This is a genomic window from Pseudomonas sp. CP4, from assembly GCF_047758505.1.
Classification (GTDB): Bacteria; Pseudomonadota; Gammaproteobacteria; order Pseudomonadales; family Pseudomonadaceae; genus Aquipseudomonas; species Aquipseudomonas fluorescens_AO.
Window position 1 is genome coordinate 461,374 of sequence record NZ_CP180489.1, and the last position, 56,743, is coordinate 518,116.

Genomic DNA, 56,743 nt, shown 5'->3' on the forward strand with positions numbered 1-56,743 from the left:
GCTGCACCGAGGATCTGGAAGGGCTGATTGAAGCCGCTGGGCTGAAGCTGGTCATCGTTACCGTCGCCACGCAGTCGACGTCGCCGACGATTCTGCGACTGACCGATGCCATTGCTGTTAACCGAGCTCTAAAGCAAACCGCAAGACAACCGCTGAACGATCCGGAACATCCGACTTCGATTTTTTACACTTCCGGCTCATCCTTCAAACCCAAGGGTGTGTTAGTCAACCACCGCATCATGGTCGCTGCGTCCAAACGGGTAACCGCCTATCTGAACAACACCCCGGACGACCGCATACTTAGCTATTCGACGCTAGCCTCCGATTACGGCGTGTATAACGTAATGATGCCATTGTTCGCCGGCGCAACCAGCGTTATTGAAACGCGCCCCGCCAACAATGGAGAAGATGTGCTTGCTGTGGTAGAGCGCGAGTCTGTTACGGCGATGCATGTTTTCCCACCGATTTTTTTCCTGCTGGCCAAAACCGGGCCTCATTGGCAGGCACGAATTCCAGCGCTCCGCTATATCTCAAGCAGCGGCCAGTCCTTGCATACCCGACACATCAAGCGAATTCGCGAAGCACTGCCCAAAGTGCAGATTTTCTCAAACTATGGGCTTACCGAATGCAAGCGAGTCAGCTATCTACCTCCCGAAGAGATCGATCAGCGCCCCGACTCAGTGGGCAAGCCGCTGCCCGGCGTGAGCCTTTATCTCGTAGACGGACACGGTCGGGTCATTGATCAACCTGGCGAAACAGGCGAGTTGCTGCTGACCAGCGACTATCTGATGCTCGAATATTGGGACATGCCACAAGCCAATGCCGACGCATTTGTTCACGATGCGTTCGGCCATTCACGCCTGTATCGCACCGGCGATTTGTTCAAACGCGATGCCGAAGGCTACCTCTATTACGTGGCGCGCAAGGATGACGTGTTCGCCCGCAATATCTGGAATGTCAATCCACGCGAAATCGAACATTGCCTCGCCGCACATCCGGCGGTCTCTCAAGTGCTGGTAGTACCTGTCTCCGATGAGTCGGCGGGTCATGTTCCTAAAGCTTGCGTGGTACTCGACCCCGACTACGGCGCCATTAGTGAACAAGCCCTGCTCGATCACTGCAAGACGAACCTGGACTGGCACATGGTACCCGCTCATTGCGTGTTCCTCGATACCTTGCCGAAAACCGATTCCGGCAAGCTCACTACCAAAGGATTGATCTGACAGCAGGAGCTTTACTATGGATACTCGACCGCAGCGGCCTCAGGATGACGCCAGTCTCGACCGCGATTTGCAACAGAGCGCGATGTTAAAACTCGCGGATCATTTTCACAGCCTCGCCACCGGTGCCAGCCAGGTACCCCTCCAGTCGTTACACAGCCACCTGAAAACGCAGCTCGACAATCCGCAAATTCTTGATTATCACGATCGTCTGATTGCGGGGGCTGGCCCGTTATTTTCCCATTTTCTCGCCAGCGTGCCGTATATCCTTGAGGAGCTTTGCAGGGTAGGCGTGGCCTTGACCAAGCTTGCCAAGGAGAGAGGCAGTGAAGGCGGGGAAACTTTCAGTCTATTTGAAGTCGACGCTTTTGATGGTAGCAACGGACGAGCCCTGGCCGGCCATTCGCAAGGCTTGATCCATAGCTTCACCTCATCGCCGAATAGGGCCAATGAAGTACCCTTCAAGCTGCATGCGGATCCCGCACACTCGAAGTTTTTTCCGGAATCGGTCTTCAAGGTAAATCCAGAATTACTGAACACCGCGCAATACCGCCAGTTCAATACGGGTTTTGATTTTGTTTATGAGATGGCGGCGTTTCAGTTTTATAGCCGTGATCGAGAACGGCAAGTAGCGCATATTAAAAAATTTCTCAAACCAGGCGGACTGGTTTTTTTGCTCGAAAAACTCAATCACCCCGATCCTCAAGAGTACTTGCGACGTGAGCGGATCAAGGATGAGGCATTCAAGACACGTTACTTCAGCGAACAAGAAATCAGCTGGAAACGCCAGCAGATGCTTGAGCAAATGCAAAACGGCCAAGTCACCCTTGAAGAACTGGTGACCGCGCTATCTGCTCGCTTCAAACATGTACACCTGTTATGGAACAGCAGCAATTTTTGCGAGTTCGTGGCGTCGGACGATTCTGAGCAGATCAATCGCTTCCTTTCGCTGTTGGGCCCGATCGTGCAGCCTGATGAGTTCTGCTTCGAACACTCTCGCCTTGGCGCGCTCATGCCTGCGGCTGAAAAGGTCCGGATGCCAACCAATGCATGACTTCATCGAGCCGATTTTCCACCCCGGCGCTCATCCACGATTCTGTCTCAATGCACTGCGACACTTGGGGGGTTGGCGGGACCGGGCCACTGCGGCAGAGAAAAACAGGCGCTTGAGCGCCAGTACTTTCACCGAACTGTTTTCCGGCGACTGGCTGGATCTAATGTCGCCGCGCGCTCCGGTTATTCACGGGGGTAACTGGCCCTCGCTCGTCGAAAGTGCGCGCGTCGCCGCACGTGGCTGCGCCTCCACGGGTTGGATACTGGCCTTGGTGGGCGGCCACGGCAGCATCGTTCGACGCCTGCCCGCAGCGTGCCAGGACCAACTCTATTCCAAAGGAAGCCGGCAACTGTTTGCCTCCGCCTCCAGCAGTGGCGAAAGCCGATTATCGCTGGAGACGGCTGGCATGCGAGTGAATGGACGTTGGCGCTTCAGCTCAGGTGTCGACGACGCCTCGTGGCTACTGCTGAATGCACCCTGCCATAACCATCCGGATGCGACGCGCACTCCCCGTTTTCTAGTGCTTGTTGAGACTCGGGACGTGCAAAGACTCGACAGCTGGGACAGCAGCGGCATGGCTGCGACGGGGTCACATGATGTGCTGACTGAGCAGTTGCTTGTCCCGCATGATCGGATCTTTGCACTGCACGAAATTTTTGCCGCAGATCTAAACAGGCAGAGCGAGGACTATATTGATCGACTGCCTCTGGTGCCCTATCTAACCACCTCGATCATTGGTCCACTGCTTGGATGCGCGGAAGGAGCCCATGCTGCGTACATAGCATCAATGGCTTCCTCAGCCGAGATCGCCGACGCTCGCGTATCCGAACAGGCGGCTCACTCCGCGGCGCAATTGTTCAGCGCTCAATTGCTGTACCACTCGCTGATTTCGCGATTGCATGACGCCGGTTGCCACGGTCGTGAACTGGACCCAGGACAGCTTTTGCTGCTCAAACGTGACCGCGCCTATCTGGCACAACAATGCGTTGAGGTGGTGCGACGACTGGTGGAAAGACTTGGCGCTTCTTCATTGGTCGGCGGCAATCCACTGCACCGTCATTGGCGCGATATTCAGACCATGGCGGCTCATCGTGATGTGGCTTGGAGCGATGCGATGTTCGCCAGTGGCGAATCCGCCCTGCGCCCGGTCTGATGCCAAATTTGTCAAACACGCTTTTGGAGAGCGACTATGTTTATCCGCAACAAATCAGACGTAGAACAAACCCCGTATTTCGTTGAATGGGGCGCAGGCACAAGTCACCGCCTACTCACAGAGCGGGATGCGATGGGTTTTACGTTATGCCACACCGTGGTGCGTGCAGGGACGGAATCGCTGTTGCACTATCGCAACCATCTCGAGGCATGTTACTGCATAGCCGGCGAAGGCGAGGTGGAAGATATGCAGGGTAATATCTACCCGATTCGCCCTGGCGATGTGTATGTACTTGATCAGCACGACCGTCATTACCTTCGGGGCGGCAAGGAGCAGGATCTTGTCCTGGTCAGTGTTTTCAACCCCCCACTGCGCGGTGACGAGCGCCATAATCTCAACGACAGCCATGGATCGGCGTACTGAATTACGGCTGGCCGAGCGGCCAGACCGTCAATAACAAGGAGTTCATCTTGCGCAAGGATTACCTGGCTTTCTTCATCTCCCTTTTCCTTTCTCGACTCGCCGATCAGATCCTGCTGTTCATTGTGCCGCTGGTGGTATTCCAGACCACCAATAGCGCGTCCTGGGCCGGGCTGGCGTTTTTCGTCGAATCGCTTCCTCGCTTTCTCGCATTTCCGGTCTGCGGTGCACTGTGCGACAAGTTTTCGCCGATCCGAATCCTGCACATCAGCCAGGTTTACCGAGCCGTGCTCTGTCTGCTGGCGGTAGGTTTGTATGCTTTGTTCGGCGGCATTACTTGGGTAGTTGTTCTCTCGGCGGTCTGCGGGGTTCTCACCACGCAGGGCATCATGGCCCGTGAGGTGCTGATGCCCTATATCTTCAAACACTACAGCTACACCAAGACATTGTCCTATTCGCAAATTGCCGATCAGACCGGCCTGGTGCTCGGGCCGCTGGTCGCTGCCTTGCTGTTGGAAATCTGGGCGTGGCACTGGGTGGTGCTGTGGGTCGCAGGCCTGTTCCTGTTGGCCGACCTGAGCATGCTGGTGTGGCAACGCCTCAGCCGGATCACGCTGGAAACCTTCGAACAGCATCAGGACATCTGGCTCCAACCGTTACGCATTGCGTTTGGGCATATACGTGAGCTGGCGGCTCTGAGAAAAATCATCATGCTCGCAGTCGGCGTCAATCTGATTGTCGGCGTCACGCTGGCAACCTCCGCTGCGATGGTGCTGGGGCAATACAGCGCTGGGAAAGATGCGTACGCCGGGCTGCAAGCCGCCGGCGCAGTGACGACTATCGTCATCCTTTTTTTTCTCGCCCGGGTCGAGTTACCGCAGCGGGTACTTGGCGGCGTTGCCTATACGATGATCGCCGTCGGCGCGCTGATCAGTGCCCTCAGTCCGCACCTGAGCGGCTATGTGCTGGGTTTTCTGTTAATCGTCGGCTTCGACAAGATGTTCAACATCTACATGCGCAGCATTCGCCAACGCGTGATTCCGCCCAAGGACTTCGGCAAGACCGTGGGCGTCATTACCTTGCTCAACAATCTGTCGCAGCCCCTGGCGGGTTTGCTGGTGGCGCTGTTTGCCACAGCGTTAGGCGCACAACACGTAATCCTCATTCTCGCCGCACTGACTATATTGCTCGGTGCCTTGGCGGTATGGTGGTTTGCCGTCTGCCGAGAAATCCCGAATGCCGAAGAAACCACCAGCCAGTAACAACACCGCCAGTGCAGCCGACATCGAACGCGCCATTCTGGCCTTGAACAAAATGGCCGAACGCCTGTGGGGCGACGGGCGTGAAGCCGAGGCCAAGGCGTTGCTCGATGCGCTGGATGCGTTGAACCGCGCCCTCGACCGGATCCGCATTGGTGAAAGTCGCAGGGCCGTCACCTTGCACTGAATCAGACCTGATAAAACTCGCGATACCACTGCACGAACGCTTGCACGCCCTGCTCGATCGGCACCTGCGGGCTGAAGTTGATGCAGCGTGCCAGCGCCGACACGTCGGCCCAGGTTTTCAGTACGTCGCCCTCCTGCATCGGCAAATAACGGCGCTGACTCTTGATGCCCAATGCCTGCTCCAGGCATTCGACGAAGCCCATCAGCGCCACCGGACTGCCGCGGCCGATATTGAACAGCCGGTTGGTGCTGCGCTCGGCGCTGAGTGCGGGCGGTTTGTCGAGCAAGCGCAAAATCGCCTCGACGATGTCATCGATGTAAGTGAAATCCCGCGCCATCTCGCCCTGGTTGTAGAGGTCGATGGCGCGCCCATGCAGCATGGCTTCGGTGAATTTGAACAACGCCATGTCCGGTCGACCCCACGGGCCGTACACGGTGAAAAAGCGCAGGCCGGTAGCCTGTAATCCGTAGAGATGGCAGTAGCTGTGCGCGAGCAATTCGTTGGCGCGTTTGCTCGCGGCGTATAACGAAACCGGCTGGTCGACCGGGTCATCTTCAGCAAACGGCATCTTGGTATTGGCGCCGTACACCGAACTGCTCGAGGCGTAGATCAAGTGCTCTGGATGGTGACGACGGCACGCTTCCAAAACGTTGAGAAACCCGACCAGATTCGATTGCGCATAAACATCAGGATTGTCGAGCGAGTAGCGCACTCCAGCCTGCGCGGCCAAGTGAATGACCTGTTTGAAGTGGCCGTGCGCGAACAACGCGGTCAACGCAGCCTGGTTGACAATGTCCAGCCGATGGAAAGTGAAGTTGGCCAGCGTTTGCAATCTCTGTACACGCGCCTGTTTAAGTTCGACGTCGTAGTAAGTGTTGAGATTGTCGACACCAACAACCTGAAAACCTTCGCAACATAAACGCATGACCGTGTGGTAACCGATAAAGCCTGCTGCGCCCGTTACCAGAACACTCATGATCACCTCGGCTCACCGGTTTTACTTCAGGGGGATACACACCGTCGAACATTTGCCCGTAAAAGACGGAAACTATTCATAGACGAGCTTAGTTGCCAGGGCCAGCAGCATCCGACGCAAGGTGTTTAACAAACCAACTTCTTACGAACCGAAAGATGTACAGTTGAAACTAATTTGCTATCACCCGCTTCATCTAGCTGGCACGACTTCAATAACTTATAAAAGTTTAAAAAATCCGACGAACAGAATTTGCCCTTGTGAATCAATGATCTACAAAACATGGCCATCATCAGCGGATGAAAGGTAATGTTTTTGACTGTTATCAATTGACAGCTAGCGCAGACTGGCCGATAACTTAGCACTGCCCGATGAGCTCGCGCCGACGCGCACTTTCCTGCTTTCTGGCTACTTATGTAATTGGATCCTGAAGGTCGCAACTGCGAACCGTGCGGTAGCTTTGCTCAAACAAAAGCACGGACTCGTTATAGCCAAGACGGCCACGGATATAACAATAACCGAACCCGATTGATTCATTTTTGAAACACTTCTTCTGCCAATAAACATTGATGCATCTGGCTCGGCACCTTGCCTTGATCAGCCTACTACCTACTAGCAAGCATGACGGCTCGTCCCACGCTATCGGCCGCCCTGCTTAAACGATCGCTATGTATGGAGTACTCCAGCATGCTAACGGTTTGCCGCAACGGTTCTAACTGGTATTTATTGCAGTGCAAGCCCCGCCAGGATGAACGGGCACAACTCAATCTGCAGCAACAGAACTATTCGACCTTTCGGCCGCAGCTGATGAGCGAGCGCAGTATTCGTGGCAAACGCCAACGAACACTGGAATCGCTGTTTCCCGGCTACGTGTTCATTCAACTGAGCCGCGACGACAACTGGGCACCGATTCGCTCGACCCGCGGTGTCAGCCGCATCGTCGAATTCAACCATGTGCCCGCCCGCGTCGACGAAGACGTGATTGCACAACTGCGCGAACGCAGCCAGGAGTCGCTCGGTTTTCCTGCCGAGCCGACGCTCAAGCCCGGCGAACCTCTGCAAATCGTCCAGGGCCCACTGTCGCCGCTTGAAGGCGTGTTCCTGTCCATGCAGGGCGACGAGCGCGTAATGATCCTGCTCAATTTCCTCAACCGCCAACAGCATGTCAGCGTTCCGCTGAGCTACCTCGAACGCCAGCGACAATAGTCCGGATCCGCTTCGCCCTGACCCCGACCCCCTTCATCAGGAGCGTGATCAATGGCTCTGAGGCCTCGCTGTTCCCTGATTTTAGCCGTCGCCTGCTGCGCACCCGAAGCCTGGAGCGTCGAGCCGCAAGCGATCAATGTCTACGGCTTCGATTTCACCCCGACCTTTGCTTTGTCGGAAAGCTACGACGACAACTTTCGCGAAGTCGAACACGATGTCGAGTCCACTATGGTCACCCGCCTGGCGCCGGCCTTCGAGCTCAAGGCCGAGGATCGCAACAGCGCCACGCGAGTGATCTGGGAACCAACCCGCTACATCTATCACAGCGCTTCGGATGCTTCGAACACCGCCCAGCGCCTGCGTGCCGACAGCATCATGGAGTTCACTGATCGGCATCGACTGAAACTGGAAGCCGAGGCGCGCAAATACGAGCGCACCACCTCGACCGCCGTCGACGGCATCAACGACAAGATCGAGAGCCAACGCGTCGGCGGCGTCTACACCTTTGGCGCGCGCAGTGCGCTGAACCAGATCGACCTCGGCGCCAGTTACGCAAGGCTGCGCTATGACAACGCCGACGGCATCAATGATGACAAGGAACGCGACACCAGCAACCTGACCAGCACCTGGTATCACCGCCTCGGCAGCAAGACCCGCAGCCTGCTCGAATATGACCACACCCGCTTCGATTACCTGCAATCGAACAGCCCGCGCAGCAGCCGCTCCGACGCAGTGCTGGCCGGTGCCGAATGGGACATGACGGCGAAAACCACCGGCAAGCTGCGCGTCGGCTACGAGCGCAAGAACTTCGACCAGAGCGGTTCCGACGACCTGAGCAACCCGACCTGGCAAGTGGATCTGGCGTGGAAACCGCGCACCTACTCGACCTTCACCTTTCTCGCGCGCCAAGCCATGGCCGAAGGCGACGACGGCTCCGACGCGGTGAAAGCCACCTTCACCCAGATCGGTTGGCGCCACGGCTGGACCGAGCGCATCACCACCGTCGCCGAAGCCGGCATGGGCCATTACGTCTACGAAGGCCAGGACCGCAGCGACGATCTGCAGGATTACAAACTCGGCGTGAATTACGAAATGCGTCGCTGGCTGGACGTCGAAGTCGCCTACCGCCACCGCGACAACGACTCTGATGCCGACAACGAGAGCTTCACCCGCAATGTTTTCCAGATCACGTTTGACGTCAGTCTGTAGGAGGGTTGGCCATGCACACGCGCCTGATTCTGCTGTTGTTGCTGCTCTGGACAGTGCCCACGGTCGAGGCGGCGGACACCGACACCAATTACCGCCTGGCCGCTGGCGATGTCTTGCGCATCATCGTGTTCGGCGAGCCGGAACTGAGCTTCAAGAAGATTCGCCTGAATGACGCTGGCACCTTCTCCTACCCGTTTCTCGGCGAAATCGTCGCCAAGGGCCTGACGCCCAATCAGGTCGAACAAAAGATCGTCGACGGTCTCAAGCAAGGCTATCTGGTCGATCCGAAAGTCAGCCTCAGCCAGATCGAATACCGCCCGTTCTATATCAACGGCGAGGTGCAGAAGCCCGGCAGCTACCCCTTTCAGCCCGGGCTGACCCTGGAAAAAGCCATTGCGCTGGGCGGCGGCCTGACCGAACGCGCCTCGATGAAACGCGTGACGATTTTGCGCGGCAGCGGTGGCCCACCGGTCACTGAAAACATCTCGCGCACCACCGTCATCGCCCCCGGCGACACCATTTCCATTGCACAAGGCTTTTTCTGATCATGGACAACAGCCCAAGCACCTACCTCGAACGTCCGCTCCAGGGCCACTTGCCAACGCAAGCCGCCGAGGAGTCGGACACCCTTGATCTGCTGCACCTGTGGCGAGTGATCTGGTCGGCGAAGTGGAACATCGCCTGGCTGGTGCTGCTCAGTTGCGCGCTGGCCGTGGTGGCGCTGTCGTTTATCACGCCACAGTACGTCGGCAGTGCGACGCTGCTGATCAAGGACAAGACGCCGCCGGTGTTGAGTTTTCAGCAAGCCGCCGAATCCGGCGGCGCCACCACCACTGATTACTTGCAGACCCAGCAAGCACTGCTGCAATCGCGGGAGCTGGCCGAGCGCGCCGTGCGCAAACTTGGCCTGACTACCAACCCGATCACCGATCCACGTCAGCAGGAGCAGAGCTGGTTCACCCCGCGCCAATGGCTGGCCGACCTCAATCGTGACCAGTGGCTGCCATGGCTGGACCTGCTGCCGCCGCCGAAGCCGCCAGCGACCGAAGAACAAGTGTTCAACGACGTCACGCAAAACCTGATGCTGCACACCAGCGTCAAATTCGTCGGCAAAAGTCAGTTGCTGGAAATCGACGTCGAACTGCCCGACCCGACCCTCGCTGCGGCGGTGGCCAACGCCCTCGCCCAGGGCTTTATCGACAGCCAGCAGGACACCAGCCTGAAGTCTTCGCAAAACAACACCAGTTGGATGAACACCCGCCTGGTCGAACTGCGCGACAACCTTCGCATAGCCGAAAACAAGTTGCAGGCCTACCGCGAAGAACAGGGTCTGGTTGACGTCGACGGCGTCGCCACCATCAGTGCCAACGAGCTGCAAATGACCGGCAACCGCATGATCGACGCGCGCCGCGATCGCGCCGAAGCGGAGAGCCAGTTCCGTCAGGCGCAATCCCTGAGCAATGGCGACATCAGTCGTTTGTCCAGCGTGCCGGCAGTGCTGAGCAATCCGCTGATTCAGCAATTCCAGGCTGATCTGGCCAAGGCTCAGGCCAAAGTCGAAGAGTTGTCGGGCCGCTACGGGCCGAAACACCCGGCGCTGATATCCGCCCGTTCCGAACAGCGCACCGCCGCCAACAGTCTGCGTCTGCAAGTGCAGCAAGTGGTCGCCGGAATCGAGCGCCAGTATCAACTGGCAGTGGCCAGCGAAGACGCGTTGCGCAAATCCTTCAATAGCAACAAGGCGCAGATTCAGGACATTTCACGCAAGGAATTCCAGCTGCGCGAATTCCAGCGTGAAGTCGACAGCACCCGAGCGCTGTACGAAACCTTCGTCACCCGCCTCAAGGAAACCGCTGCCACCTCGGACATGGACTCAGCCAAGGCGCGCATCGTCGACCCGGCGATCGCGCCGCTGGAAGCGAGCAAACCGCGCAAGAATCTGATTCTCGCCATTGTTGCGCTAGTCGCAGCGGTCGTCGGCGTCGCCCTCGCCTTCCTCTTCGATACCCTGAGCAACACCTTCAAGACCGACGACACCGTCGAGAGCCTGCTCAATGTGCCGCTGCTCAGCGTCGTGCCGCTGGTGATGAAAAAGAGCCGGCGGCAGTTGGCGCGGTTGTTCGAGGACAACGACCACCCGCGCTTCTGCGAAACCATCCGCAACCTGCGCACCTGGCTGATGCTGCAAAACAACGAACGCCCGGCGCAAGTGGTGCTGGTCACGTCTTCGGTGTCCGGCGAAGGCAAAAGCACCATCGCCAACAATCTCGCCTCGTCGTTGGCGCCATTGGAACGGGTGCTGCTGATCGATGCCGACATGCGTCAGCCGACGCTGTCGCTGAACTTCGATTTCCCGCCGCAGAGCCCCGGCCTCGCCAACCTCATGGCCGGTACAGCGCGGCTGGAAGACTGCATCCGCAGCGTGGGCAATCTCGACATGCTCCCGGCCGGCTGCCTGACGCCATCGGCGCTGGACCCGTTCGACGCACCACGGCTGCAAGCCTCAAGCAGTTCGAGCAACGCCGTCGCTCCCGCGCAGGACTTGCTCAGTTCACCGCGCCTCGGCCGGCTGTTGCAGATTCTCAAGTCGCGCTACCGGCACATCATCATCGATTCGCCGCCGGCAGAAATCGTCAGCGACGCACTGTTGCTGGCCCAGCACTCCGACGCGGTGATCTACGTGGTCAAGGCGCAGAGCACGCCGGTCGGCCAGGTGCGCAAAAGCATCGCCGTGTTGCAGCAGAGCCAGGCGCCGGTATTCGGCGTGGTGCTCAATCAGGTCGACCTGCGCAAGGCGCGCAAGTACGGCCATGGTCATTCCCGTTCCTTCTACGACTACGACTTCGCCCCGCGCTGATCCTCCGGGCCGTGCCGCCCGGCAACAGCAAATCCTTCCCTGTTCGACGAATCGGAGATCGCGCCGATGACCTCGCAATATTCCGCGCAAATGGCACACCGTCGTGGCCTCACCTTCTGGGTGCAATGGTTGTGCGCAATGACTTTGGTCAACCTGTTGCTGATCGTGCTGGTGCACTGGCGCATCGGCGAATTGCCCAGTGAGTACCGCTTGCTGATCATCCTCACCGTGCTTGGCTCGATGCCGGTCTACGGCCTGGTGCAGGTTTACCACAAGCGCCATGGCCTACTGGTCGGACTGGGGCGGTTGCTGGCCGGCTGGCTGATTCTGCTCGGCCTGCTGATGAGCATCGCCTTCGTCACCCAGACCAGCGCGCTGTTCTCGCGGCAAGTGGTGATTGTCTGGGCCGTGGTCGGTTTTCTCGCCCAGGCGGCGACGTTTCTGCCGCTGCACCTGTTCGTGCGCCTCTACACCAAGATGATCTGCAACGAGCGCCGCGCGGTGATCATCGGCACCTGCCCTACCGCCCATGAACTGGCGCGCAAACTGCTCGACCCTGATCGTGCGCTGCTGCTCGGTTTTGTCGCAGCGAAAGCCGACAGCGGCCCGGCGCCGAGCATTCTGCCGCTGCTCGGTGAGGTCGAGGACATCCGCGAAATCATCACCCGCCTGCAGGCGCGGCGCGTATACATCGTGCTACCGATGGCCGAGGCAGCGACCATCGAAGCGTTGTACATCAACCTGCTCGACATGAACGTCGACGTGGTGTGGATTCCCGATCTGGGCAGCATGGTCTTGCTCAATCATTCGATCTCCGAGATCGAGCGGATGCCGGCGATTTATCTCAACGAAAGCCTGCTCACCTCGCACCCCGGCAGCCTGTTCTGCAAGGACCTGTTCGAACGCAGCGTCGCCGCGGTAGCGCTGATTCTGCTCAGCCCGCTGCTGCTCGGCGTCGCCATCGCGGTCAAGCTGACGTCGCCGGGGCCGGTGCTGTTCAAGCAGAACCGCCATGGCTGCGACGGCGAAGTGATCCGCGTGTGGAAATTCCGCTCGATGCGCGTGCACGACGATCAGCAAGTGCGCCAGGCCAGCCGCGACGACGACCGCGTCACACCGCTGGGACGCTTTCTGCGGCGCAGCTCCATCGATGAGTTGCCGCAACTGTTCAACGTGCTGTTCGGCCACATGGCGCTGGTCGGCCCGCGTCCGCACGCGGTCACGCACAACATCTATTACACCGGCAAGGTGCGCGCCTACATGGCGCGGCATCGGCTCAAGCCTGGCATCACCGGGCTGGCGCAGATCACCGGGCATCGCGGCGAAACCGAGACCGTGGAAAAGATGCAGCACCGGGTCGCCCAGGACCTCAATTACATCAATCAATGGTCGCTGTGGCTGGACATCAAGATCCTGCTGAAGACGCCCTTCACCCTGTTTTCGAAAAACATCTACTGACAGCGGCCAGCGCTCTGGCCCACCCCGCCACGCATGAGGTTTTCCCATGAATGTGAGTGTATTCGGTATCGGTTATGTCGGACTGGTCCAGGGCGCCGCGCTGGCCGAGGTCGGCCACAACGTGCTGTGTGTGGATGTCGACACGGCCAAGGTGCAGGCCTTGAATGACGGCAGCCTGCCCATCTACGAGCCGGGCCTGAAAAGCCTGGTGCGGGACAATCATCACAGCGGTCGCCTGCAATTCGGCAGTGATCTGGCCGCGGCGGTGAAACACGGCGACGTGTTGCTGATTGCCGTCGGTACGCCGCCGGACGAGGACGGCTCGGCGGATCTCAAACACGTTCTCAGCGTCGCCCGTACCATCGGCGAACACCTGCGCGGCGAGCAAATCATCGTCGACAAATCCACGGTGCCGGTGGGCACGGCGGATCGGGTGCGCGAATGCATCAATGCAATCCTCGGCGAAAGCGGCCGCGCTGCGCTGCGCTTCGACGTGGTCTCCAACCCTGAATTTCTCAAGGAAGGCTGCGCGGTCGACGACTGCATGCGCCCCGACCGGATCATCATCGGCACCGACAGCCCGCGCGCCGAAGCGCTGATGCGCGAGCTGTACGAACCGTTCAATCGCAACCGCGAAAAGATCATCGTCATGGACGTGCGCAGCGCCGAGCTGACCAAGTACGCGGCCAATTGCATGCTGGCGACGAAGATCAGTTTCATGAACGAGATGGCCGGGCTCGCCGAAAAACTCGGTGCCGACATCGAAATGGTCCGCCACGGCATCGGCTCGGATCCGCGCATCGGCTACCAGTTCATCTACCCCGGCATCGGTTATGGCGGCTCGTGTTTTCCCAAGGACGTGCGAGCGCTGATCCATGCCGCCCACGGCGTCGACATCGATGCGCGCCTGCTCCGCGCGGTGGAGTCGCGCAACAACGAGCAGAAAAGCACGCTGTTCCACAAGATCGCCGAGCACTTCAACGGCGCGCTGGAAGGCAAAACCTTTGCGCTGTGGGGCCTGAGTTTCAAGCCCAACACCGACGACATGCGTGAAGCCCCCAGCCGCGTGCTGATGGAAGCGTTGTGGCGTGCCGGCGCCAATGTGCAGGCGTTCGACCCGAAAGCCATGGAGCAGGCGCAGCAGCTTTACGGCCCGCGCGACGACCTCACGCTGGCGGGGACCAAAGAGGCGGCGTTGAAAAATGCCGACGCGTTGGTGATTGTCACCGAGTGGCAATCGTTTCGCGCGCCGGACTTCGAACTGCTCGCCCGTCAGCTGAAAAATCCGCTGATCTTCGACGGGCGCAACCTGTTCGATCCGCAACGCCTCAGCGCACGCGGCTTCACCTACATCAGTGTCGGCCGACCGACATGCGCCGCCGAAGCACAGGATCTCGCGTCATGATCCGCCTCGAGCTGCTGGACCGTTATTCGCCGGCCCTGCTGGACTCCAACCGGGCGTTCTCCTTTCTCAACTTCGCCTCGATCGGCAGTTTCATTCGCCAGCCGCCCCCGTCGCTGGCGTATTTCTGCGACGGCATGCTGATGTCCGGGTTCATGTCGCGCATCACCGGGCGCGCGGTGCAGCGCGTCAGTTTCGATTTCACCTCGATTGCCGACCCGGTGTTGCGCGAGTCCGAGCAGCGCGGCAAGCGCGTCTATGTGGTCGGTGCGAAGCAGGCAGAGCTTGATCGCTTCGTGGAAAAACTCGGTATGCAGTATCCGCGCCTGCAACTGGTCGGCGCGCACAACGGTTATTTCGACGCCAAACAAGGCGCAGCGATCCAGGCTGACATTCGCCGGCAGCGGAGCAACCTGCTGCTGGTCGGCCTTGGCGCCGGTCTGCAGGAACGCTTTGTCCTAGAAGCACTGCGCGGCGGTTTCAGCGGCGTGGCTTTTACCTGCGGCGGTTTCATTCGTCAGGAGGCCAATGCCAGCGAACGTTACTACCCCGCCGCCATCAATCGCCTGCACCTTCGCGCCTTCTACCGCATGTACCGCGAGCCACACACGATCAAGCGCTACCTGTTCGATTATCCGAGCAACGCGCTGCGGCTGACCGAACTGATTCTGCGCCAGCAAGTGGCGATCAATGTCACTGCCCCATGAGGATTGTGCCGATGCATATTCTGTTCACGCTCAAGGATTACCAGACTGGCGGTGGCGTCGAGTGCGTGCAGCAACGCCTCGCCGAGCAGTTTCTGGCGGACGGTCGACGGGTGAGTTTTTTCGTCATGAACGGCGACTCGCCCAATGTCGACGGCGTGCCCAGCATGGCCGGTGGCGGCAGCGGGCTCGCGGGCTGGCTGAAGTCGATCGTGCTGCTGCGCCGGCTGATTCGCCGTGAGGGCGTGACGCATCTGATCGGCGCCAAGGAGCAGGCCAATCTCTGCACCTGGTTTGCCACGCTGGGCAGTCCCTGCAAAGTCATTTACACCCGCCATGCCGCACTGGATTGCGCCGAGCAGAACACCGGGCGCGCCAGCCTGCGTCTGTTGTACGCCTTGTACCTGTGCGGCAGCGGCAAGGTGGTCGCGGTGTCCCACGGTTTGCGCCAGTCACTTGCCGGGTTGATGCCGTGGGGGCGACCGCGCATCCGTTATTGCCCGAACGCAGTGATCAGCGAACAACTGATGCACGCGGCACAAGCGCCGCTGCCCGGTGGCGTGCCTCATCATTACTGGCTGGGGATCGGCCGACTGGTGCAAACCAAGGGCTTTGATCTGCTGCTCGACGCCTATGCGCTGGCGGCGCAACAACGCCCGCTGCCGTATCTGGTAATTGCCGGCGACGGCCCGTTGCGCGAAGAGCTAGAGGCGCAGGCGCAACGGCTGGGCATCGAACGTCTGGTGCATTTCACCGGGCATCTGCGCAATCCCTATCCGTTGATCCGCCATGCGCAGCTGTTGGTGCTCAGCTCATTGCACGAAGGCTTGCCGACGGTACTGGTCGAGGCGCTGGCGTTGGGCACGGCAGTGATTTCCACTGATTGCGGCAGCGGACCGCGCGAGTTGCTCGATGATGGACGCCTCGGCCGTTTGGTCAGCGTGAATGATGTTCCGGCACTGGCCGAGGCAATGCTCGACAGTCTGGCCAGCCGCGAACCCGCGACGCCGGCGCGACGCTCGGTCAGCGAAGCGATCCTGCCCTATACCAGCCAATACGCCGCCCAGGCTTATTACCAGGTGTGGAACCGATGAAAAAGCTGCTGATCATCCTCCAGGACCTCGGCGCCGGTGGCGCGGAGAAAATGATGGTGCGCCTCGCCGGTGCCTTGGTTGAGGCCGGCAACGAAGTGACACTGCTGATGCTCACCGGTGCCGGCATCAATCAACCGGCGCTCGACCCACGGGTCAGGCAAGTGCTGCTCGACAGCCCGCGCAGCGCCGCTGCCGTGCCCGCTTTGATGCGCTTTTTGCGCAGCAACCGCTACGACGCGCAACTGGCGGTGCTCACTCATGTCAACGTCGTGGCGATTGCCGCCGCCGCACTGTCCGGTACTTTGGCGCGGCTGCATGTCAGCGAGCGCAATGCCTTTTCGCGGGACAAGCACGTCAACCCGGCCCTGTCGGTCAAGCTCGCCTACTGGCTGGCGCCGTGGTTGTACCGGCTGATTCCCAACCCGGTGATCTGCGTGTCGCGAGGTGTCGCCGAGGATCTGGTCGACACCACCATCGCCCGACCGCGCGACGTGACCACCGCCGACAACCCAGTGCTCGACAACGATTTTCGCGACAAACCAGCCGCCGCGCCCAGCCATCCCTGGCTGAAGGACAAAACCACCCCGGTGATCGTCGCCGTGGGTCGCCTGGCGCAGCAAAAGGGCTTCGACACTCTGATCGACGCCTTCGCCCGCCTGCCACAAGGCGATGCGCGGCTGATCATCTTCGGCGAAGGCGCCTTGCGCGGCGAACTGCTTGCCCAGGCGGCAGCGCTCGGCGTCGCAGGGCGTTGTGATCTGCCGGGGTACGCCAGTGACCCCATTGCCGAAATCGCTCGGGCCGATTGTTTTGTCTTGTCGTCGCGTTTCGAAGGCAGCCCCAACGCCTTGGTCGAAGCCCTCTCGACCGGCACGCCGGTGGTAGCGACACGCTGCCCGTATGGCCCGCAGGAAATTCTCGCCGATGGCGCCGTTGCGCCCTTGGTTGAGGTCGACGACCCCGCCGCGCTCGCCGCCGCGCTCAGCCAACAATTGGCCACGCCGCGAGCCGCGCATCGCCAGCGGCGCATCGAGGCGGCCTCGCGCTTTGTCAATGCTCGCGCGGTGCAGACCTACCTCAAGGCGTTGCTCGGGAGGCGCTGAGATGAACCGTTTGCAAGTGCGTTATTCGACGCTGGCCGACGCCTTCACCCTGTTCGGTGTGCTGTTTTATACGCAAGTGATCGGCTTCTTTCTGCGCCTGGGTAATGTGAGCACGCTGGACGATGCCCAGCAGGACCTGGAAGGCAATCTGGCCAATCAGGTCTGCGGCTTGCTGACCTTGCTGGTGCCGCTGTTTTTCTTCATCCGGCACAAGGTGTTCCTCAGCAAGAGCTTCTACCGGCAGAACCTGTTTCTGCTGCTGTTTCTCGGCTGCGTGGCGGCCTCGATCAGTTGGTCGAGCGAGCCGATGCTCAGCCTCAAGCGTTTCGTCGCGCTGCTCAGCGTGGTGTTCTTCGCCGGTTTCATTGCCTGGCGCTACAGCCTGGAACGCATTGCGTTTCTGTTCGGCTGTGTGATCGGCGCGGCGGCGTTGGTCGGGTTGATCTTCGCCCTGATTCGCCCCGACATCGCCTTCATTTCCGGAGGCATTCGCGATGGTGCGTTTCGCGGGGTGTTTGCAGAAAAGAATGCCGGCGCACGCCTTAACGCCATTGCGATCCTGTTGCTGCTGCCGATGATCCGCCAGCGCAACCCAATGGCCATGCTCTACGGCCTGTTCGCGCTGATCGCCATCGGCCTGGCGCAGTCGGCCACGGCGATTGCCTTGATCGTCGCCGGAACCGCCAGTTACGCGTACTTCATCACCCTGATCCGCTTGCGCATCAACCGCTCACTGTTGGCGTTCATGGCGGCGACGCTGGTGTTCTTCCTCCTGTGTGGCGTGCTCTACGCCAACTACGCGATGCTGCTGGAACTGGTGGGCCGTGACCCGTCGCTGACCGACCGCACGCTGATCTGGGAGCTGTTGCAGCCGCTGATCGATGCGCAATTTCTCAAGGGCTATGGCTTCGGTGCGTTCTGGGCCAGTGCCGATGCCGATGCGTTCATTACGCGCTGGGGCTACATCGGCAATGCGCACAGCGGCTACGTCGAAACCCTGCTCAATGGCGGCTTGATTCAGTTGATCGCGCTGCTGCTGATGTTTGCCCAGACCCTGAGCAAGCGCTACCGGGCAATCACTGCAGATCAGTCGGCGCGCTATCAGGCGTGTGCGCTGGTGGTCATCGGCCTGTTTGTGGTGACCAATTACGTCGCCTACGTGATCCCCAACTATCGCTCGGGCGAGTTTCTGATTTTCTGCGTGCTCAGCCTGACCTTCCGCCATCACCTCGTCACCCGTACCCAGCCGCTTCCAGTCGTTAAACCTCGGCCTATGCGCACCACTTTCCGGGAGCAACGCCCATGCTGAATGATCCCTCGGCCGTCACCGTATGTGTGGTGATTCCGCTGTACAACGCCGCCGCCAGCATTCAGCGCACACTGGATTCGGTGTCTGCACAGACTCGCCTGCCGGACAAAGTCATTGTCGTCGATGACGGCTCCAGCGATGCCGGACCAGAGATCGTCAAGCACTACGCCGCGCCTTTCCCCATCGTGCTGTTGCCGCAGCCCAATCAAGGCCCGGCGAGTGCGCGCAATCGCGGCGTGTTCAGTGCCGAAGAAACCTTTATCGCCTTCCTCGATGCCGATGACCGCTGGCATCCGGAAAAACTGCAAAAACAACTGGCGCTGCACGCGGAGTTGACCCGACAGGGACGCAAAGTCGGTTTGATCGATTGCTTTCAGATGAGCGAATTCAGTGACGGCAAACGGCAGTTGGAGGATCGCTGCAAACACGGCGAGCACTTTGCCGATTTCATGCGCGAGAACATCATCAACGGCACCTCCGGCGTGCTCGCCGTGCGCGAGATCATCGTCGCCATTGGCGGCTTCGATCAGAGCCTGCGCTTTGCCGAGGATCGCCTGCTGTGGACGCGCATCGCCGAAATCAGCGAGATCCACAGCGTGCCGCAGATCCTGCACTGGCGCGCCGTCAACGCCGCCAATATCACCGCGCAACCGCACAAGTATTACCCGCACAAACTGCGCTTCATTCAGCTGTACCTGGCGCGTTACAGCACCCGGCTGAACAAACAGCAGCGGATCTACTTCGTCCTCGCCAACCACGCCGAATTTCTCAATGCGTTTTCCCGGCGCGGCGATCATCGACGGGTTATCGAAGTGTTCCGGCAGATGCTCGGGCATTCGTGGCAAACGCTGTTTTTCTTCCAGGGCAAACCGACCCTGCGCTACCTCTACGCCTGCTTGAAAAGCCTGGGCAATAGCCGCTGAATTTCAGGGATCGCGCCATGGCCAACCGTCGCCTGATGACCCTCGTATGGATTTTCACCGAGAAGTTCGGCCTGATTTTCCTGTCGATGATCACCTTTGTCGTCTACGCGCATTTGCTGACGCCGACAGAGCTGGGCATTGGCACGCTGATCATCGCCGTGGTCGAAGTGATCGGCATTCTGTTCTCGTCGATGCTCGAAGACCCGCTGGTGCGCCTGCAACGTGTCGAGGACAAACACATCAGCAGCGTGTTCTGGTTTGCCGTGCTGGTCAGTCTGCTGTCGATTGCGCTGATTTCGCTGGCGGTGGTGCTGTATACGCCGTCCACCGCGCTGCGCTGGATGACTGCCGTGGCGTCGGTGAAAATCCTCTTCACCCTGACGGCGCGAGTGTACGTGGCGCAGATGCGCCGGTCCGGCAATTTCAAGCTGCTGGCCTCGCGCACGCTGCTCGGCAAAGTCGCTGGCGGGGTTGGCGGCGTGGCCGTGGCGTTGCTGGGTTTCGGCCCGTGGGCGGTGGTCGCTCAGGCGTTGATCATGGACGGCATCTCCACACTGGTACTGATGCGCAGCGAGCGTCGGCGCATTCCCTTTCTTATCGACCGTCAGGTGCTGGGCGAACTGCTGCGCGCCGGCCTCCCGGTCTGCGTCAACGTGATGAGTTCGCAAACCCTGCAACGTGGCGTCAATCTGATTCTCGGCCTGACTGCCGGGGCGCATGCGGTGGGCATGTTCAACCTCGCCATGCGCATCATCGACTTGCCCCGCTCGGCGATCTACAACGGCTTGATGAGCTACGCCCTGCCGGTGTTCGCTCGGCGCAGTGCCGAACCGGCGCGGCTGATCGGGGTGATTGGCGATTCCACGGCGATCAGCGGCTTCGTGCTGACACCGCTGTTCTTCGGCATCGCCCTGACCGCCGAAGACATCATCCTGCTGATCTTCGGTGCGAAATGGGCCGAAGCGATTCCCTTGCTGCAAGTGCTGGCCTGCACGGCAGCGCTGGGCAATCTGGCGCTTTACGCGACCACCGCGCTGGTGGCGGTCAATCGCACGCACTTGACCCTCAAGGCGGAAGTCGCCACCACCCTGCTCGCGCTGGCGCTGGTCTATCAGCTCGGCGCGAGCTACGGCGGCATGGCGGCGGCGCTGGCATTGCTGCTGCGCATGCTGCTGATCACGCCGCTGCAGGTGCGCGGCCTGCACGCTGCCATCGGCTATCAATGGCGCTGCTTCTTTCAGTCCAGCTACCGCAGCCTGTTCGCCTCGCTGGTGATGGTCGCCGTGGTGACGTGGACGTCGCGGCAAACCGGCCTGTCCGGCTACGCCCACCTGGCCGGTGACATCGCCATCGGCGCGCTGACCTACGCCTTGGCCTACAGCCTGCTGCACCCGCGCTGGCCGCAAGAATTCAAGTTGGTGTTCACCGCCCGCTGAGCCGGATTTCCTCGCAATGGAGCACGTCGTCATGCGCAAAACCACGTTGATCACGGGCGGTGCCGGCTACATCGGTTCGCACACGGCACTGCAATTGATCGAGTCTGGACACTCGGTTCTGATCCTCGACAATCTATGCAACAGCAGCCGCGAAGCAGTCGCACGGCTGGAGCTGTTGAGTCACTCAAACATCGATTTCATCGAGGGCGATATCCGCGACGCGGCGCTGCTGGACGAGATTTTCAGCACCTACGCGATTGATGCAGTGCTGCATTTCGCCGGCCTCAAAGCCGTTGCGCAGAGCGTGCGCCGGCCGCTGGATTACTACGCCAACAATGTCGTTGGCACCCTGAACCTGTGTCAGGCGATGGCCCGCGCCCACGTGTTCAATCTGGTGTTCAGTTCCTCGGCCACCGTCTATGGCGAGCCGAGCGTGATGCCGATCGTGGAATCGCACGGCACCGGCAAACCGGCCAATCCGTACGGGCGCTCGAAGCTGGTCATCGAAGAACTGCTCAGCGACCTCGCCCTCGCCGATTCGCGCTGGAACATCGCTGTGCTGCGCTACTTCAATCCGATCGGCGCACACGAGAGCGGGCTGATCGGCGAAGCGCCCAACGGTCGGCCGAACAACCTGCTGCCGTGCCTGAGCGAAGTCGCCAGCGGCCAGCGCGCTGCGTTGACCGTCTATGGCAACGACTATCCGACCGTCGATGGCACCTGCGTTCGCGATTACATCCATGTGCTGGATCTGGCTGAAGGTCATCTCAAGGCGCTGCATGTTTTGCAGGGCGATGAACATGGCCTGCACGTGTGGAATCTCGGCACCGGCAGCGGCTATAGCGTGTTGCAGATCATCAGCGCCTTCGAGGACGTCACCGGCCTGCGCATTCCCTACCGCTTCGCGCCGCGCCGCGCCGGTGATGTCGCCGAGTGCCGCGCCGATGCGAGCAAGGCCGGGCGCGAGCTGGGCTGGCGAGCACAGCGCGAGCTGACGCAAATGCTTGTCGACAGCTGGCGCTGGCAGACCCACAACCCATGGGGCTATCGCCCGCAACCGACGCCGTTGCTGGCGGTAGGCACGTAGTAACGGCGCAATCCAAGTTAGGGACGACTCATGAACAGATCACGCTGCTTGCTGTTGGTTTTGCTGCTGCTGAGCGCTGGCGCCAACGCCAACATTCCAGGACCGGTCACTGAAGGACTGGTGCTGTGGCTCGACGGCAATGATCCCGCCTCGATGACTCTGGAGGGGCAAAATCAGGTCGTGCGCTGGCTGGATAAATCCGGCAAGGGCAACGACGTCACCGTCGACAACCGCGCGGCGACGACTTTACCGACGCACGTCGATAACGCGCTCAACGGCCACGGTGTGGTGCGTTTCAGCGGCACGGCGGCGTTCATGGGTCAGGCGATTCGCACCAGCAAGGGGCCGGTGACAGTCTTCGTCGTCTCGAGGCGCTTGCCCGAGCAGGCCGGCGGCAAGGCCTGGCAGCGCCTGTTCAGCTCGCGGCCGCAACTGGCGGATAACGATAACGTCGCGCCGAATTTCGGCATCAGCGTGCAGCAGACCAGCGCGTACGAGCCGGCACTGGCATTGCTGGAAACCAGTGACGTGCCGATCGGCCCGTTCGCGGTGGCGCGCAACGTGGTGGGCACCTCGGAAATCCTGCGTGGCGACATCGCCGAAGTGCTGGTGTATGACCGCCCATTCAGCAACCAGGACGAACGTCGCAATGTGTTCGATTATCTGGCGCAGAAATGGGCGGTCAGCGTTCCCCAACAGGCCGATGGCTGGACCCGGGTTGGCCCGCTAGGCCCGACTCCGACACCCGTTACGCCCGATCTGCCGTTGTCGGATCAGGGCAATGCCGGCGGCTGGAAGCTCGATACGCGCCTGTCCGATGAGTTCAACGGCAGCACCCTCGATGCCGAACGCTGGCACGTCAACAACGCCACCGGCACCGATTCCCTCGGGCGCAAACCGGCGCTGTTTCTGCCGGAGAACGCCAAGGTCGGCAGCGGCAACCTGAACATCACCTTCCGCAAGCAGACCCTCCCGGAAAAATACGTAGCGCTTGGCTACAAGGATTACAGCTCGGCGATGGTCCGCACCAACGAACGGGGGCTTTACGGCTATTACGAAGCGCGGGCGAAACCGATGAATTCCGCCGGCTCCAGTGCCTTCTGGCTGGCCTGGACCGGGCTGCCGGACAATGCCACGGAAATCGACATTTTTGAAATCGGTGGCAAGACCCGCAACGAAGCGTTTGATCGTCGCTACAACATGAATGCGCATGTCTGGGCCAGACCGCAGAATGATCAACACCTGAGTTCCGGCAGTACCTGGATCGCACCGTGGCGGCTGGCCAATACTTTTCATGTTTACGGCTTTGACTGGCAACCCGAGACCTTGCGCTGGTACGTCGACGGCGTCCTCGTCCGGGAAGCAAAGAACAGCTACTGGCACTTCCCCATGCAAATCGTCTTCGACAGTGAAGCGATGTGGGACTGGTTCGGCGTGGTCGACGATGCTGACCTGCCGTCGGTGTTTCGCATCGACTATGTCAGGGTCTGGACGCGCTCAGCGCAATAGCAGCGCGTTCAACGGTTGTGCACCATCGCCTGCATCTGCCACAGCGTGCGGAACCGTCCCTGGCTCTCGCGCAGGTCTTCGGGAGTGCCGTCCTGCACAATCTCGCCGTCCTCCAGCACCAGCACCCGATCGAAGTTGGCGATGGTCGAGAGTCGGTGGGCCACTGCGAGTACCGTGCGGCCGCGCATGAGATTGCTCAGCGCACGCTGGATGATCGCTTCGGAATCGGAATCCAGTGCCGACGTCGCCTCGTCGAGAATCAGGATCGGTGCGTCTTTCAAAAACGCTCGCGCCAAGCCCAGACGCTGGCGTTGCCCGCCGGACAACGTCACTCCCCGTTCACCCACCAGTGTGTGATAACCCTGCGGCAACGCCTGGATGAAGTCATCGCAAAACGCCTGGCGCGCCGCCTCGATGATCTGCTGCTCGGTAGCGTGCGGCTGGCCGTAGCCGATGTTTTCCAGAATGCTGCGATTGAACAGCGCCGGATCCTGCGGCACCACGGCGATCTGCCGACGCAGACTGTCCTGGCTGACCGAGCGGATGTCGCGGTCGTCGATCAGGATCACCCCGCTGCGCACGTCATCCAGACGTTGCAGCAGGCCGAGCAAGGTCGATTTACCCGAGCCCGAGGAGCCGGCAATGCCGACGCTTTGCCCGGCCGGGATATCGAGAAAGAAATGCTCGAAGACCTTGCGCCCGTCCGGGTAGGCGTAACTGACGTCGAGCATTTTGATGTGCCCGCGCGTCGGCGCCAGTTCCTCCAGGGCGTCGCTGAGCTCGTGGGGCTGGGCGACGATGCCCAGGGTTTCGCTGATGACACCCATCTGCTGGCTGGTTTCCACCAGCGCCAGCGCCAGTTCGCGCGATCCGTGCAGGATGCGGAAGGTCAACGCGCTGACCATCACCACGTCCCCCGCCGTGACTTGCCCCGCACGCCAGAGCAGAATCGCCCAGCCGAGCATGCCGCCGGCCATCACGGTCAGGCAGATGTCGTGCAGCACGCGGGCCTTTTCCATGTACATCCAGCTGCTGCGGTGGGAGTCGGCCTCGATGCCGATCTCGCGCTCGAGTCGCAGGCGCTCGCGTTCGCGGCCGGAGAAGGCCTTGATCGTCCACACGTTGGAGACCAGATCGACAATCTCGCCACCGACCCGCGCCGACTGCGACGCGAACGCGATGTGGCGGCTGCGACCGCGAACGCCGAATAGCGTAATCAGCGCGGCGACGACTATCACGCAACCGACCAGCGCCAGCGCCATCGCCCCATGCACCGACAACAGCAAAGCCACGGCGCCGATGAAGTCCACACACGGCGGCACGATGCGCCAGGTCAGCCCGCCATAGACCTTGTCGGCAGCAGCGCCGATTGCCGAGACGCGATTGGCCAGAGAACCGGAGAAATGTCGGCGGAAATAACGCATCGGGTGGCCAGTCAGGTGATGGAACAGGTCCACGCGCAGATCGGCGCAACTGCCGACGATGGTGTGGCAACCGACCCAGCCGCCGAGGCGCCACAGCAGGTTTTCCATCACGATCAACGCCATGAACAGGCCGAACGCGTGCCACACCTGTTCCGCCGCCGAGCCGGCAGCCATGGCATCCACCAGCAGTTTCATGCCGTATTGCACCACCACCGCACAGCACGCCGCGCCGGTCACCAGTGCGACCATGGCGACGAAGTGCGCCGGGCGGATGCTTATGTAGCGCCATAGAAACGCGGCGGCTGACGCCGGCAACGGTTCATCGCGCCTGCGCTGGAAGTTCATCTCCCCTGCCCCTCAATGCGCCGGCCATTGACCCGGCGCAGACACGCGGCAATCCGTTCGGGCACCTGCGCCAGCTCGACGTGCAACGGGTGAAACGCCGCGCGCTCGCCCTCGCCATCGGGATAGCCAAACACACCTGTAGGGCAATACCGGCCGTTGTCCCAACCCGGATAATCGAGAAACGGGTACCAGCAAATGCCCTGCACCGGCACACCGCGTTCGAGCGCCACCAGCGTCTGCTCGACGATGTAAGCCAGCCACGGCAGGCGTTCCTCATCTTCGGCACCGGTTTCGGCGATCAGCACGGGCCGCTGATAACGCTGGTGCAGTTCCTTGAGCATGCCCGACAACGGCCGGAAGTCGCGCTCGCCACGAAGGATCCGTCGGCCGTGGAAATACCACTGGTTATGCGCATAAAAATTCGCGCCGACGATATCCAGGTAATGCTCCTGCCCACCCAGACCCGGCCATTCGCGCCCGGTGAGCAGATCCCACGCCTGAAATTGCGACAGCCGATAGGCCTCAGCGGCTTCGATATCGTCACTGCGCCGGGAACCGGCGATCACATGGATCAACGGATCGCACTGTACAAATCGCGCATTCGGCGACTGCTCGCGAATCGCTTCGATCGCAGCAATGCTCGCCCGCACCAGTTGATGTTTGAGTTCCTGCGCGCGCCCGCGTGCGTTCGGATTGAAATACGCCACCTCGCCTCCCGCCCAACTCCAGAAGGAAATCTCGTTGATCGGCGAGTAGAACGGCACGCTTACGCCTTCGTTCATCATCAGTTTTGCTGCAGCAGCGGCGAAACGGGCGAAGCGCTCGACGAACGCCGGGCGCCAGATATCCAGATCATCCGGGTAGCCGTAATGGCACAAGTCCCAGACTACTTGCACCCGCTGCGCTTGCGCGGCTTTGAGCATCGGCAGAAAACTGCTCCAGTCATAGCGCCCGGGGCTGCGTTCGATCAGGTGCCAGCGCAGGCCGTCGCGGGCGCAGCGTATGTTCAATCCGCTTAGTCGCTGGTAGTCCTTGTCGACCCAGCGCGCATGCCCGGTGTCGGTCAGCAGATCGAGGCGCCGACCGTCCTGGCGGCGCTGGCTGGAACATTCGAAACCGGCCATGACGAAGCTGCTGAAGATCGAAGACGCATCTGCGCCGGGCTCGTCGCCTTTCGGCTGCGCGGTCATGAAGCATCGATCTCGGTTGCAGCCGTGGCCTCTGCCTGCGCCGCCTGGATATCTCGATACAAGGCCAGCGCCTGCCCCACCACCTGATCCATGTTGTAGTACTTGTAGGTGCCCAGTCGGCCGAGAAACGTCACGTTCGGTGTCTGCTCGGCGAGCGCTCGGTAGCGTTTGTACAGCTCAGCGTTTTCGGCGCGCGGCACCGGGTAATACGGGTCGCCGTCGTCACAGGGAAACTCATAGGTGATGCTGGTGCGCGGGTGCGTTTGTCCGGTCAGGTGTTTGTATTCAGTGATGCGCGTATAGGGCACATCCGGGTGCGGATAATTCACCACCGCCACCGGTTGGTAGTGTTCCTGCTCGAGGGTCTGGTGCTCGAAGCGCAGCGACCGGTACGGCAAGTGGCCCAACTGGAAATCGAAGTACTCGTCGATCGGGCCGCAGTAGATCAAATGCGCGTACTGCACCTCGTCGCGCACCGCCTTGAAATCGGTACTGAGCAACAGATCGATGTTCGGATGATCGAGCATGCGTTCGAACATTTGCGTGTAGCCGCCCGTGGGCATGATCTGGAAAGTGTCACCGAAATAGCGGTCGTCTTCGCTGGTCCGCGTCGGGATACGCGAAGTCACCGATTTATCCAGTGCCGACGGATCCAGCCCCCATTGCTTGCGCGTATAGCCGCGGAAAAATTTCTCGTAGAGCTCGCGACCGATCTGATTGACCACGACGTCTTCGGAAGTGCGAATGGTCGCCACCGGTTCGGCGCGTTCGGCGAGGAACACTTCGGCTTCCGCTGAGGACATCGATAGGCCGTAGAGCGAATTCAGCGTGGTCAGATTGATCGGGATCGGCACCAGCTTGCCTTCGACCTGCGCCAGCACGCGGTGCTCGTAGGGCCGCCATTCCGTGAAGCGTGACAGGTAGTCGACGATCCGTTGCGCGTTGGTGTGGAAAATATGCGGGCCATAACGATGCACCAGCACCCCGGCCTCATCGTAATGGTCGTAGGCATTGCCGGCGATATGCGGGCGCCGGTCAATCAGCAACACTCGGCGTCCCAATCCTTCGGCCAGACGCTCGGCGATGACACTGCCGGCAAACCCGGCACCGACGATCAGGTAATCGTAGAATTGGCCGGACTTTGCGCGCTCAAGGCTTATCGTAGGCATTCGATCTGCTCCTGCATGAAGCGGCTGGTGTTGTCCCACGACATGCCGGCGATCGCGGCATCGGCGCGCTGCAGAAATTCGATGGTGCCTTTGAGTGGCAAAGCTTTTTCGATCGCCTCGACGAAGGCCTCGGCAGTGTCGGCGATGAACACCGCACCGCTCTCGCCGTAGCCACTGATCACATCGTGAATTGGCGTCGACACCACCGGGCAACCGCCCGCCAGATATTCCGGAGTCTTGGTCGGGCTGATGTAACGCGTGGAGGCGTTGAGGGCAAACGGCATCAGTGCCACGTCCCAGCCAGCGAGGTAGTCCGGCAGCTCGGCATATTGCTTGCCACCGAGATAATGAATGTTCGGCCGTTGCGGCAGGGTTCGCGGGTCGATCTTCACCACCGGCCCGATCAGCACGATCTGCCAGTCGGGACGCATAGCCGCCATGCGGTCAATCAATTCGATGTCGAAGCGTTCATCGATCACGCCGAAAAAGCCCAGGCGTGGCCTGGCTATCGATGCCTGGTCCGGCGGTTCCGGCAATGCCTGGCGCGCCGCCGCAAAATGCGCGATGTCGACGCTGCTCGGTACCGGATAGGCATTGCCGTGCTGGCGCTGCTTGACCTCCCACAAACTGAAGCCGCCGGTAAACACCACGTCAGCCCGAGCGAGCAGTTGCTTTTCCAGGTCGATCAATCGCGCCGGTGCGCCCATGAAGGCGGACAGTTCATCCATGCAGTCGTAGACGGTGACCCGAGCGTCGAGGTGCTCGGTAAAGAGCAGGCTCATCGGCGTGAAATACCACAGCAAAAGATCGCCCTGAACGCGTCCGGCGAGGTGCTCATCGAGCAATTGTCTCTGCGCCTGCTCGATCGCCTCGCCACTCATGCCGATCGGCAATTGCGGCACCGCCACTTCTATTCCCGCCGCCGGATTCGAAAGCTCGAGTCCGGGCATAGCGTCTTCGACAAATACCGGCTCTTCGAAAAACACCACGTCGTAGTGTTTGGCCAATCGCGACATGACGTGCTGCGGCCGCTGATAGACGAAGCCCCAGCGCAGATGCGACAGGCACACCAACGTTGGGCGCACCTGCAGCGATGCCTCAACTGCGCTTTGCGCGCTCGCCCGTGCGAGCGCCTCGGTTTGTTCTGCAAGGTTCATGGCCAGATCCTCATCAAGGAATAAAAGACGACTCAGTGCCGAGCCACCGGGCCGTCACACTTGTCGACACTGCAAGTGCAGGGCATTTCTCGATGAGGCCGTAAGGCTCTTGAAGGTTGGAATCGCGGTGTTCACGCGACGTTCAGCCCAACCTTGAACGCAGCCGATGAACTGCACATACCGGCTGGCAAACAAGGTTGAACTCGCCGGACAATCCATCCCCTACCGTCCAGGACAACATGGTTTTTGCCGCCGCACAGGCGCCTCGAAACCATGCACAAAGCCATCGGCCGATGGCGTCACTGGTGAGGGCGGGCGCATGATCTTGATTACGGGTGGGACGGGATACATTGGTGCGCATGTCGCATTGCAATGGCTGGGCAACGGCGAGGATGTGGTGATCCTCGATAATTTGTGCAACAGCCAGCGCGCCGCAATCGAGCGCATCAGTACGCTGGCAGGCAAACGACCGGAGTTCATCCAGGGCGATGTACGCAATCGACGACTGCTCGACAATCTTCTGCACGATTATCCAATTGATGCCGTGGTGCATTGCGCCGGGTTGAAAGCGGTCGGCGAAAGCGTGCGTGAACCCCTGCGCTACTTCGACACCAATGTCGGCGGCAGCCTGACGCTGTGCCAAGCCATGGCCCAGGCCGGTGTATTCCATCTGGTATTCAGCTCTTCGGCGACCGTTTACGGCGACTGCGCTACCCTGCCGATCAATGAAGCCTGTGCCACCGGCCAGCCGACCAACCCTTACGGGATGTCGAAACTGATGTCGGAAAACATCATGAAGAGCGTCGCCAGTTCCGACCCGCGCTGGTCGATCGGTTTGCTGCGCTATTTCAACCCGATCGGTGCGCACCCTTCCGGCCTGCTCGGTGAGGCACCCACCAGCACGCCGAACAATCTGTTGCCCTACCTGTTGCAAGTCGCCAGTGGCCAGCGGGCGCAGCTGTCAGTGTTCGGCAACGATTACCCGACCCCGGACGGCACCGGCATTCGCGATTACCTGCACGTCGTCGACCTTGCGCTCGGGCACGTCTGCGCGCTCGACGCCTTGCGCGATCGCCATGGTGTGAGCATCTGGAACCTCGGCACCGGTCGCGGCTATTCGGTGCTGGAGGTGATCAGCGCCTTCGAACAGGTCACCGGGATCAAGATCCCATTGAGTATTGAAGCGCGGCGCCCGGGCGACATTGCGCGTTGCTGGGCGGATCCGCAAAAGGCTAGCGAAGAACTGGGCTGGCAGGCGAGCCGCTCACTGCAGCGCATGCTCGCCGATGCCTGGCGCTGGCAGTGCAATCAGCTCGGGCAGGATGACGTTCGCCAGGCCAATTGAACGTTGCGCACGGTCACTCATTATCGTGGCCGTGCGCGTCGGCACAGGACAATCGCCCGGACTCACCGCCGGCGATTCGTTCTGCCTGATCGATGCCACGCTTGAGCGCGTCTTCGACTTCCCATTCGATGCCGGGCAATTTCCTGATGCGTTCGTAAGCGCATTCGCCGGTTGCGGTGTAAACGCTGATGAACATTTCCACGTCGCCATCATTGGCCTCCCGTGCCCGCACTTCGATATGGCAGCCGTTTTCCACTTCTTCGGTATGGCACTTCTCAGCCTTTTCCGTCGCCTTCCATTTGTTGTAGATCTCACCGCGTATGAACATGTCGTACTCCTGGACTCAACTCGCTCATTTCAAATGAATTGTCCTCTCACGCAAAAACACCGCGTTTACCGAGAGGCATGTTCAGCATAGCCCGCCCGCTCCCGCTTGCCGTTTCGCTAGTTCAACCGTTCGTCAGCTTGGGTAACATTCTGTAAAACCAACGCCGGAATGCTTATTCAAAAAGTTCGAGGCCCAGGCGAGCGCAGATACAACTCGTTATTCAGCCGTAGGTGATAAGCCGGTACAGAAACAGTGTTTTCTGTCCATGACGAACTGTTGCCTGAACAAACAGGGATCGATAAAGAAACAGGGGGATGTATGAAGCGAATACTCAGCTATTGCCTGGTCTATCTCGCTACCAGCGTTCTGCTCGCCGGTTGCAACCTGGTGGTGTTCAACCCCAAGGGCGATGTTGCCCGAGATGAACGCGACCTGATCATCCTCGCCACGGGCCTGATGCTGTTGGTAGTGATCCCGGTCATCGTCATGACCTTCCTGTTCGCCTATCGCTACCGCGCAACCAACAAGAAGGCGCGTTATTCGCCGCGCTGGGCCAGTTCGCACAAGATCGAAGCGGTGGTCTGGGGCGTGCCGTTCCTGATTATTTGCGTACTCGGCTGGGTGACCTGGGAAACCACCCATGCACTCGATCCCTACCGCCCGCTGGATTCCGAGGTGCCGCACCTTAATGTGCAGGTAGTGGCAACGGACTGGAAATGGCTGTTCATTTACCCCGATCTGGGCATTGCCTCGGTCAATGAACTGGCGATACCGGTGAATACGCCGGTAAGTTTCACCGTCACTTCTGACGCTGCCATGACTTCATTCTTTATTCCTGCACTCGGTGGGCAGATATATGCCATGGCCGGCATGCAGACCAAGTTGCACTTGATCGCCAATGAAATCGGTCAGTACCGCGGGATTGCCGCGAACTATAACGGCCACGGTTTCTCCGACATGCACTTCAGCACCCTGGCACTCAGCGGCGCGGATTACGAAGCCTGGGTCAACAAAGTCAAAGCGGCGCCCGGGCAACTTGATCAAGCCAGTTATGCCGAGTTGGCCAAGCCTTCAGTGGCGCACAAGATCACTTATTACTCGGCTGTGCAGGAGCGACTGTTTCTCGACATCGTCGATAAGTATGAAGGGATGAACAAAGCACCACGCAAGAAGCAAACCCAAGTGCAACGCAACAGCGACGATGTGCGCGTCAATCAACAACCGAGTCTGCTGGCCGAGGAGCGTTAAATCATGTTCGGGAAACTTTCATGGGACGCGGTTCCATTGCACGAGCCGATTGTCATGTACACCCTGGCTATCGTCGGCCTGATGGGTTTTGCCCTGGTCGGTACCGTCACCTGGAAGCGCAAATGGGGCTACCTGTGGCGCGAGTGGTTCACTTCGGTCGACCACAAGAAGATCGGCTGCATGTACATCATCGTCGCGCTGGTGATGCTGCTGCGCGGTTTCTCCGACGCGATCATGATGCGCACCCAGCAGGCCATGGCATCCAGTGGTGGGCCGGGTTATCTGCCGCCGGAACACTACGACCAGATCTTCACTGCCCACGGTGTGATCATGATTTTCTTCATGGCCATGCCGTTCGTGGTCGGCCTGATGAATATCGTCGTGCCGCTGCAGATCGGCGCCCGCGATGTCGCCTATCCATTCCTCAACGCGCTGAGCTTCTGGCTGTTCGTGGTTGGCGCGGCGCTGGTGAATATTTCCCTGGGCGTCGGTGAATTTGCCCGCACCGGCTGGGTCGCCTACCCGCCCCTGTCCGAACTTGGCTACAGCCCCGGCGTCGGGGTGGATTACTACATCTGGTCATTACAGATATCCGGCATAGGGACGCTGTTAACCGGGGTCAACTTCTTCGTGACCATTCTGAAGATGCGCACCGAAGGCATGACTCTGTTCAAGATGCCGGTGTTCACCTGGAACGCACTGTGCACCTCGATCCTGATTCTCGCTGCGTTCCCGATTCTGACCGCGACCCTGCTGATGCTGACCCTCGATCGTTATCTGGGCATGCACTTCTTCACCAACGAGGCCGGCGGCAATCCGATGATGTACGTCAACCTCATCTGGGCCTGGGGGCATCCGGAGGTGTACATCCTCATCCTGCCAGCGTTCGGGATTTTCTCGGAGATCGCCGCGACCTTCAGCAGCAAGCGCCTGTTCGGCTATGTCTCGCTGGTGTGGGCGACGATTGCGATCACGATCCTGTCGTTCATCGTCTGGCTGCACCACTTCTTCACCATGGGCGCGGGGGCCAACGTCAACGCGTTCTTCGGCATCATGACAATGATCATTGCAGTGCCGACCGGGGTGAAAATCTTCACCTGGCTGTTCACCATGTATCGCGGCCGCGTGCGCTTCGAAACGCCGATGCTGTGGACGCTGGGCTTTATCGTCACGTTCAGTATCGGTGGCATGACCGGCGTGCTGCTGGCGGTGCCCGGTGCCGACTTCCTGTTGCACAACAGCCTGTTTCTGATCGCGCACTTCCATAATGTGATCATCGGTGGCGCAGTGTTCGGCTACATGGCCGGGCTGACCTACTGGTTCCCGAAAGCCTTCGGTTTCCGCCTCAACGACCGCCTCGGGCGCATCGCATTCTGGTGCTGGCTGGTGGGTTTCTACTTCGCGTTCATGCCGTCTTACGTGCTCGGTTTCATGGGCATGACCCGGCGCCTCAACCATTTCGACAACCCGGCCTGGCAACCGTGGCTGCTGCTGGAACTGTTTGGCGTCGGCATTATTCTCTGCGGTGTGTCCGCGCAGGCGCTGCAGCTCTACGTGAGCATCCGCAACCGCGCGAAACTGCGCGACCTCACCGGCGACCCGTGGGACGGCCGTACGCTGGAATGGGCCACGGCCTCGCCGCCACCGTTCTACAACTTCGCCGAGCAACCGAAAGTCAACGACCTCGACGCCTACTGGGGCATGAAGGAGCGCGGCGTCAGCACCCTCAGTCACACCGACTATCGCGCCATTCACATGCCGCGCAACACCTCCGCCGGCCTGGTGATCAGTGTCTTCGCGCTGATCTGCAGCTTCGCCCTGGTGTGGCATATCTGGTGGCTGGCGATCTTCGGCCTGGTCGCTTCGGTGGTGGCAATGATCGTGCGCAGCTACGACGAAGACATCGATTATTTCGTCCCGGCGCAGGAAGTGGCGCGGATTGAAAAAGCGCGTCTCAAAGACTTGGCGGAGGCTTGAACATGTCCAATATCGTTCTGGATAAAGACATCGCGCACAGCCATGAACATGGCCATGAAGACGCGGGCTCGATGCGCATTTTCGGTTTCTGGATCTACCTGATGACCGACTGCATCCTCTTTGCGACGCTGTTCGCAGGCTATGCCGTACTGCGAGACAGCGTCGCTGGCGGGCCCTCGACCGTCGACATTTTCGAATTGCCCTACGTCCTTGTCGAAACCGCTTTGCTGCTGTTGAGCAGCATCACCTACGGCTACGCCATGCTGGCGATGAACCGCAATGACAAAGCCCACGTGCTGCGCTGGCTCGGCGTCACCTTCGTGCTGGGTTGCGGCTTCATCGCCATGGAGATCAATGAATTCCATCATCTGATCGCAGAAGGTTACGGGCCGGATCGCAGCGGTTTCCTCACCGCGTTCTTCACCCTCGTCGGCACCCATGGCGCGCACGTGCTCAGCGGGCTGGTGTGGATGGCGGTGTTGATGCTGCAAGTGCGCAGCCGTGGCCTGACCAATACCAACACCACGCGCTTGAGTTGCCTGAGTCTGTTCTGGCATTTCCTCGATGTGGTGTGGATCTGCGTATTTACCGTGGTTTATCTGCTGGGGGTGGTGTGACATGTATAACCAGAGCCCGATTCATAGCAGTGCCGGCACCAGCCATGGCACCAGTCGTTCATACATGGTCGGTTTCATCATTTCGGTGATTCTGACGGTGATTCCCTTTGGTTTGGTCATGTACCCGACGTTGCCACGCAGCGTCACCGCTTGGGTGGTGGTCGCACTTGGCGTAGTGCAGGTCTTCGCCCACCTGAAATATTTCCTGCATCTGGACACCGCCAAGGAGCAACGCTGGAACCTCAGAGCGCTGATCTTCTCGGTGGTGATCATTCTTCTGCTGGTTGGGCTTTCGCTATGGATCATGGACAGCATTCACCACAACATGCTGGCGCACTGAAGCAATGGCGGCTGTCGCTGCATGTCGGGCTGGAACTGACCAAGCCCGGCATCATCGTCGGCAACCTGGCTTCGGTGTTCGGCGGCTATCTGCTTGCCGCCAGTGGCCGCCCTGTGTCCCTGGCGCATTTATTGGCCGCCCTGCTCGGCACCGCGCTGGTCATTGCTTGCGGTTGCGTGATCAACAACTGCGTCGACCGCGACATCGATCGGCGCATGGTGCGCACCTGTCATCGGGCCTTGGCGGTTCGCGCTGTGTCGTTGCCCAGTGCGTTTTGCTACGCGGCGGTGCTGGGTGTGATCGGCTTCGGCTTGTTGTGGGTCGGCACAACAGCCTTGGCCTGCGCCATGGCGGCAGTCGGTCTGATGGTTTATGCGGGCGTCTATACCTGCCTGATGAAACGCCGTTCGCACTGGGGCACGCTGGTCGGCAGCTTGTCCGGAGCCATGCCGCCGGTGGTCGGTTATTGCGCGGTCACCGGCAGCTTCGATGCCACGGCGCTGATGCTGATCGTGGTGTTTTGCTGCTGGCAGATGCCCCACTCCCACGCGATCACTGTCATGCGCCACGAAGACTTTCGCGCCGCCGGGTTACCGACCTTGACCCTCAGCCAGGCCCGACGCGAAATCAATCTCTACATGGTCGCCTTCCTGATCAGCGCAGCGATATTGGGCTGGGTAGCGGCTATCAATATTTCCTATCCGCTGGTGGTGCTCGGGCTGGGCGGCTACTGGTTTTATCTGACGTTGCGACCGGTGCGCAATGCCAATGCGAAAGTCTGGGCGCGGCGCATCTTCAGCGTATCGATCCTGCTGATTCTGGCGCTGAATCTTTCCCTGGCGTTGAACGCCGTACTGCCCTCGCCCTCTGCGCTCTACCGCTCATCGGGCGTGGAGGAAAATCATCAAACGCAGGTACGGCGCGGGTTATCAGAATCGGTAACGACCGCGTTTACAGACTATCTGGAGGAAACCCATGGCTAACGATCCTTCAACATCCGCTTGCGCCTGCCCGGGCTGCACCTGCAAGTGCAGCGGCGAGCAAACTTTCGAGCGCGACGGCAAGCAGTTTTGCAGTCAGGCCTGCGCGGATCTGCACCCAAAGGGCCAACCCTGCCCCTCTTCGGCTTGCCATTGCGAGCAGAACCTTGGGGCCGATGAGCGCAATGTGAGTGACTCGAAACTGGATCAAGCGGTTGAAGAAACCTTCCCCGCCAGCGATCCGATTTCACCTTGATCCGGCACGAGTGCTCGCCTTCGAGGCACTTTTTTACATCAGCAGGAGACAACGAAATGGACGAGGAAACCATCCGCAAAATCGCCTACAGGCTTTGGGAAGAACAAGGTCGGCCGCACGGTAATGATTTCGAGCACTGGTTGCAGGCGCGCGCCGAATTGGATGCGTTCGATTCCGATGGCTTGCCGGGTTCGGTCGCCAGCAGCGTAGCGCCGCCGGCACCACGGAAAAAGGCCAAGGCAGCCAGCGCTGCTCCTGCAACCAGAACGCGCAAGAAAACCACGTCTGCTGCCAAATGATCGATCTTCAAAGCCGCGTGCTGGCGGGAGGAATGGGCTCGTGAAGCGCGGCATCAATCTGGTGCTGGCGGCGTTCGCGCTGACGGCGTTGTCCTACGGTCTGGCACGCTTCGCCTATGGACTGCTGCTGCCGCAGATTCGTCAGGATCTGGCCTTGAGTGTGTCCGCTGCCGGATGGATCGGCGGCAGCGCGTTTGCGGCGTATTGCGTGGGCATCGTCGCGACGTTTGTGTGCAGTGGCAAAGTCAGCCCACGCGGGTTGACGGTCATGGCCGGCGCGGCGGCGGCGCTCGGGATGGGCTTGATGGTGCTCGCGTCGTCCGGACTGGCGTTGGGCTGCGGCGTGGCGCTGGCGGGATTGAGCACCGGTCTGACCTCGCCGCCATTGGCCAGCGCAGTGGCGGCGCGTCTTGATGATGCGGATCGACCGCGAGCCAATGGTTTCATCAATGCCGGGACGGCGGCCGGGATTGTCTTTTCCGGCGTGGCAGCGATAGTGGCTGCAGGACAATGGCGCCAGCTCTATGCGCTGTTCGCCTTGATCGGCGTCGGCGTAACGGTGTGGCTCTGGTTTGCGGTACCGCGCCGGGAGGTACATGACGTCGCGCAGAATTTTTCTCTGCCAATGTTGCGTCGGCCGGGCGTACTGCCGCTGTGCGTCAGTGCCTTTCTGATGGGGTTGGCGAGCACGGCGATCTGGACATTCGGTGCCGACATTCTGCGCAGCGAGGCTGGATTTTCCAATCAGTCGATTGCCTGGGCCTGGATCGTGTTGGGCGCCGCGGGCATCAGTGGTTGCGCAACCGGTGTGCTTACAGACCGCTTTGGTGTCGCACGCATGCAGCATTTGGCGCTCGCAGGGATCGCGGCCGGCACGCTGGGGCTTGTCGCCACTGGCGCTTCTGCCATTTACGGCCTCGCCGCGATGAGCCTGTTTGGCGCGGCCTACATCGTTTCTTCAGGGGTTTATCTGTTGCAAGGCATCCGCTTGTTCCCGGATCGCCCGGACTTGGGATTGGGCATCCCGTTTCTGGTGTTGGCACTCGGTCAGACCGCCGGCACACCGATTTTCGGAGCAGTGCTGGAGGCGACAGGTGTGACCGTTGCCCTGTGTGTTTTTGCGGCGGCCGCCTGCGTCGCCATGCTCCTGAGCCCCCGAGGTGGTGAAAATCCGCGCAGGCAAATGTGCGGATCAGGAATGGCCTGAGGCTTGGAGCGCCAATGATTTTTATCGTCAGGAGTAGAAACCATGGCCGTAAACATCAGCAATCTCACCCTCTCCACTCCGGTTCCCGTCTCGGCGACCAATTCGGTGGCACTGGAGCTCAACGGAGCCCAGGCGATCGCGCAATTCCCCAGTATCGTCACGATCCTGCCGGACGGATCACTGCAACTGTCCGCCCCCACCAAAGGCGCCTCGAGCAAGAGCACTCACCGCACCCGCTGCGAATGGAAGGAAGCGACCTACTGGTCGCTGGCCAGCGCCGCTGACCACCTCAACTATCAGGAGATGACCGTGACCAAGGTCAACTCAGCGCAGAAAGTGGTGATCTCGCAAATGCATGTGAAAAACGACGACAGCCCGGCCATCAAGGTGTTCTGGCAAAAAGGCAACATCACCATGGGCTTCCGCCAGAGCTTCAATCAGACCACTCCGATCAACACCACGGTGCTCAAAGGCGTGCCGCTGGGTGCGAAGTTCAAGGTGACCATTCGAGCGAACTCTGCCGGCGTGGCTCGAGTCACCGTCGACTACAACGGCAACATCGGCACATCGGGTGACTTGCAGCTGGATGCCTCGTGGAATTCGCAGGTGTTCAACTTCCATGGCGGGGTCTACAACCAGATCGACTACACCGAAGCCACGCCGCCTGAGGATGGCTCGATCTGCATCATCAGTGATTTGTTGATTTCGCATACCTAGGGGCTGAAATGAACAAGGGCCTGCGTAGTTTTCGCATGCATGGCCCTTTTTCGGAGCTCAGCCCGATGATTGGTTTCCAGCCTCCATTGGAACCTCAAAACAGCCTGCGTCCTAACGTCGCAGCCTTCGGCTATTGGCAAATCCTGCGCAAGCCTTAGAATCCCGCGCGCTCTTGCAGAGGTCCGGTCTGGTCATAGACAAGCCTATCCTAGACTGGCCATGCCTCATTGACGTACGGCCGATGCCACCACCCTGCCCGATCGGCAGACACTTGCACAACACCTGTCCCAGCCTGGCAACCGCACGCGCAGAGGCGCACGTTGCGCTGTTCGATTTCTTGAGGTTTTTATGTCTCCGCGTTTGCTGGCCATGGCGCTGGCGCCCCTGCTCGGGCTGTTCATTATTGCTCTGGGCAATGGTTTTCTTTCCTCCCTGACCACGCTTCGCCTGGACGCCGCCGGCGCCTCGGCGACGATGATCGGGGTTGTTTCATCGGCGTATTTCATGGGGCTGACGCTAGGCGCAGTGTTCAATGACCGGCTGATTCTGCGCATCGGCCACATTCGTGCCTACGGCAGCTTCGCCTCGCTGATCGCCGTGACGATCCTGTTGCAGGGTCTGTTCTATGACACTTGGGGCTGGCTGGTCCTGCGCCTGATCAACGGCTGGGCCACGGTCGGTGTGTTTCTGGTAATCGAGAGCTGGCTGCTCTTGGCGGGTGACGAAAAGATTCGCGGGCGCTTGCTCGCGCTGTACATGATCGTCCTTTATGGCGCTGGTGTTTTGGGCCAGGCCACGCTGGGGACCATCACCGGCATGAGCGACAGCGCGCCGTTCATGGTCGCCGGCATGCTCGCTGCGTTGTCGGTGCTGCCCATCGTGATCCTGCCGCGAGTGTCGCCGCTACTCGATCAGGTCGAGCCGCTCAAGCCTCGGCAGCTGCTGGGCGTGACGCCGACCGGGCTGGTCGGCTGTTTCGGCTCGGGGGTGACCATCGCCGCAATCTACACCTTGTTGCCGCTGTATCTGCAACGCAGCGGGCTGGACGTCGGTGAAGTCGGCAGCATGATGGCCTGGACGATCCTCGGCGCGATGCTGCTGCAATATCCGGTCGGACGCTGGTCCGACCGCACCGATCGCTTGCAGGTACTGACCCTGCTGACGGTGGCGTGCACACTTTTGTCACTGGTGATTGTGCTTGTGCCGCTGTCCTCGACAATGCTCGCCGCGATGCTGTTTCTGCTCGGTGGCGGCGTCTTCGCGCTGTATCCGGTTGCCGTCAGCCACGCAGCCGACCGCGCGCCCGCCGAAGCGCTGGTGCCGATGATCCAGGGCTTGCTGCTGATCAATTCACTGGGCTCGGCCATCAGCCCGATGATGATTTCGCCGGTGATGAACTCGTTCGGCGCCAACGGCCTGTTCTGGGTATTCGCAGTGGTCAACCTGAGCATGGTCAGCTTTTTCTTCTGGCGCCGCGGCAAACGCCCGGTGCCGGCCAACCCCGCACCGTTCACCGCCGCCGCGACCTTTTCGCCGACGGGTGCGGAGTTGCGGGTTACCGAGGACTTGCGCGTGGCCGCTGAGGAACATCCGGCCATGGTCGATGCGATCAGCGGGGAGTTGGTGGCGCAGGCTGAGACCAGTACCGCGGGCAACTGAAGAGTCAGACGTCGGAAGGACGCCTGACTCCGTGTGGATCAGCAACTGCCCGGCGGGATGCCGTCCTTGTTGAAGTCCTTCAAGCGCTCGCGCTCTTCTTCAGTGGAATGCGCCGGGGTTGATTGATCCGGTTCTTCTTCTGGTAGTTCGGTTTTTTCGTCAGTCATGGCACTGCCCTCGTTGTCGTTGTTATTTCGGCATCGGCGAGGGCTGGCAGTTCCGGACTCGGACCATTGCCTCGCCATGACGATTGCCAGTAATAGGTCGACTCGGTATTCACGCCCCAGGTCGTCAGCGTGCTGTTGGTATAGGAGAGGAACGGTTGCAGGAACGTCTGGTTGACCTTGTCCCTGTCAGCCGGCGGGCTTCCATCCAGCTCCCAGAGGTGATTCGCCAAGATGCCATGGGTCCAGCCATTTTGGGATCAGGATCGCCAGGCCGGCACCGAGTATTCAGCCAACTTCAGTCGGTTGTCTGGGTGAAAAGAACAAGCTTTGAGTGATATCACCAACGCCGCGAGACCGTGCCGATCGATGGCCGGCAGAATCGTGTGGGATATGAGCAGCCCGTTCTTGCAGACGATGTATGGCTCACGTCAAAAGCGCCAGGTCGCGCCTGCGCCGATTATGTGCAGCGCAGCGTTGCGGTAAGTGCCTGATAGCGTGTCCCCTGAACGCGACTTGGTTTGATCGACCTCCATGTCTCCCAGCCATACAAGGGTATAGGCGGCATGTACGTCCAGGCTTTCGTCGACTTGATAATTCAACCCGGTAGCCACACGCCAAGCCTCTCCCATGGGATTATCGACGGTTCGGTCACGGTCATTGACCGCAGAGCTGTCATAGCCCAGGCCAAAGCTCCAACGTACGCGCGGGTTGACCTGATATTGCGCGCCCAGGGATGCGTGCCAGGTGTCTTTATAGTTTCGATCGGCTGTGCGGGACACTTCGGCAGCACTGGCATCAACCTCTACGCCGATGTCACCAAACTCACTCCAGTCTTGCCAACCGAGACTGCCGAGCAGCTTCCATCTGGAATCCAGATCATGCGCGACACTCAGCAGCACGGTTTGCGGCACCGACATATCGAGCTCCAGGGAATCAACATCCAACCGTCGAAGTGCAGCATTGATGATCGGATTATCAACTTTGCGCACCGTCGGACTGTCCTTGAACTCCAAGTCGATCTTGCTGGTGTAGGCCAAGCCTATTTGCGTGCTTTCATTCAGCCGGTAGAGCAAGCCGAGATTCAGGCCCACCCCTGTGTCGGTATCCTTGAATTCAAGTTGACCGTCGGGGCTATCGCGCAGCCCCAGCAGGTTGTTGTTGATCGCCGTTTCATTTCGATAGTAGGCATACATGATGCGTGGTCCGATGCCTATGGAGAGGTCATCGGTAACCTTATGCGCGAAGGTCGGCTGGAACGACACTCCGATAATGGCTGCCTCCTGGTTGAAATAGCGACCAGCCCAATCGTCGTCGTAATCCAGTGCCAAACCAAAGTTGCCATACATGCCGAATCCAACAGCGGATCGTTCGTCAATTTGATGACTGACGAAAAAACTGGCTCCGGGCAGGTATTGCAATGCGTTGCCACCCTCATTGCCACCGAACTGATTGCCACTGCCGCGAGAAAATCGCATATCTCCCAGAATCACCTGGGCATTGGCGCTCACTTGAGTCCCGCTCAGTTGAGTGATCCCTGCTGGATTGCTCATCAGTACACTCGGATCGGCTGCAAGCGCAGCGGCTCCGGCATTGGCAAGACCATTGCCTTCCTGGCCCGCCTCGTAAATCAGGATGCCCCCGGCTGACGCGCTGCCACACAGCAGCGTGGCAAATCCGAAAGCCACTGGAGTCATGAGTCGATGAGAGTTGCTGCCTCTATACATTGCGCGTCCCCTGCGAAACCATCAGGCAACCCCATCACGGCATCGCCCGTTGATGCGAAAGTTTGGCGGCCACCTCGATATTGCTGCTGCGAAATACGAACGTGGCCTTTTAGCAAGCTATTTGGTTTTCAATTGCTCGTAGGACGTGACCATGTCCCTGGCTCATACATCAAGAACCGCTTTGATGTCGTTGGCCCTCATGACTTGGGCAGAATTATCCAAATCTGCATGGCTATCGAATCGAGACTCATCTCTTAAAGCTCCTTGTGATCGGAAAGTGCTAGCCCATAGGCGCTGATGACAAGTTCAAGCAAAGGTAGTTGGAAACAATGATTCGTCTAGCGACAGACATGCTTCTATCGGGAGGAAAGCTCCCATGAAAATGAGAACCAAGGCCTATATTTTGATTGTTTCAAAAATATCAAAGTGCCGGTTTTTCGGAGCCTGACACCACTATCCAGTTATTTCTTCTTACGCTTTCAACGACTTGTACGGGTCAGAATTTTGTCAAGGTTTCTGCAACCATGGCCCCAACATCTGCAGCGCGCCCCGGCCACCACGGCGCAAGGACGCGACGAGCGGCAACCAGGTGACATCCGTTGTAACAACTTGCGAAGCAGGCATGAGGCGCACTTCGCCGGCAGTTCCACCCGCAGGTCCGCCGTCAGGCATGTAGATGGGTTCACGCGCTTTCTTCAGGCAAGACAAATGGCAACATGGCTGCATTCAGGTATGGCGTAAGCAATTGCCGTATGACTGTTGAGTCGCGCCTTTGCCGCAGCATCGAGCGTCATTGGATTGACCGCTCCGGTCGCGGTTTCCCTGATTGCCGCACCGACGCCAGGAACACTGCGATTTCCGGGTCAGTCCGCAAGGCGTGGAGGATGAAATCCTGCATGGGGTGAACTCCCTTGGGCAGCTATCACTGATCTCGGGGGGCTTGCGCAGGCGCGGTGAACCACTTTTCCGGCGGCACACGCTTCTCGTCCGGCGGATCGCCCAGATAATGCGGCGACATGATCTGCACGCCGTACTCGTTGAACACATCCTGAATATTGGCGTGCAGCATGCTCAGCAGCACCGCGCGTGGGCGTGGTTGGCTTGGGATCGCTTGAGCGACCAGTCGGTATTCCGGGTAAAAGTCCGAAAGTGCCGTCTGGAAAACCTGCGCTGGCGGATCTTCGAGCACACCCGGCGTGCGTTTCGCCGCCTCCAGTAACATCGCCTCCACCTAGCGCATCCAAAGGTAGCTTTGAAAAACAATAAATTTTTATAGGCAAAAAAATGAATCAAGCTCTACTCTACGAAATCGCTAAACGCACCGGATTTATTGTCACATTATTCTCGGATCATCCGGATTTTTTTTCATCCTGGTCGCTACGGGTAAGAAAGCACGATGAGTCATATATGATCGATCAAGACGGAAGAGATGGATGGATAATTTTCTACAAGGAAATCGCTCCAAACAAATATCAAGAACTAGACAAAAAGATATCCCACTCGATGAGTGATGATGAGAAGGCAAATACCTGTGAGACATGGCTTAAAACCGTTTGAAGGTGAAGAAAATAGCTCACCCGAGTGCTTTGCGGAGCCAAGCAGTAGCGAGTGCTGCGAGAGGGCATGACTAGCGATACTACTTCGTTGAAAGACAGCTCCATCTGTGCTATCGCATTGCGTTCAGAATCGTCGTAGAACGTACCTACTCGCAGCCGGCGCGCCACCCGATAGGCGCGTTTGTCAGTTCCTCCACAGGGTACTATCACTACCATCAAAGCAGATGAAGTCACAATTGGTTGGAGAAGTACCAGTGTTAACCGATCTAGAAGCGCGCGTAGTGCTCAAAGAACTGATCGAGAAATACCTCAAGGGAAAAGATCCCGAGTACGACCGTCTGATCGAAATTGTTCGGAATCCTTCGCGGCAGGTTCCGATCAGGGGCGTACTCGTGGACATTAGGCGGTACAACGAGGTTCAGTACTCGCAGCAGGAGCTAGAGCTGATCGACGCCCTTTTGTACATGTATGGCTGAGACAGACCGCACCGTTGGCGAGCAAATGATAGAAATATGAACGCACACGATCAGTCAGCGCTAAAGCTTTGCAAGACCAATCAAGCGCTTCAACTCCTTCTAGTCCTTTTCTGATCCCTAGCATTGACGTCGATACCACTTATGAAGGGGGACCTATCGGCGATAAGCGATCAGCCTTGCCCGTCAGCTATCGGCCAGAAGCGGACGTTCGAACCTAAGGTAATGCGATGAAGAGAAAACCAAGAATGAGTGCACCTCTGACCAGTAACGCAGCAACCCAGCCTGGGCCTGGCTGGACGTTTGACCCTGATCGCATGATCCGAATAGCCGATTGTCATTCGATCATCGAAGTACTTCGCCACATCAAACACAGCGGGCCGGAATGGGCGCATCATAATGTCCGAATTTGCTTTCCCGGCCAATCAAATGCCTGGGCTCTGGTGTACCCGCTTCAGAATGCCAGTGCCCCGTACTTTGACTTCATGTATATCCACAAAGAGCCTCCTCAGGAAGTGCTGTCCGCGCTGCTAAGGAAGTATCCACAGTGTTCCGTCATCGACTGGTCGCCCGGACGCTTGGCCTGCATCGAAGCTCAGGGGGTGGATGTTGAGACGCTCGCTGAAATTATCCGGGATCTAGCTGAAGCTGCTTGGGATGAGCACATCACGTTCGTCGATGCTTCGTACGAGGAAATGGGTAAAGCGTGCCCCCAGAGCGAACGGTCGACCTTAGCTTCCCAAGCGCGCGCGCACAGACCAGGTCTTGGGCAACAATCGACCAGACGGGAACGCTACGCAGGTCACCATAATCGAAGGGATGTTTGTTATGAGCCACCCTTACAACGACTTGAGGGCCGATTTCGTTGAGGCAACACAGTCTCACAGCAAGTGGATTCGAAGCGCTCATTATTTACAAGCAAGGAGGCAGCATGAACATTCAGTTTCTTAGCCATGAATAGGTCTGCGAACTGACTGGAGCTAAAACCAAAGCAGGTCAGATTACTGTGCTGAAGCGCAATGGCGTTCGTCACACCATCAAGTGCAATGGCTGGCCCTGCGTGATTGCCTCGGCGCTAACAGGAGTAGCTACAAGCGCGCCAGAAGCTCCGACTTGGCAACCTCGCTTGGTGGGATAAATGGGACGAAGACCAACAAAGCCGGGAAGCATTCCTCGCCTGCGCGAGCGAAAACGCGGCAGCACCATCTATTATCTTTATGACACTGGCGGGAAACCACGCAAGGAAATCCCGCTAGGTACCGATTACGGCCTAGCCATTTTAGAGTACGCAAAGCTCGAAAAAAGCCGAGTTTCTCAAGCATTGACGCAAACCGTTCTTACTTTTGCTTACGTGGCCGAGCTATATATGAACGAGGTGGTCCCCACAAAAGCCCATGCCACCCAGAAGGACAACGCCCGCGAACTGAAAAACCTCCTCCTGTTCTTCAACGACCCACCCGCCCCTCTAGAGGCTATCGAACCGAAACATGTCAGCCAGTACCTTCGTCATCGCGGTAAGACAGCCCCTATTCGTGCAAATCGGGAGAAAGCGTTACTCAGTTCCATCTGGAACTTTGCTCGCGAGAATGGCTATACATCACTGGCTAATCCTTGCTCAGGCGTGAAGGGCAATAAAGAAAGCGGTCGCGACATATATGTCGAAGATGACGTTCTCGCCAGAGCCTACCAGCATGCCGATCAACCATTGAGAGATGCTTTGGACCTTTTCTATCTAACAGGACAGAGGGTCGCAGACACACTAAAGATGGATGAGCGCGACATAAAAGACGGGAAGCTTTCCGTACAGCAAGGCAAGACCGGGGCTAAGCGAAGGATCGAGATTATTGGTGAACTCAAAATCGTGATCGATCGAATCATGGCGCGAAAGGCCGGACACAAAATCAGATCAACACGTCTGGTAGTTATCGACTCTGGGCAGCCGATGACGCCCAGTATGCTCAGGAAAAGGTTCGATGACGCCAGGGAAGCAGCCGGAATTCCAAAGGAGAATTTCAGATGCGCGACTTGAGAGCTAAAGCAGCGACGGATAAGGAGGAGTCGACAGGCAGCATCCGAGAGGCTCGGGACCAGCTCGGGCACACAACAGTCGGTATGACTGAGCAGTACATCAGAATGCGTAAGGGGATGAAGCTCACCCCTACGAAGTGACTAACGGTCACGAATTGCGGAAAAGATTTTTTGATTGCGGAAAAAAGAACAAAGGGCTTGCACGAGGTATGTCATGCAAGCCCTTGATATTCGTGGTGCCCGAAGCCGGAATCGAACCGGCACGCCCTTACGAGCGGGGGATTTTAAGTCCCATGCGTCTACCAGTTTCGCCATTCGGGCGGTAGCGCGGTGTTGCTTTGTTCAGCCTTGCGGTTGCGGTCCTGACAGGATGGCCGCTTGAAAAGCCGAGCGGGGAATATATACATCACGTCCCGGTGAAGCAAGTTTGGAGCGCGCGATTTGAGAACTAAATATCGCTGACCGCGAAAAATCAAAAAACTCAAGAAATCAGGGAGCTACGGAGTTTGTTTGAAGTCGACGCCGAGGTTACTGGCAAATCGCAGCAACCCGACTGGAAATTGGGCCGATAGACTCAAAAGATTCAGATGCTCACGATCACGTTAGCTGCACGGGTGACAGATGTTTCATCGATTGAGATTATGAGCAGGCAACCCAAGACTGGACGGGGTGTCTACGCTAAAGGATGGCCTCGAAAGCGATGAAAGGTAATTAGCACGCCCCCTTCACCACGATCACGCCTCACAGAACGTCACCAGAGCAGAGCTCAGGGATGTACAAGCAATCAGGAGATTTGATTCCATGCAAATGAGTGACACCGTTCTAAAAGCGTCTTTAAGCCAAGAGGAGCGCTCGGCGATCGCCGAGATCGAAGCGACCACCAATATCCTGCAGCTCGTCACCCGTCTGACCGGTACACGCTTTGCCGGAATCGCAAAATTCACGGAAACGGAATGGATTGTATGTTCGGCGTACGATCCGATTGAACTGGGAATAAATGTCGGCGATACGCTGGATCTGGAAACCACCCTTTGCAGTGAGTTTCGACGAAATCCCCAAGCCCTCTTCCTTCCACAAATCAGCAAGGATGGACGACTGTCGTCACGTCCTGTGGTGAAGCAGTATTCAATTGAAAGCTACGCAGGCGCGCCTGTTTTCCTGCCGGACGGGAGACTCTGGGGTGCCTTATGTGCTCTGGACTCAAGGGCTGTTCTGTTTGACAACCCCGATCTTGCAGAGACACTGACGCTGTTCGCGCGGCTCATTGGCTGCATCTTTTTCTCGAATCTGACGGTGGAAGGTGCCAGCCACATTCAGACCGGATCGTGCTTCGCTGATTGACCCTCCGCAAACATGTGAACACCACGTTTTTTTGCAGACAACAAAAAACCCCGTAGATCATAGATCTACGGGGCTTTTGATAGTGGAGGCCGAGGTCGGAATCGAACCGGCGTAGGTGGATTTGCAATCCACTGCATAACCATTTTGCTACTCGGCCTCAAAGTATTCGCTGTCAGTAGCGCAACAACAAACACTGTACAAATTGGAGCGGGAAACGAGACTCGAACTCGCGACCCCGACCTTGGCAAGGTCGTGCTCTACCAACTGAGCTATTCCCGCTTGGTGTGGCGCATTCTATAGAATTAAGAAGCCCCGTCAACCCCTTGATTCAAAAAAGTTTTATTTCTTTTCGACATCGGTCTTCAGGTGCGGCCAGGCGGCGCGAAGGTATTGAACCATCGACCACAGGGTCAGCCCTGCCGACACTATCAGCAGCGTATAACCGAGCACAACCCAGAAGCTGAACGCCTTTGGATGGGCCAGCAGAATCACCAGTGCGAGCATCTGCGCAGCGGTTTTCCATTTGCCCAGATTTGAAACTGCAACCTGTGCCCTGGCGCCGAGTTCGGCCATCCATTCGCGCAGCGCCGAAATAACGATCTCGCGACCGATGATGACCGCGGCTGGCAACGTCAGCCAGAGATTACCGTGTTCCTGCACCAGCAGGACCAGAGCAACAGCGACCATCAGTTTGTCGGCGACCGGATCGAGGAACGCACCGAACGGTGTGCTCTGCTCCAGTCGGCGCGCCAGGTAACCATCAAGCCAGTCGGTTGCGGCCGCGAAGGCGAACACCGAAGCGGAGGCCATGTAACTCCATTCGTAGGGCAGATAGAACAGCAAAATAAAGATCGGGATGAGCAGGACGCGTAGAACGGTAATCAGATTAGGGATATTCATCGGCACAACTGGCTACGAGGTGAAGGGGCATTCTACTCACTATGCAGGTTCGCATAAATCGACTCTGCGAGCTTTTTACTGATCCCCGGGGCTTTGGCGATCTCTTCGATGCTTGCACGAGACAGCTCCTGCAATCCACCAAAATGTTTCAACAGATCCCGACGACGAGTCGGCCCTACCCCTGCCACGCCTTCCAGCGTTGAGGTGCGGCGTGTCTTGCCGCGACGCGCGCGATGCCCCGTAATGGCGAAGCGGTGCGCCTCGTCGCGGATCTGCTGGATGAGGTGCAGGGCAGGCGAATCGCCGCGCAAGGTGAACTCGTGGGCCGCATCATTCAGATACAACGTTTCAAAGCCAGCCTTGCGGGTGGCGCCCTTGGCGACGCCCAACAGGATCAGATCCGGTACGGCCAGTTCGTTGAGCACATCGCGGGCCATCGACAGTTGGCCTTTGCCACCGTCGACCAGCAGGATGTCGGGTAGCTTGCCCTCGCCGTCCTTGAGTTTGCTGAAACGGCGGGTCAGCGCCTGATGCATGGCCGCGTAATCGTCGCCGGCGGTGACGCCTTCGATGTTGTAACGGCGGTAATCCGACTTGATCGCGCCCTCCGGACCGAACACCACACAGGAGGCAACCGTCGCCTCACCACTGGAATGACTGATGTCATAGCATTCCAGGCGTTGCGGTGGCTCATCCAGATTCAGCACCTCGGCCAGCGCGTCGAATCGCGCAGCGGTGTGCTGACGGTTGGCCAGGCGCGCGCCCAACGCTTGCTCAGCGTTGGTCACGGCCAGTTGCTGCCAGCGTGCGCGGGTTCCGCGCACCCGGTGGCTGATGGCCAACTCGCGGCCGCGCAAGGTATGGATGCCTTCGATCAGCGCTGGAAAATCGTCGTGAACCACGTTGACGATCAGCTCGCTCGGCAAATCGCGTTCAGGGCTGCTGATGTAGTACTGGCCAAGGAACGCCGCCATGACTTCGGAGACGTCTTCCTCGATGCCGACCTGCGGGAAGAAATTCTTGCTGCCCAGCACTCGGCCGCCGCGCACGCTGATCAAGTGGACACAGGCGCCGCCAGGGTTGACGAATGCGGCAATGACATCGATATCGCCGGTTCCGCCTTCCATACTCTGCTGGTCCTGCACCCGACGCAGCAAGGCAATCTGGTCGCGTAATTCGGCGGCGCGTTCGAATTCAAGATTGATCGCCGCTTCTTCCATCGCGGTGGACAGCTCGTTGGTCAACGCATGACTGCGACCTTCAAGGAACATCACCGAGTGGCGCACGTCCTCGGCGTAAACGTCAGGCTCGACCAGACCCACACAAGGCGCCTTGCAGCGCTTGATCTGGTATTGCAGACAGGGCCGCGTACGGTTCTTGTAATAGCTGTCTTCGCACTGACGGACAAAAAAGGTTTTTTGCAGAATGCTCAGGCTTTCACGGATAGCGCCGGCACTTGGATACGGGCCGAAGTACTTGCCCTTGGCCTTTTTGGCGCCGCGGTGAATGCTCAGACGCGGAAATTGCCCGTCAGAGAGAAACACATACGGATAGGATTTATCGTCGCGCAGCAGGATGTTGTATGGCGGCCGCCACTCCTTGATCAGTGTCTGTTCAAGCAGCAGCGCTTCGGTTTCGTTGGCGGTGATGGTCGTCTCGACCTGAGCGATACGCCCGACCAGTGCGGCAGTCTTGGGTGCCAGCCCGGTTTTGCGAAAGTAGCTCGCCAGACGTTTCTTCAGGTTTTTCGCTTTGCCCACATACAGCAGGCGCGCCTCGCTGTCGAACATGCGGTAGACGCCGGGCCGACCGCTGACGGTCGACAGGAAAGCACTGGAATCGAATGTCTCGGTCATGGTCAGGCGCTGGCATCCACCATGCCGTGACGCACCGCGAGCAGTGTCAGCTCTACGTCGCTGCTGATCGAAAGCTTCTCGAAAATGCGGTAGCGGTAGGTGTTCACGGTTTTCGGCGACAGGCACAACTTGTCGGAAATGATCTGGACTTTCTGGCAGCCGACAATCATCAAGGCGATCTGGATTTCCCGTTCCGACAAGGCATCGAACGGCGAATCATTGGTTGGCTGGAATGATTTGATCGCCAACTGCTGAGCAATCTGCGGACTGATGTAACGCTGCCCGGCGAAAACCAGTCGAATGGCCTGAACCATCTCCGGCAGACCCGCGCCCTTGGTCAGGTAACCGGCGGCGCCGGCCTGCAGCAAACGCGTCGGGAAAGGGTCTTCCTCGCACACCGTAACGGCAACCACCTTGATGTCCGGGTGGCTGCGCAGCAGTTTTCGTGTGGCTTCGAGGCCGCCGATGCCGGGCATCTTGACGTCCATGAGCACTACGTCAGGCTTCAACTCACGGGCCTTGATCAGGGACTCTTCACCTGACTCGGCCTGACCCACCACCTGCAGGCCATCAATATCGGCCAGCATCCGTGTAATGCCTGTGCGAACGAGATCATGGTCGTCGACCACTAGCACCCTAATCAAGCAGACACCTCGCGATATGGTCTTATTGGGATGCCGGACACCTTAGCAAAAAGTGCCAGACAGACCTAGCGGAAAGCCGCATTTAAAAAGTTTCAATTCATCATTCAGGGCTTGCCGGCTGCGGGTTTCAGAGCACAGCTGTACTCAGATCGAGCTGCATCCGCAGGAAACACTCATCCCTGCCCACAATGCGAAGTCCTTTGCGCGCATAGAGTTTTTGGGCCGGGTTGTTATCGAACACCGTCAACCGCAGTGCCGGTCGCCTCGCCTGACGAGCCATTTCGACAACCTGACCAATGGCCCAGGAGCCGGCGCCCTGCCCTTGCCAGGCCTGTTCAATCTGTAATTCGCGTATGTACAGCGCCCGCGCATCCTGGCTCAGACTGAAAAAGCCGATCAGCGTTTCATCCTGAACGATCATCCAGTTATCACGGTACTGCCAGCCTGCGTCGAACGCTTCGTCCTGCCACAACAGATCGTGGTCAATGTAATAGCGCAGCATGTTCCGGCATGTCAGATCCCGCGAGAAAGCCAGGTCATCACCGGTGGCATGCCGAGTCCGGTAGCTCATTCTCCGCCTCCATTAACTGCAAAAAAAGTTCATTTCACCCGCATCGCTTGCAACTCGATAGTCATATCGACCGGCAGGCAATAGCATTTTCCGATTGCTGACGCGCATCGGCGTCGAGTAAGCTCGGCGCATTCAACGGAGAAAACCATGTTCAACGCCCTTCCACAGATTCGCATCGCCAGCGCCCCGCGCTCGATTGCGCCTGTCCGGGTGAATGACGTGTGCGCTCCAGTCAACTTTTATTTTGGGTATTGGTTTAGCCACTGGCGCGCCTGATACCCAAACGGCGCCCATGATAACGGGTCGCCTACCAGAGATTTCTCAACCCCCGGTCGGCCTCCCGACCGGGGGTTTTGTTTTTTCAGGCCCGACATTTTCGAGCACCACACCAGACACTTTGAGGATTACACCATGAACTACAGCACTTATTACCGTTACGACTGCTTCAGCGCCTGGCGATTTACCAGCCTCCGCTCGGGACAGCCTGCCGCCTCCGATCGGTCACCCACAGGTGGCAAACACACACGCCCAGCCAGTACGGCCATTTGTCGAACACCCCTGTAGGGCCGAGCGCGCGGGAAATGCCCGCCATCCGCCCAGGAAGACCGAATATGAATTCCTCCGTTTCCGCTTTGCCGCTGTCCGCCCTCGATTCTGCCAACGAAGCGCTGACCCTGCGTCTGCCGAGCTCGTTGCAGCTCAAACAGCAGTTCCCGCTCAGTCATTCCCTGCAACAACAAGTCAATACTCACCGTCAGGCGGTGCGTGCCATCCTCAACGGTGAAGATCCACGCCTGCTGGTCATCGTGGGTCCCTGTTCTATTCACGACCCGCAATCGGCAATCGAATACGCCAGCAAGCTCGCTCGTCTGGCTGAGGATGTCAGCGGTGAAATGCTCTTGGTCATGCGCGCCTACGTTGAAAAGCCACGTACCACAATCGGCTGGAAAGGCCTGGCCTACGATCCGCATCTGGATGGCACTGATGACATGGCCGCCGGCCTGATACTTTCCCGCGAACTGATGCTGGAAATGATCCGGCTCGGACTACCGGTTGCCACCGAACTGCTCCAACCCATGGCTGCCAATTACTTCGATGACCTGCTGAGCTGGGTGGCCATTGGTGCCCGCACCACCGAATCGCAAATTCACCGAGAGATGGCAAGCGGCCTGAACATGCCGGTCGGCTTCAAAAACGGTACCGACGGCGGCGCCGCCGTTGCCGTCGACGCCATGCGCTCGGCAGCTCATCCGCATCGGCATTTCGGCGTGGACAGCCAAGGGCATCCGGCGATCGTGCAAACCGCTGGCAATGCGGACACCCACATGGTGCTGCGCGGCGGCCATCATGGGCCAAACTACGACGCAACCAGCGTCGCCAAAATCAGCGCCGAACTCAGCCGACTGAAGATCCCCAGTCGAATCATGGTCGATTGCAGCCACGCCAATAGCGGCAAGGACCCACTGCGTCAGCCAGGGGTGTTCAACGACGTGCTTGAGCAACGCTTGCGCGGTAACCATTCGCTAATCGGCATGATGCTCGAATCACACCTTTTCGAAGGCTGCCAGCCGCTGAGCACTTCTTTGCGCTATGGCGTATCGATTACCGATGGCTGCCTCGGCTTCGGCGCAACCGAACAACTGCTGACCGACGCCGCACACCGTCTCGCACACACCAGGATGTGATCGCAAGTCGCCCTCCCGCTCCATGCAGAGCGTGGAGGGCTGACGTTCCCACGCTATGCCATTACGCTGATCCGTCTCACCGCAGATTGCTGACTGACGTCATCCAGGCGTTCTACGGTGTAAGCAATCTCGACCGTTGTCCCATGATGTTCCCGCCAGAAGCGGTGAGGGACAATGAAACTCAGCGGTTGCCCGGCCAGCTCCGAAGTGATTTCAAGATCATCGCGGTGACTGAAAAATTCGCCGTCAAGCTTGAGATAGACCAGCTCATCCTCCTGCACTTGCGCGTCCTCAATGAGAATGGAAACCCCGTCTACCGAATCCTTCACTGACAACACATTTTCAATCGCTTCAACGACATCCGGCGCAGCCAGCCGAGCACGCACCGCCGGCCCGATGAAAACTTTCGCTGGCTCCGACGTGCTAACCGTTCCACAGGGTTGTTCGACCCGGTAGGCGACGACGACCTCACCGCCGCGATGCGCTTCGATATAGCAGCCCGGCACCCAGAACGACAGATTTTGTGCAACGGCGTAGGCCTCCACGTTCAACGTGTCGGTAAAGATCTCGGGCGAGGTATCACCGTGCCAGGACAACATCACCCGGTCCCCCGGCGACATTCTCGCGTAGGGCTGCAACGTAACCAATGTGCCCTCGGTCACTCGCGACGGCTCCAGCGCTCCGTTTACCGAGCCTTCTATCTGCGGTGCCAACAGTTGCGCGCGGACATCTCCCACAGACACTTGCAGGCGAACAGACTCCACTGCGTTGGGTGCGGACGCACTTTGAAGTGTCCAGTAAACCTCGAGCGAACCACCATCCAGCGCAGCCACATGCATGCCCTTGATGACGAAGATGACTTCACTGCCAACCTGAGCCTGGCTGACAAATCGAACCTTCTCGTATTGATAGGCGAAGCCTTCGATATCGAGCCCCTCCCAGCTCAACGTCAACTGATCACCACAATGCATGTTGGCATAAGGAGTAATGCGAACAACGGCCCTGGCCAACGAAGGCTCCAGAACGCTGCCCTCCAACCCATCAATCGTTGGCGCCATCAGAGGCTCGATAGACATTTTGGCAACTGCCGGCTGACGCATCCGCCAGCAAAACTCGACTTCATGGCTGTTCATTTTCGTCTCCACTCCCTGGAAAGCGTGCCGTTCCGAACGACGACACTGACATCTACATTGAGGACTTCTTTGGATGTTCTGGATGTCAGCCGAATACACCGCGACGACGGCGTAACCGCTACCAGCAAAGTAGGCAACTGAGGAGTTCGCGCAGTTATGACGACAAACGACCCGGCGAACTTCCGATTCGGATTTCACAGGTCTCCGAAATTTCGTACACCTCGTAGTCCATTTTCAAACACGAAGTGAAGCTTCTTCGTACTTCTTCAACGGGATGAGTGTTTTAGAGTGGCCCGGTGATTTCCCGATGAACTTCTACGAAAAAGGTAAGAACATGCAACGGAATGCTACAACTCGTTATCCCATCCTGTTGGTCCACGGTCTGTTCGGGTTCGAGCGTATCGGTCATTTCGAGCTGTTCCATGACGTCAAGTCCGCGGTGAAAGCGGCCGGCTGTCGAGTGTTTGTTCCACACCTTTGCGCCACTCACGACAACGAAATGAGGGGTGAGCAATTGCTGTCACAGATTGCCTGCGTGCTGCGAGGCACAGGCGCCAGGAAAGTCAACCTTATAGGACACAGTCAGGGCGCCTTGGCTGCACGCTATGCTGCAGCGCTTGCACCAGACCTCGTCGCTTCAGTTACCTCCGTCAGCGGCCCGAATCATGGTTCGGAGCTCGCCGACTTTCTGCGCAAGGCGCTGGTCCCCGGCAAGCTGCCGGAAGTGGTTGCGCAAAATGTTGCGACGCAATTTGCCGATCTTCTGTGCTTGCTCAGCGGCAGCGTGGCGTTACCGCAGAATGCGCTCGCCGCACTCAATGCGCTGACTACCGTTGGCGTTGGTCAATTCAATGACAAGTTCCCACAGGGTCTGCCGCAAACCTGGGGAGGCCACGGTGCCGAACAAGTCAACGGCGTGCGTTATTACTCGTGGAGTGGAGTTGTTCCGCAATCGACGCAGCCAGCACTGGATCCGGTCCAGGGCATATGCCGGGTCCTGTCGCAATACTTCACCACCGAACCCCAGCAAAATGACGGTTTTGTCGGACGCTTCAGCGCTCACCTCGGCCATGTGATCCGCTCCGATTATCCGATGGATCACTTGGCCAGCCTGCGAAAAACTGCGGGCACGAAGATCTCTTCACCCGATCCGATCGAACTGTACGTCGAGCATGCCCGGCGCCTGCGTGCGGCGGATCTTTGAATAGAGTCAGGGACGCAGAATGGAACTTTGCCGAGAATTCGCCCACTGATTCCGGTAGGCTCCACCTTTTATTGAAACAGTTCGGAGAATTTCCCATGGCTAAAGCCACTGCCCGCCACATCCTGGTTTCCAGCGAAGACAAGTGCAACGAACTCAAGGCCCAGATCGAAGGCGGCGCCGATTTCGCTGAAGTCGCCAAAGCCAACTCCAGCTGCCCGTCCAGCCGTCAGGGCGGTGATCTGGGTTCGTTCGGTCCAGGCCAGATGGTCAAGGAGTTCGACACCGTGGTGTTCAGCGCGCCGATCAACGTCGTGCAAGGCCCGGTGAAAACCCAGTTCGGTTATCACCTGCTGGAAGTCACCAGCCGTCAGGACTGATTCGTCGTCCGATTGCTACAACGGCCCGCCTTCTGGTGGGCCGTTGTGTTTCAGTTACATATACGGCTGGCGAGTGGCGCGCGGCTCGCGTACAACTTGCGCTTATCGATTTTCCGTTCCAAGGCTGACGATGCGACTGGTTTTTCCCACACTGATGCTCACCGCCCTCGCCCTTCTCACGGGTGCCGCCGGTGTAGTCGCTGCGCCGCAACACGCACTGACCGTCTACGGCGAACCGGCGAAGTACCCCGCCGGCTTCAGCCATTTCGACTACACCAATCCGCAAGCGCCGAAGGGCGGGACAATGCGTCGCTCGGCGATCGAAATCGGACACTTCGACCATTTGCTGCCTTATATAGACAAAGGCATCGGTGTAACACAGATCGACGGGCTCCTTTACTCTCCACTGGCGCAGCGCTCACTGGACGAGCCATACACCGTCTATGGTCTGGTCGCACAACAGATGGAGCGCTCGGTCGACGGTCTTTCGCTGCGTTTCTTCATCAATCCGAAGGCGCGCTTTGCCGATGGCAAACCGATCACCGCTGAAGACGTGCGCTACACCTACAATCTCTTGATGACCCAGGGCAGCCTGCGCTATCGCACCCAGTTCGCCGACGTCAAAGGCGTTGAAATCGAAGGCCCACTGACCGTGCGCTTCGACTTCAAAAGCAACGAAAACCGCACCTTGCCGCTGGATATCGCGACCCTGCCGGTGTTTCCCGAACACTGGTGGAAGAGTCGCGATTTCGCCGGCGGCGGTGGTTATGAACCGCCGCTGGGCAGCGGGCCGTATCGGGTCGGCAAGGTCGACTCCGGGCGCAGCATCACCTTCGAACGCAATGGCGACTGGTGGGGCAAGGACCTGCCGGTCAGTCGCGGTCTGTACAACTTCGACCATTTCAGTATCGAGTATTTCGGCGACACCGATGTCGCTCGTCAGGTCCTGCGCGGCGGTGCCTATGACTACAACCGCGAGTTTTCCGCGACCGGCTATTCGATCGGCTACGACAGCCCGGCCCTCAGCGATGGTCGCTTGCAGAAAGCCCACCTCGCCACTGAAGCGCCGCAATCCGCCCAGGGCTTCGTGTTCAATCTGCAAAAGCCGATGTTCCAGGACCGTCGCGTGCGCCAGGCACTGGCGATGCTTTGGGATTTCGAGTGGAGCAACCGGCAGATGATGCGCAACGTGTATATCCGCCAGCAGAGCTACTTCTCCAATACCGACCTCGCCGCTAGACAGTTGCCCGACGCACAGGAACT

General features: G+C 59.0%; 54 protein-coding genes, 3 tRNA genes and 3 pseudogenes (2 of these 60 running past the window's edge). 42 read left to right on the top strand and 18 right to left on the bottom strand.

Translation table 11 applies throughout. The features are described from left to right. The 6 genes in view from ACMYUN_RS01830 to ACMYUN_RS01855 are tightly spaced (at most 47 nt apart) and all read left to right on the top strand, a layout consistent with a single transcriptional unit that may run on beyond the window. Positions 1–1,223, top strand: the 3' portion of a protein-coding gene (locus ACMYUN_RS01830) for a class I adenylate-forming enzyme family protein (RefSeq protein ID WP_415762587.1). Its footprint begins 316 nt before the window's first position; the window shows 1,223 of its 1,539 coding nt (coding positions 317–1,539); its start codon lies off the left edge, out of view; the stop codon is at positions 1,221–1,223. Positions 1,224–1,239: 16 nt separating this feature from the next. After that, positions 1,240–2,274, top strand: a complete 1,035-nt coding sequence (locus tag ACMYUN_RS01835; protein WP_310404865.1) for a class I SAM-dependent methyltransferase — start codon at positions 1,240–1,242, stop codon at positions 2,272–2,274. Next, a complete protein-coding gene (locus tag ACMYUN_RS01840; RefSeq protein WP_415762589.1) occupies positions 2,267–3,427 on the top strand; it encodes a hypothetical protein in 1,161 nt (386 codons plus the stop codon). Before ACMYUN_RS01835 ends, ACMYUN_RS01840 begins: the two co-directional genes overlap by 8 nt. Positions 3,428–3,463: 36 nt before the next feature. Then, on the top strand, positions 3,464–3,850 hold the full coding sequence (locus ACMYUN_RS01845) for an ectoine synthase (RefSeq protein ID WP_415762590.1): 387 nt from the start codon (positions 3,464–3,466) through the stop codon (positions 3,848–3,850). 47 nt (positions 3,851–3,897) lie between these two features. Beyond that, positions 3,898–5,109, top strand: a complete 1,212-nt coding sequence (locus ACMYUN_RS01850; protein WP_415762591.1) for an MFS transporter — start codon at positions 3,898–3,900, stop codon at positions 5,107–5,109. Then, positions 5,084–5,293 carry a hypothetical protein gene (locus ACMYUN_RS01855; RefSeq protein ID WP_039760340.1) on the top strand — a complete coding sequence of 70 codons (210 nt, stop codon included), beginning with the start codon at positions 5,084–5,086 and terminating at the stop codon, positions 5,291–5,293. Before ACMYUN_RS01850 ends, ACMYUN_RS01855 begins: the two co-directional genes overlap by 26 nt. 1 nt (position 5,294) lies before the next feature. On the opposite strand, the gene ACMYUN_RS01860 is transcribed toward ACMYUN_RS01855, so the two are convergent. Continuing rightward, positions 5,295–6,269 (bottom strand): NAD-dependent epimerase/dehydratase family protein, encoded by a 975-nt coding sequence (locus tag ACMYUN_RS01860; protein WP_415762592.1) that lies wholly within the window; start codon positions 6,267–6,269, stop codon positions 5,295–5,297. Positions 6,270–6,953: 684 nt separating this feature from the next. Between ACMYUN_RS01860 and rfaH the strand changes: the two genes are divergently transcribed. The 14 genes from rfaH (at position 6,954) to ACMYUN_RS01930 (ending at position 23,563) form a co-directional block, all read left to right on the top strand. Continuing rightward, on the top strand, positions 6,954–7,472 hold the full coding sequence (gene rfaH / locus ACMYUN_RS01865; RefSeq protein ID WP_039760334.1) for a transcription/translation regulatory transformer protein RfaH: 519 nt from the start codon (positions 6,954–6,956) through the stop codon (positions 7,470–7,472). 51 nt (positions 7,473–7,523) lie between these two features. Then, positions 7,524–8,681 carry an outer membrane beta-barrel protein gene (locus ACMYUN_RS01870; RefSeq protein ID WP_129998631.1) on the top strand — a complete coding sequence of 386 codons (1,158 nt, stop codon included), beginning with the start codon at positions 7,524–7,526 and terminating at the stop codon, positions 8,679–8,681. 11 nt (positions 8,682–8,692) lie between these two features. After that, positions 8,693–9,226 (top strand): polysaccharide biosynthesis/export family protein, encoded by a 534-nt coding sequence (locus ACMYUN_RS01875; protein ID WP_130909790.1) that lies wholly within the window; start codon positions 8,693–8,695, stop codon positions 9,224–9,226. 2 nt (positions 9,227–9,228) lie between these two features. Continuing rightward, the gene (locus ACMYUN_RS01880) at positions 9,229–11,538 is read left to right on the top strand and encodes a GumC family protein (protein ID WP_415762595.1); all 2,310 of its coding nucleotides are present in this window, start codon (positions 9,229–9,231) and stop codon (positions 11,536–11,538) included. Positions 11,539–11,604: 66 nt separating this feature from the next. Beyond that, on the top strand, positions 11,605–12,996 hold the full coding sequence (locus ACMYUN_RS01885; RefSeq protein WP_415762596.1) for an undecaprenyl-phosphate glucose phosphotransferase: 1,392 nt from the start codon (positions 11,605–11,607) through the stop codon (positions 12,994–12,996). Positions 12,997–13,042: 46 nt separating this feature from the next. Next, on the top strand, positions 13,043–14,401 hold the full coding sequence (locus ACMYUN_RS01890; protein ID WP_415762597.1) for a UDP-glucose dehydrogenase family protein: 1,359 nt from the start codon (positions 13,043–13,045) through the stop codon (positions 14,399–14,401). Beyond that, complete coding sequence (locus ACMYUN_RS01895; RefSeq protein WP_415762598.1) at positions 14,398–15,105, top strand: WecB/TagA/CpsF family glycosyltransferase; 708 nt, start codon at positions 14,398–14,400, stop codon at positions 15,103–15,105. Before ACMYUN_RS01890 ends, ACMYUN_RS01895 begins: the two co-directional genes overlap by 4 nt. Before the next feature lie 11 nt (positions 15,106–15,116). Next, the gene (locus tag ACMYUN_RS01900) at positions 15,117–16,196 is read left to right on the top strand and encodes a glycosyltransferase (protein ID WP_415762599.1); all 1,080 of its coding nucleotides are present in this window, start codon (positions 15,117–15,119) and stop codon (positions 16,194–16,196) included. Next, entirely contained in the window at positions 16,193–17,299 is a 1,107-nt protein-coding gene (locus ACMYUN_RS01905) for a glycosyltransferase (protein ID WP_415762600.1), read from the top strand. The genes ACMYUN_RS01900 and ACMYUN_RS01905 overlap by 4 nt, the downstream gene beginning before the upstream one ends. A gap of 1 nt (position 17,300) precedes the next feature. Beyond that, on the top strand, positions 17,301–18,608 hold the full coding sequence (locus tag ACMYUN_RS01910) for an O-antigen ligase family protein (RefSeq protein ID WP_415762601.1): 1,308 nt from the start codon (positions 17,301–17,303) through the stop codon (positions 18,606–18,608). After that, positions 18,602–19,531, top strand: a complete 930-nt coding sequence (locus ACMYUN_RS01915; protein WP_415762602.1) for a glycosyltransferase family 2 protein — start codon at positions 18,602–18,604, stop codon at positions 19,529–19,531. The genes ACMYUN_RS01910 and ACMYUN_RS01915 overlap by 7 nt, the downstream gene beginning before the upstream one ends. A 17-nt stretch (positions 19,532–19,548) precedes the next feature. Further along, positions 19,549–20,967, top strand: coding sequence for an oligosaccharide flippase family protein (locus tag ACMYUN_RS01920; RefSeq protein WP_415762603.1), 1,419 nt, complete (start codon positions 19,549–19,551; stop codon positions 20,965–20,967). A gap of 31 nt (positions 20,968–20,998) precedes the next feature. Continuing rightward, positions 20,999–22,054 carry a UDP-glucose 4-epimerase GalE gene (galE, locus tag ACMYUN_RS01925; protein WP_415762604.1) on the top strand — a complete coding sequence of 352 codons (1,056 nt, stop codon included), beginning with the start codon at positions 20,999–21,001 and terminating at the stop codon, positions 22,052–22,054. A 30-nt stretch (positions 22,055–22,084) separates the two neighbouring features. Further along, positions 22,085–23,563, top strand: a complete 1,479-nt coding sequence (locus ACMYUN_RS01930; protein ID WP_415762605.1) for a family 16 glycosylhydrolase — start codon at positions 22,085–22,087, stop codon at positions 23,561–23,563. An 8-nt stretch (positions 23,564–23,571) separates the two neighbouring features. Here the strand turns inward: ACMYUN_RS01930 and ACMYUN_RS01935 are convergent, their stop codons facing one another. From ACMYUN_RS01935 to ACMYUN_RS01950, 4 genes are read right to left on the bottom strand one after another with little or no spacing between them, the layout of a single operon-like run. Next, positions 23,572–25,332: an ABC transporter ATP-binding protein gene (locus ACMYUN_RS01935; protein ID WP_415762606.1), complete on the bottom strand. Its 1,761-nt coding sequence runs from the start codon at positions 25,330–25,332 to the stop codon at positions 23,572–23,574. Then, positions 25,329–26,522, bottom strand: a complete 1,194-nt coding sequence (locus tag ACMYUN_RS01940; RefSeq protein WP_415762607.1) for a beta-glucosidase — start codon at positions 26,520–26,522, stop codon at positions 25,329–25,331. The genes ACMYUN_RS01935 and ACMYUN_RS01940 overlap by 4 nt, the downstream gene beginning before the upstream one ends. Next, complete coding sequence (gene glf, locus ACMYUN_RS01945) at positions 26,519–27,691, bottom strand: UDP-galactopyranose mutase (RefSeq protein ID WP_415762608.1); 1,173 nt, start codon at positions 27,689–27,691, stop codon at positions 26,519–26,521. Before glf ends, ACMYUN_RS01940 begins: the two co-directional genes overlap by 4 nt. Beyond that, positions 27,679–28,848 (bottom strand): glycosyltransferase family 1 protein, encoded by a 1,170-nt coding sequence (locus tag ACMYUN_RS01950; protein WP_415762609.1) that lies wholly within the window; start codon positions 28,846–28,848, stop codon positions 27,679–27,681. Before ACMYUN_RS01950 ends, glf begins: the two co-directional genes overlap by 13 nt. Positions 28,849–29,167: 319 nt before the next feature. On the opposite strand from ACMYUN_RS01950, the gene galE (ACMYUN_RS01955) reads away from it, so the two are divergent. After that, positions 29,168–30,193 carry a UDP-glucose 4-epimerase GalE gene (galE, locus tag ACMYUN_RS01955; protein ID WP_415762610.1) on the top strand — a complete coding sequence of 342 codons (1,026 nt, stop codon included), beginning with the start codon at positions 29,168–29,170 and terminating at the stop codon, positions 30,191–30,193. A gap of 13 nt (positions 30,194–30,206) precedes the next feature. On the opposite strand, the gene ACMYUN_RS01960 is transcribed toward galE (ACMYUN_RS01955), so the two are convergent. Then, positions 30,207–30,521, bottom strand: coding sequence for a hypothetical protein (locus ACMYUN_RS01960; protein WP_129998615.1), 315 nt, complete (start codon positions 30,519–30,521; stop codon positions 30,207–30,209). 318 nt (positions 30,522–30,839) lie between these two features. On the opposite strand from ACMYUN_RS01960, the gene cyoA reads away from it, so the two are divergent. The 11 genes from cyoA (at position 30,840) to ACMYUN_RS02015 (ending at position 39,821) form a co-directional block, all read left to right on the top strand. Then, complete coding sequence (cyoA, locus tag ACMYUN_RS01965; protein ID WP_415762611.1) at positions 30,840–31,769, top strand: ubiquinol oxidase subunit II; 930 nt, start codon at positions 30,840–30,842, stop codon at positions 31,767–31,769. Between the two features lie 3 nt (positions 31,770–31,772). Then, the gene (cyoB, locus tag ACMYUN_RS01970) at positions 31,773–33,746 is read left to right on the top strand and encodes a cytochrome o ubiquinol oxidase subunit I (RefSeq protein ID WP_039760284.1); all 1,974 of its coding nucleotides are present in this window, start codon (positions 31,773–31,775) and stop codon (positions 33,744–33,746) included. A 2-nt stretch (positions 33,747–33,748) separates the two neighbouring features. Then, positions 33,749–34,363 carry a cytochrome o ubiquinol oxidase subunit III gene (locus ACMYUN_RS01975; RefSeq protein ID WP_415762612.1) on the top strand — a complete coding sequence of 205 codons (615 nt, stop codon included), beginning with the start codon at positions 33,749–33,751 and terminating at the stop codon, positions 34,361–34,363. A 1-nt stretch (position 34,364) separates the two neighbouring features. After that, on the top strand, positions 34,365–34,703 hold the full coding sequence (gene cyoD / locus ACMYUN_RS01980) for a cytochrome o ubiquinol oxidase subunit IV (protein ID WP_016774550.1): 339 nt from the start codon (positions 34,365–34,367) through the stop codon (positions 34,701–34,703). Further along, positions 34,661–35,686, top strand: coding sequence for a heme o synthase (gene cyoE, locus ACMYUN_RS01985; protein ID WP_415762615.1), 1,026 nt, complete (start codon positions 34,661–34,663; stop codon positions 35,684–35,686). The genes cyoD and cyoE overlap by 43 nt, the downstream gene beginning before the upstream one ends. Continuing rightward, a complete protein-coding gene (locus ACMYUN_RS01990) occupies positions 35,679–35,939 on the top strand; it encodes a metallothionein (RefSeq protein ID WP_080769387.1) in 261 nt (86 codons plus the stop codon). Before cyoE ends, ACMYUN_RS01990 begins: the two co-directional genes overlap by 8 nt. 56 nt (positions 35,940–35,995) lie before the next feature. Continuing rightward, complete coding sequence (locus ACMYUN_RS01995; RefSeq protein WP_039760278.1) at positions 35,996–36,238, top strand: DUF2934 domain-containing protein; 243 nt, start codon at positions 35,996–35,998, stop codon at positions 36,236–36,238. A gap of 40 nt (positions 36,239–36,278) precedes the next feature. Further along, entirely contained in the window at positions 36,279–37,445 is a 1,167-nt protein-coding gene (locus ACMYUN_RS02000) for an MFS transporter (RefSeq protein WP_415762616.1), read from the top strand. A gap of 42 nt (positions 37,446–37,487) precedes the next feature. Then, positions 37,488–38,162 carry a polysaccharide lyase family 7 protein gene (locus tag ACMYUN_RS02005; RefSeq protein WP_415762617.1) on the top strand — a complete coding sequence of 225 codons (675 nt, stop codon included), beginning with the start codon at positions 37,488–37,490 and terminating at the stop codon, positions 38,160–38,162. Between the two features lie 8 nt (positions 38,163–38,170). Then, positions 38,171–38,320 (top strand): hypothetical protein, encoded by a 150-nt coding sequence (locus ACMYUN_RS02010; RefSeq protein ID WP_415762619.1) that lies wholly within the window; start codon positions 38,171–38,173, stop codon positions 38,318–38,320. Between the two features lie 190 nt (positions 38,321–38,510). Then, positions 38,511–39,821 (top strand): MFS transporter, encoded by a 1,311-nt coding sequence (locus ACMYUN_RS02015; RefSeq protein WP_415762621.1) that lies wholly within the window; start codon positions 38,511–38,513, stop codon positions 39,819–39,821. Between the two features lie 38 nt (positions 39,822–39,859). Here ACMYUN_RS02015 and ACMYUN_RS02020 read toward each other — a convergent pair whose 3' ends face one another. From ACMYUN_RS02020 to ACMYUN_RS02035, 4 genes and pseudogenes are all read right to left on the bottom strand, one after another. After that, positions 39,860–39,988 carry a hypothetical protein gene (locus tag ACMYUN_RS02020; RefSeq protein WP_268747866.1) on the bottom strand — a complete coding sequence of 43 codons (129 nt, stop codon included), beginning with the start codon at positions 39,986–39,988 and terminating at the stop codon, positions 39,860–39,862. Positions 39,989–40,068: 80 nt separating this feature from the next. Then, positions 40,069–40,410: pseudogene (locus ACMYUN_RS02025) on the bottom strand (transporter); the annotation flags it as partial. Positions 40,411–40,416: 6 nt separating this feature from the next. Then, positions 40,417–41,682 (bottom strand): OmpP1/FadL family transporter, encoded by a 1,266-nt coding sequence (locus ACMYUN_RS02030; RefSeq protein ID WP_415762623.1) that lies wholly within the window; start codon positions 41,680–41,682, stop codon positions 40,417–40,419. Between the two features lie 952 nt (positions 41,683–42,634). Next, positions 42,635–42,943, bottom strand: a pseudogene (locus ACMYUN_RS02035) (mechanosensitive ion channel family protein); the annotation flags it as partial. A gap of 176 nt (positions 42,944–43,119) precedes the next feature. On the opposite strand from ACMYUN_RS02035, the gene ACMYUN_RS02040 reads away from it, so the two are divergent. The 5 genes and pseudogenes from ACMYUN_RS02040 to xerC all read left to right on the top strand — a co-directional run bounded on the left by ACMYUN_RS02040 (position 43,120) and on the right by xerC (position 45,910). Continuing rightward, complete coding sequence (locus ACMYUN_RS02040; protein ID WP_415762625.1) at positions 43,120–43,269, top strand: hypothetical protein; 150 nt, start codon at positions 43,120–43,122, stop codon at positions 43,267–43,269. Between the two features lie 280 nt (positions 43,270–43,549). Next, complete coding sequence (locus ACMYUN_RS02045) at positions 43,550–43,744, top strand: hypothetical protein (protein ID WP_415762627.1); 195 nt, start codon at positions 43,550–43,552, stop codon at positions 43,742–43,744. Between the two features lie 245 nt (positions 43,745–43,989). Continuing rightward, on the top strand, positions 43,990–44,610 hold the full coding sequence (locus ACMYUN_RS02050; RefSeq protein WP_415762629.1) for a hypothetical protein: 621 nt from the start codon (positions 43,990–43,992) through the stop codon (positions 44,608–44,610). A gap of 101 nt (positions 44,611–44,711) precedes the next feature. Next, entirely contained in the window at positions 44,712–44,879 is a 168-nt protein-coding gene (locus ACMYUN_RS02055; RefSeq protein WP_415764019.1) for a DUF4224 domain-containing protein, read from the top strand. Further along, positions 44,880–45,910, top strand: a pseudogene (gene xerC, locus ACMYUN_RS02060) (site-specific integrase). It begins immediately after the preceding gene. A gap of 93 nt (positions 45,911–46,003) precedes the next feature. Here xerC and ACMYUN_RS02065 read toward each other — a convergent pair. Next, a tRNA-Leu gene (locus tag ACMYUN_RS02065) sits at positions 46,004–46,090 on the bottom strand. 486 nt (positions 46,091–46,576) lie between these two features. Here ACMYUN_RS02065 and ACMYUN_RS02070 point away from each other — a divergent pair. Continuing rightward, a complete protein-coding gene (locus tag ACMYUN_RS02070) occupies positions 46,577–47,110 on the top strand; it encodes a GAF domain-containing protein (protein ID WP_165368406.1) in 534 nt (177 codons plus the stop codon). 83 nt (positions 47,111–47,193) lie between these two features. On the opposite strand, the gene ACMYUN_RS02075 is transcribed toward ACMYUN_RS02070, so the two are convergent. The 6 genes from ACMYUN_RS02075 to ACMYUN_RS02100 form a co-directional block, all read right to left on the bottom strand. Next, a tRNA-Cys gene (locus tag ACMYUN_RS02075) sits at positions 47,194–47,267 on the bottom strand. A 46-nt stretch (positions 47,268–47,313) separates the two neighbouring features. Beyond that, positions 47,314–47,389, bottom strand: a tRNA-Gly gene (locus tag ACMYUN_RS02080). A gap of 60 nt (positions 47,390–47,449) precedes the next feature. After that, positions 47,450–48,010 (bottom strand): CDP-diacylglycerol--glycerol-3-phosphate 3-phosphatidyltransferase, encoded by a 561-nt coding sequence (gene pgsA, locus ACMYUN_RS02085; RefSeq protein ID WP_016774513.1) that lies wholly within the window; start codon positions 48,008–48,010, stop codon positions 47,450–47,452. A 32-nt stretch (positions 48,011–48,042) separates the two neighbouring features. Beyond that, positions 48,043–49,866, bottom strand: coding sequence for an excinuclease ABC subunit UvrC (gene uvrC / locus ACMYUN_RS02090; protein WP_122750776.1), 1,824 nt, complete (start codon positions 49,864–49,866; stop codon positions 48,043–48,045). 2 nt (positions 49,867–49,868) lie between these two features. Then, positions 49,869–50,510: a UvrY/SirA/GacA family response regulator transcription factor gene (gene uvrY / locus ACMYUN_RS02095; protein ID WP_024012761.1), complete on the bottom strand. Its 642-nt coding sequence runs from the start codon at positions 50,508–50,510 to the stop codon at positions 49,869–49,871. Between the two features lie 127 nt (positions 50,511–50,637). Continuing rightward, positions 50,638–51,081 (bottom strand): GNAT family N-acetyltransferase, encoded by a 444-nt coding sequence (locus ACMYUN_RS02100; protein ID WP_039758560.1) that lies wholly within the window; start codon positions 51,079–51,081, stop codon positions 50,638–50,640. Positions 51,082–51,692: 611 nt separating this feature from the next. Between ACMYUN_RS02100 and ACMYUN_RS02105 the strand changes: the two genes are divergently transcribed. Next, entirely contained in the window at positions 51,693–52,766 is a 1,074-nt protein-coding gene (locus ACMYUN_RS02105) for a 3-deoxy-7-phosphoheptulonate synthase (RefSeq protein ID WP_415762630.1), read from the top strand. Between the two features lie 53 nt (positions 52,767–52,819). Here ACMYUN_RS02105 and ACMYUN_RS02110 read toward each other — a convergent pair whose 3' ends face one another. Further along, the gene (locus ACMYUN_RS02110) at positions 52,820–53,899 is read right to left on the bottom strand and encodes a hypothetical protein (RefSeq protein ID WP_415762631.1); all 1,080 of its coding nucleotides are present in this window, start codon (positions 53,897–53,899) and stop codon (positions 52,820–52,822) included. A 334-nt stretch (positions 53,900–54,233) separates the two neighbouring features. Between ACMYUN_RS02110 and ACMYUN_RS02115 the strand changes: the two genes are divergently transcribed. The 3 genes from ACMYUN_RS02115 to ACMYUN_RS02125 form a co-directional block, all read left to right on the top strand. Continuing rightward, a complete protein-coding gene (locus ACMYUN_RS02115) occupies positions 54,234–55,103 on the top strand; it encodes an esterase/lipase family protein (RefSeq protein WP_039758976.1) in 870 nt (289 codons plus the stop codon). Between the two features lie 95 nt (positions 55,104–55,198). Further along, entirely contained in the window at positions 55,199–55,480 is a 282-nt protein-coding gene (locus ACMYUN_RS02120) for a peptidylprolyl isomerase (protein WP_039758565.1), read from the top strand. A 130-nt stretch (positions 55,481–55,610) separates the two neighbouring features. Next, positions 55,611–56,743: the 5' portion of an extracellular solute-binding protein gene (locus ACMYUN_RS02125; RefSeq protein ID WP_415762632.1), read on the top strand. The gene runs 736 nt beyond the window's last position; only the first 1,133 of its 1,869 coding nucleotides appear in the window; the start codon lies at positions 55,611–55,613; its stop codon lies off the right edge, out of view.

Coding starts and splice junctions, on each gene's coding strand:
- ACMYUN_RS01835 (WP_310404865.1), top strand. CDS start 1,240: ATGGATACTCGACCGCAGCGGCCTCAGGATGACGCCAGTCTCGACCGC.
- ACMYUN_RS01840 (WP_415762589.1), top strand. CDS start 2,267: ATGCATGACTTCATCGAGCCGATTTTCCACCCCGGCGCTCATCCACGA.
- ACMYUN_RS01845 (WP_415762590.1), top strand. CDS start 3,464: ATGTTTATCCGCAACAAATCAGACGTAGAACAAACCCCGTATTTCGTT.
- ACMYUN_RS01855 (WP_039760340.1), top strand. CDS start 5,084: ATGCCGAAGAAACCACCAGCCAGTAACAACACCGCCAGTGCAGCCGAC.
- ACMYUN_RS01860 (WP_415762592.1), bottom strand. CDS start 6,269: ATGAGTGTTCTGGTAACGGGCGCAGCAGGCTTTATCGGTTACCACACG.
- rfaH (WP_039760334.1), top strand. CDS start 6,954: ATGCTAACGGTTTGCCGCAACGGTTCTAACTGGTATTTATTGCAGTGC.
- ACMYUN_RS01870 (WP_129998631.1), top strand. CDS start 7,524: ATGGCTCTGAGGCCTCGCTGTTCCCTGATTTTAGCCGTCGCCTGCTGC.
- ACMYUN_RS01875 (WP_130909790.1), top strand. CDS start 8,693: ATGCACACGCGCCTGATTCTGCTGTTGTTGCTGCTCTGGACAGTGCCC.
- ACMYUN_RS01880 (WP_415762595.1), top strand. CDS start 9,229: ATGGACAACAGCCCAAGCACCTACCTCGAACGTCCGCTCCAGGGCCAC.
- ACMYUN_RS01885 (WP_415762596.1), top strand. CDS start 11,605: ATGACCTCGCAATATTCCGCGCAAATGGCACACCGTCGTGGCCTCACC.
- ACMYUN_RS01890 (WP_415762597.1), top strand. CDS start 13,043: ATGAATGTGAGTGTATTCGGTATCGGTTATGTCGGACTGGTCCAGGGC.
- ACMYUN_RS01895 (WP_415762598.1), top strand. CDS start 14,398: ATGATCCGCCTCGAGCTGCTGGACCGTTATTCGCCGGCCCTGCTGGAC.
- ACMYUN_RS01900 (WP_415762599.1), top strand. CDS start 15,117: ATGCATATTCTGTTCACGCTCAAGGATTACCAGACTGGCGGTGGCGTC.
- ACMYUN_RS01905 (WP_415762600.1), top strand. CDS start 16,193: ATGAAAAAGCTGCTGATCATCCTCCAGGACCTCGGCGCCGGTGGCGCG.
- ACMYUN_RS01910 (WP_415762601.1), top strand. CDS start 17,301: ATGAACCGTTTGCAAGTGCGTTATTCGACGCTGGCCGACGCCTTCACC.
- ACMYUN_RS01915 (WP_415762602.1), top strand. CDS start 18,602: ATGCTGAATGATCCCTCGGCCGTCACCGTATGTGTGGTGATTCCGCTG.
- ACMYUN_RS01920 (WP_415762603.1), top strand. CDS start 19,549: ATGGCCAACCGTCGCCTGATGACCCTCGTATGGATTTTCACCGAGAAG.
- galE (WP_415762604.1), top strand. CDS start 20,999: ATGCGCAAAACCACGTTGATCACGGGCGGTGCCGGCTACATCGGTTCG.
- ACMYUN_RS01930 (WP_415762605.1), top strand. CDS start 22,085: ATGAACAGATCACGCTGCTTGCTGTTGGTTTTGCTGCTGCTGAGCGCT.
- ACMYUN_RS01935 (WP_415762606.1), bottom strand. CDS start 25,332: ATGAACTTCCAGCGCAGGCGCGATGAACCGTTGCCGGCGTCAGCCGCC.
- ACMYUN_RS01940 (WP_415762607.1), bottom strand. CDS start 26,522: ATGACCGCGCAGCCGAAAGGCGACGAGCCCGGCGCAGATGCGTCTTCG.
- glf (WP_415762608.1), bottom strand. CDS start 27,691: ATGCCTACGATAAGCCTTGAGCGCGCAAAGTCCGGCCAATTCTACGAT.
- ACMYUN_RS01950 (WP_415762609.1), bottom strand. CDS start 28,848: ATGAACCTTGCAGAACAAACCGAGGCGCTCGCACGGGCGAGCGCGCAA.
- galE (WP_415762610.1), top strand. CDS start 29,168: ATGATCTTGATTACGGGTGGGACGGGATACATTGGTGCGCATGTCGCA.
- ACMYUN_RS01960 (WP_129998615.1), bottom strand. CDS start 30,521: ATGTTCATACGCGGTGAGATCTACAACAAATGGAAGGCGACGGAAAAG.
- cyoA (WP_415762611.1), top strand. CDS start 30,840: ATGAAGCGAATACTCAGCTATTGCCTGGTCTATCTCGCTACCAGCGTT.
- cyoB (WP_039760284.1), top strand. CDS start 31,773: ATGTTCGGGAAACTTTCATGGGACGCGGTTCCATTGCACGAGCCGATT.
- ACMYUN_RS01975 (WP_415762612.1), top strand. CDS start 33,749: ATGTCCAATATCGTTCTGGATAAAGACATCGCGCACAGCCATGAACAT.
- cyoD (WP_016774550.1), top strand. CDS start 34,365: ATGTATAACCAGAGCCCGATTCATAGCAGTGCCGGCACCAGCCATGGC.
- cyoE (WP_415762615.1), top strand. CDS start 34,661: ATGGATCATGGACAGCATTCACCACAACATGCTGGCGCACTGAAGCAA.
- ACMYUN_RS01990 (WP_080769387.1), top strand. CDS start 35,679: ATGGCTAACGATCCTTCAACATCCGCTTGCGCCTGCCCGGGCTGCACC.
- ACMYUN_RS01995 (WP_039760278.1), top strand. CDS start 35,996: ATGGACGAGGAAACCATCCGCAAAATCGCCTACAGGCTTTGGGAAGAA.
- ACMYUN_RS02005 (WP_415762617.1), top strand. CDS start 37,488: ATGGCCGTAAACATCAGCAATCTCACCCTCTCCACTCCGGTTCCCGTC.
- ACMYUN_RS02010 (WP_415762619.1), top strand. CDS start 38,171: ATGAACAAGGGCCTGCGTAGTTTTCGCATGCATGGCCCTTTTTCGGAG.
- ACMYUN_RS02015 (WP_415762621.1), top strand. CDS start 38,511: ATGTCTCCGCGTTTGCTGGCCATGGCGCTGGCGCCCCTGCTCGGGCTG.
- ACMYUN_RS02020 (WP_268747866.1), bottom strand. CDS start 39,988: ATGACTGACGAAAAAACCGAACTACCAGAAGAAGAACCGGATCAATCA.
- ACMYUN_RS02030 (WP_415762623.1), bottom strand. CDS start 41,682: ATGACTCCAGTGGCTTTCGGATTTGCCACGCTGCTGTGTGGCAGCGCG.
- ACMYUN_RS02040 (WP_415762625.1), top strand. CDS start 43,120: ATGATCGATCAAGACGGAAGAGATGGATGGATAATTTTCTACAAGGAA.
- ACMYUN_RS02050 (WP_415762629.1), top strand. CDS start 43,990: ATGAGTGCACCTCTGACCAGTAACGCAGCAACCCAGCCTGGGCCTGGC.
- ACMYUN_RS02070 (WP_165368406.1), top strand. CDS start 46,577: ATGAGTGACACCGTTCTAAAAGCGTCTTTAAGCCAAGAGGAGCGCTCG.
- pgsA (WP_016774513.1), bottom strand. CDS start 48,010: ATGAATATCCCTAATCTGATTACCGTTCTACGCGTCCTGCTCATCCCG.
- uvrC (WP_122750776.1), bottom strand. CDS start 49,866: ATGACCGAGACATTCGATTCCAGTGCTTTCCTGTCGACCGTCAGCGGT.
- ACMYUN_RS02100 (WP_039758560.1), bottom strand. CDS start 51,081: ATGAGCTACCGGACTCGGCATGCCACCGGTGATGACCTGGCTTTCTCG.
- ACMYUN_RS02105 (WP_415762630.1), top strand. CDS start 51,693: ATGAATTCCTCCGTTTCCGCTTTGCCGCTGTCCGCCCTCGATTCTGCC.
- ACMYUN_RS02110 (WP_415762631.1), bottom strand. CDS start 53,899: ATGAACAGCCATGAAGTCGAGTTTTGCTGGCGGATGCGTCAGCCGGCA.
- ACMYUN_RS02115 (WP_039758976.1), top strand. CDS start 54,234: ATGCAACGGAATGCTACAACTCGTTATCCCATCCTGTTGGTCCACGGT.
- ACMYUN_RS02120 (WP_039758565.1), top strand. CDS start 55,199: ATGGCTAAAGCCACTGCCCGCCACATCCTGGTTTCCAGCGAAGACAAG.